The organism is Octadecabacter sp. B2R22, from assembly GCF_018861045.1.
Taxonomy (GTDB): domain Bacteria; phylum Pseudomonadota; class Alphaproteobacteria; order Rhodobacterales; family Rhodobacteraceae; genus Octadecabacter.
Genome location: NZ_JAHKQJ010000010.1, coordinates 56,580 through 111,759 on the forward strand (window position 1 = coordinate 56,580; position 55,180 = coordinate 111,759).

The 55,180-nt window shown below is 56.4% G+C and carries 61 protein-coding genes (2 of these 61 only partly in view); 38 read left to right on the plus strand and 23 right to left on the minus strand.

Annotation, left to right across the window (positions count from 1 at the left end):
* Positions 1-378, minus strand: partial view of a YqgE/AlgH family protein gene (locus KO486_RS13180; RefSeq protein WP_216037753.1) — the 5' portion only. 189 nt of this gene lie to the left of the window's left edge; 378 of the gene's 567 nt are visible here — the first part of the coding sequence; its start codon is at positions 376-378; its stop codon lies off the left edge, out of view.
* A 113-nt stretch (positions 379-491) separates the two neighbouring features.
* Between KO486_RS13180 and KO486_RS13185 the strand changes: the two genes are divergently transcribed.
* Positions 492-1,292, plus strand: coding sequence for a protein-disulfide reductase DsbD domain-containing protein (locus KO486_RS13185; RefSeq protein WP_216037754.1), 801 nt, complete (start codon positions 492-494; stop codon positions 1,290-1,292).
* Here KO486_RS13185 and KO486_RS13190 read toward each other — a convergent pair.
* The 4 genes from KO486_RS13190 to KO486_RS13205 form a co-directional block, all read right to left on the minus strand.
* Positions 1,289-4,663: an efflux RND transporter permease subunit gene (locus KO486_RS13190; protein WP_216037755.1), complete on the minus strand. Its 3,375-nt coding sequence runs from the start codon at positions 4,661-4,663 to the stop codon at positions 1,289-1,291. The two genes, KO486_RS13185 and KO486_RS13190, sit on opposite strands and share 4 nt — an antisense overlap.
* A complete protein-coding gene (locus KO486_RS13195; RefSeq protein ID WP_216037756.1) occupies positions 4,660-6,117 on the minus strand; it encodes an HlyD family efflux transporter periplasmic adaptor subunit in 1,458 nt (485 codons plus the stop codon). Before KO486_RS13195 ends, KO486_RS13190 begins: the two co-directional genes overlap by 4 nt.
* A 95-nt stretch (positions 6,118-6,212) precedes the next feature.
* Positions 6,213-6,746 (minus strand): molybdenum cofactor biosynthesis protein B, encoded by a 534-nt coding sequence (gene moaB, locus KO486_RS13200; protein WP_216037757.1) that lies wholly within the window; start codon positions 6,744-6,746, stop codon positions 6,213-6,215.
* The gene (locus tag KO486_RS13205; protein WP_216037758.1) at positions 6,743-7,516 is read right to left on the minus strand and encodes a uracil-DNA glycosylase; all 774 of its coding nucleotides are present in this window, start codon (positions 7,514-7,516) and stop codon (positions 6,743-6,745) included. The genes moaB and KO486_RS13205 overlap by 4 nt, the downstream gene beginning before the upstream one ends.
* A gap of 98 nt (positions 7,517-7,614) precedes the next feature.
* Here KO486_RS13205 and KO486_RS13210 point away from each other — a divergent pair, with 98 nt between their 5' ends.
* From KO486_RS13210 to plsY, 6 genes are read left to right on the plus strand one after another with little or no spacing between them, the layout of a single operon-like run.
* On the plus strand, positions 7,615-8,577 hold the full coding sequence (locus KO486_RS13210; RefSeq protein WP_216037759.1) for an aspartate carbamoyltransferase catalytic subunit: 963 nt from the start codon (positions 7,615-7,617) through the stop codon (positions 8,575-8,577).
* Complete coding sequence (locus KO486_RS13215; protein ID WP_216037760.1) at positions 8,574-8,990, plus strand: hypothetical protein; 417 nt, start codon at positions 8,574-8,576, stop codon at positions 8,988-8,990. The genes KO486_RS13210 and KO486_RS13215 overlap by 4 nt, the downstream gene beginning before the upstream one ends.
* Positions 8,987-9,550 (plus strand): hypothetical protein, encoded by a 564-nt coding sequence (locus KO486_RS13220; RefSeq protein WP_216037761.1) that lies wholly within the window; start codon positions 8,987-8,989, stop codon positions 9,548-9,550. The genes KO486_RS13215 and KO486_RS13220 overlap by 4 nt, the downstream gene beginning before the upstream one ends.
* A complete protein-coding gene (locus KO486_RS13225; protein ID WP_354667498.1) occupies positions 9,547-9,981 on the plus strand; it encodes a hypothetical protein in 435 nt (144 codons plus the stop codon). The genes KO486_RS13220 and KO486_RS13225 overlap by 4 nt, the downstream gene beginning before the upstream one ends.
* Positions 9,982-10,020: 39 nt before the next feature.
* Positions 10,021-11,292 (plus strand): dihydroorotase, encoded by a 1,272-nt coding sequence (pyrC, locus tag KO486_RS13230; protein WP_216037762.1) that lies wholly within the window; start codon positions 10,021-10,023, stop codon positions 11,290-11,292.
* The gene (plsY, locus tag KO486_RS13235; protein WP_216037763.1) at positions 11,285-11,890 is read left to right on the plus strand and encodes a glycerol-3-phosphate 1-O-acyltransferase PlsY; all 606 of its coding nucleotides are present in this window, start codon (positions 11,285-11,287) and stop codon (positions 11,888-11,890) included. The genes pyrC and plsY overlap by 8 nt, the downstream gene beginning before the upstream one ends.
* A gap of 21 nt (positions 11,891-11,911) precedes the next feature.
* Here the strand turns inward: plsY and KO486_RS13240 are convergent, their stop codons facing one another.
* The 3 genes from KO486_RS13240 to KO486_RS13250 are packed head-to-tail and all read right to left on the minus strand — an operon-like array spanning position 11,912 to position 14,613.
* On the minus strand, positions 11,912-13,282 hold the full coding sequence (locus tag KO486_RS13240) for a glutamate--cysteine ligase (RefSeq protein WP_216037764.1): 1,371 nt from the start codon (positions 13,280-13,282) through the stop codon (positions 11,912-11,914).
* 58 nt (positions 13,283-13,340) lie between these two features.
* The gene (locus KO486_RS13245) at positions 13,341-13,850 is read right to left on the minus strand and encodes a hypothetical protein (RefSeq protein ID WP_216037765.1); all 510 of its coding nucleotides are present in this window, start codon (positions 13,848-13,850) and stop codon (positions 13,341-13,343) included.
* A 43-nt stretch (positions 13,851-13,893) separates the two neighbouring features.
* Positions 13,894-14,613 carry a 16S rRNA (uracil(1498)-N(3))-methyltransferase gene (locus KO486_RS13250; protein WP_216037766.1) on the minus strand — a complete coding sequence of 240 codons (720 nt, stop codon included), beginning with the start codon at positions 14,611-14,613 and terminating at the stop codon, positions 13,894-13,896.
* A gap of 11 nt (positions 14,614-14,624) precedes the next feature.
* On the opposite strand from KO486_RS13250, the gene ubiA reads away from it, so the two are divergent.
* The 3 genes from ubiA to KO486_RS13265 are packed head-to-tail and all read left to right on the plus strand — an operon-like array spanning position 14,625 to position 17,856.
* A complete protein-coding gene (gene ubiA, locus KO486_RS13255; RefSeq protein WP_216037767.1) occupies positions 14,625-15,584 on the plus strand; it encodes a 4-hydroxybenzoate octaprenyltransferase in 960 nt (319 codons plus the stop codon).
* Positions 15,585-15,643: 59 nt separating this feature from the next.
* Positions 15,644-17,533, plus strand: coding sequence for an OmpA family protein (locus tag KO486_RS13260; protein ID WP_216037768.1), 1,890 nt, complete (start codon positions 15,644-15,646; stop codon positions 17,531-17,533).
* The gene (locus KO486_RS13265) at positions 17,530-17,856 is read left to right on the plus strand and encodes a hypothetical protein (protein WP_216037769.1); all 327 of its coding nucleotides are present in this window, start codon (positions 17,530-17,532) and stop codon (positions 17,854-17,856) included. The genes KO486_RS13260 and KO486_RS13265 overlap by 4 nt, the downstream gene beginning before the upstream one ends.
* Before the next feature lie 7 nt (positions 17,857-17,863).
* Here KO486_RS13265 and KO486_RS13270 read toward each other — a convergent pair whose 3' ends face one another.
* Positions 17,864-18,556, minus strand: coding sequence for a hypothetical protein (locus KO486_RS13270; RefSeq protein WP_216037770.1), 693 nt, complete (start codon positions 18,554-18,556; stop codon positions 17,864-17,866).
* On the minus strand, positions 18,553-19,137 hold the full coding sequence (locus KO486_RS13275) for a TlpA disulfide reductase family protein (RefSeq protein WP_216037771.1): 585 nt from the start codon (positions 19,135-19,137) through the stop codon (positions 18,553-18,555). Before KO486_RS13275 ends, KO486_RS13270 begins: the two co-directional genes overlap by 4 nt.
* 30 nt (positions 19,138-19,167) lie before the next feature.
* On the opposite strand from KO486_RS13275, the gene argH reads away from it, so the two are divergent.
* The 4 genes from argH to KO486_RS13295 all read left to right on the plus strand — a co-directional run bounded on the left by argH (position 19,168) and on the right by KO486_RS13295 (position 24,774).
* Positions 19,168-20,562, plus strand: coding sequence for an argininosuccinate lyase (argH, locus tag KO486_RS13280; RefSeq protein WP_216037772.1), 1,395 nt, complete (start codon positions 19,168-19,170; stop codon positions 20,560-20,562).
* Positions 20,559-20,735, plus strand: a complete 177-nt coding sequence (locus tag KO486_RS13285) for a hypothetical protein (RefSeq protein WP_216038383.1) — start codon at positions 20,559-20,561, stop codon at positions 20,733-20,735. The genes argH and KO486_RS13285 overlap by 4 nt, the downstream gene beginning before the upstream one ends.
* Positions 20,736-20,802: 67 nt before the next feature.
* On the plus strand, positions 20,803-22,068 hold the full coding sequence (lysA, locus tag KO486_RS13290; protein ID WP_216037773.1) for a diaminopimelate decarboxylase: 1,266 nt from the start codon (positions 20,803-20,805) through the stop codon (positions 22,066-22,068).
* A 54-nt stretch (positions 22,069-22,122) separates the two neighbouring features.
* Positions 22,123-24,774 carry a DUF4175 domain-containing protein gene (locus tag KO486_RS13295; RefSeq protein WP_216037774.1) on the plus strand — a complete coding sequence of 884 codons (2,652 nt, stop codon included), beginning with the start codon at positions 22,123-22,125 and terminating at the stop codon, positions 24,772-24,774.
* Here KO486_RS13295 and KO486_RS13300 read toward each other — a convergent pair whose 3' ends face one another.
* Positions 24,775-25,755, minus strand: coding sequence for a zinc-ribbon domain-containing protein (locus tag KO486_RS13300; RefSeq protein ID WP_252734783.1), 981 nt, complete (start codon positions 25,753-25,755; stop codon positions 24,775-24,777).
* A 155-nt stretch (positions 25,756-25,910) separates the two neighbouring features.
* On the opposite strand from KO486_RS13300, the gene KO486_RS13305 reads away from it, so the two are divergent.
* The 5 genes from KO486_RS13305 to KO486_RS13325 are packed head-to-tail and all read left to right on the plus strand — an operon-like array spanning position 25,911 to position 29,374.
* A complete protein-coding gene (locus KO486_RS13305; protein ID WP_216038349.1) occupies positions 25,911-26,582 on the plus strand; it encodes an ATP-binding cassette domain-containing protein in 672 nt (223 codons plus the stop codon).
* 5 nt (positions 26,583-26,587) lie between these two features.
* Positions 26,588-27,484 carry an FtsX-like permease family protein gene (locus KO486_RS13310; RefSeq protein ID WP_252734787.1) on the plus strand — a complete coding sequence of 299 codons (897 nt, stop codon included), beginning with the start codon at positions 26,588-26,590 and terminating at the stop codon, positions 27,482-27,484.
* Positions 27,481-28,218, plus strand: a complete 738-nt coding sequence (locus KO486_RS13315; RefSeq protein ID WP_216037775.1) for a lysophospholipid acyltransferase family protein — start codon at positions 27,481-27,483, stop codon at positions 28,216-28,218. The genes KO486_RS13310 and KO486_RS13315 overlap by 4 nt, the downstream gene beginning before the upstream one ends.
* Positions 28,215-28,814, plus strand: coding sequence for a pyridoxamine 5'-phosphate oxidase family protein (locus KO486_RS13320; RefSeq protein WP_216037776.1), 600 nt, complete (start codon positions 28,215-28,217; stop codon positions 28,812-28,814). The genes KO486_RS13315 and KO486_RS13320 overlap by 4 nt, the downstream gene beginning before the upstream one ends.
* Positions 28,814-29,374: a hypothetical protein gene (locus tag KO486_RS13325; protein WP_216037777.1), complete on the plus strand. Its 561-nt coding sequence runs from the start codon at positions 28,814-28,816 to the stop codon at positions 29,372-29,374. The genes KO486_RS13320 and KO486_RS13325 overlap by 1 nt, the downstream gene beginning before the upstream one ends.
* On the opposite strand, the gene KO486_RS13330 is transcribed toward KO486_RS13325, so the two are convergent.
* On the minus strand, positions 29,371-29,865 hold the full coding sequence (locus tag KO486_RS13330) for a hypothetical protein (protein WP_216037778.1): 495 nt from the start codon (positions 29,863-29,865) through the stop codon (positions 29,371-29,373). The two genes, KO486_RS13325 and KO486_RS13330, sit on opposite strands and share 4 nt — an antisense overlap.
* On the minus strand, positions 29,862-30,824 hold the full coding sequence (locus tag KO486_RS13335; protein ID WP_216037779.1) for an acetyl-CoA carboxylase carboxyltransferase subunit alpha: 963 nt from the start codon (positions 30,822-30,824) through the stop codon (positions 29,862-29,864). Before KO486_RS13335 ends, KO486_RS13330 begins: the two co-directional genes overlap by 4 nt.
* A 99-nt stretch (positions 30,825-30,923) precedes the next feature.
* Between KO486_RS13335 and KO486_RS13340 the strand changes: the two genes are divergently transcribed.
* Complete coding sequence (locus KO486_RS13340; protein ID WP_216037780.1) at positions 30,924-31,763, plus strand: AraC family transcriptional regulator; 840 nt, start codon at positions 30,924-30,926, stop codon at positions 31,761-31,763.
* Here KO486_RS13340 and KO486_RS13345 read toward each other — a convergent pair.
* Together KO486_RS13345 and KO486_RS13350 are read right to left on the minus strand one after the other, a co-directional pair.
* Complete coding sequence (locus tag KO486_RS13345) at positions 31,760-32,371, minus strand: hypothetical protein (protein ID WP_216037781.1); 612 nt, start codon at positions 32,369-32,371, stop codon at positions 31,760-31,762. The two genes, KO486_RS13340 and KO486_RS13345, sit on opposite strands and share 4 nt — an antisense overlap.
* Positions 32,364-33,320: an L-malyl-CoA/beta-methylmalyl-CoA lyase gene (locus tag KO486_RS13350; protein WP_216037782.1), complete on the minus strand. Its 957-nt coding sequence runs from the start codon at positions 33,318-33,320 to the stop codon at positions 32,364-32,366. The genes KO486_RS13345 and KO486_RS13350 overlap by 8 nt, the downstream gene beginning before the upstream one ends.
* A gap of 239 nt (positions 33,321-33,559) precedes the next feature.
* Here KO486_RS13350 and dgcN point away from each other — a divergent pair, with 239 nt between their 5' ends.
* The 5 genes from dgcN (at position 33,560) to KO486_RS13375 (ending at position 39,269) form a co-directional block, all read left to right on the plus strand.
* On the plus strand, positions 33,560-34,561 hold the full coding sequence (dgcN, locus tag KO486_RS13355) for an N-acetyltransferase DgcN (RefSeq protein ID WP_216037783.1): 1,002 nt from the start codon (positions 33,560-33,562) through the stop codon (positions 34,559-34,561).
* On the plus strand, positions 34,558-35,523 hold the full coding sequence (gene dgcA, locus KO486_RS13360) for an N-acetyl-D-Glu racemase DgcA (RefSeq protein ID WP_216037784.1): 966 nt from the start codon (positions 34,558-34,560) through the stop codon (positions 35,521-35,523). Before dgcN ends, dgcA begins: the two co-directional genes overlap by 4 nt.
* A 4-nt stretch (positions 35,524-35,527) precedes the next feature.
* A complete protein-coding gene (locus KO486_RS13365) occupies positions 35,528-36,388 on the plus strand; it encodes a D-amino-acid transaminase (RefSeq protein ID WP_216037785.1) in 861 nt (286 codons plus the stop codon).
* Positions 36,389-36,460: 72 nt separating this feature from the next.
* Positions 36,461-38,605 (plus strand): OmpA family protein, encoded by a 2,145-nt coding sequence (locus KO486_RS13370; protein WP_303435350.1) that lies wholly within the window; start codon positions 36,461-36,463, stop codon positions 38,603-38,605.
* A 25-nt stretch (positions 38,606-38,630) separates the two neighbouring features.
* Positions 38,631-39,269: an NADH-quinone oxidoreductase subunit E gene (locus KO486_RS13375; protein ID WP_216037786.1), complete on the plus strand. Its 639-nt coding sequence runs from the start codon at positions 38,631-38,633 to the stop codon at positions 39,267-39,269.
* On the opposite strand, the gene KO486_RS13380 is transcribed toward KO486_RS13375, so the two are convergent.
* Positions 39,266-39,589: a DUF1244 domain-containing protein gene (locus KO486_RS13380; RefSeq protein WP_216037787.1), complete on the minus strand. Its 324-nt coding sequence runs from the start codon at positions 39,587-39,589 to the stop codon at positions 39,266-39,268. The genes KO486_RS13375 and KO486_RS13380 overlap by 4 nt on opposite strands.
* Position 39,590: 1 nt before the next feature.
* Entirely contained in the window at positions 39,591-40,340 is a 750-nt protein-coding gene (locus KO486_RS13385; protein ID WP_252734790.1) for an N-formylglutamate amidohydrolase, read from the minus strand.
* Between the two features lie 115 nt (positions 40,341-40,455).
* On the opposite strand from KO486_RS13385, the gene pyk reads away from it, so the two are divergent.
* From pyk to rplT, 4 genes are all read left to right on the plus strand, one after another.
* Positions 40,456-41,907 (plus strand): pyruvate kinase, encoded by a 1,452-nt coding sequence (gene pyk / locus KO486_RS13390; RefSeq protein ID WP_216037789.1) that lies wholly within the window; start codon positions 40,456-40,458, stop codon positions 41,905-41,907.
* A 30-nt stretch (positions 41,908-41,937) separates the two neighbouring features.
* On the plus strand, positions 41,938-42,162 hold the full coding sequence (locus KO486_RS13395; RefSeq protein WP_216037790.1) for a hypothetical protein: 225 nt from the start codon (positions 41,938-41,940) through the stop codon (positions 42,160-42,162).
* Between the two features lie 118 nt (positions 42,163-42,280).
* Positions 42,281-42,481: a 50S ribosomal protein L35 gene (rpmI, locus tag KO486_RS13400; protein ID WP_049835590.1), complete on the plus strand. Its 201-nt coding sequence runs from the start codon at positions 42,281-42,283 to the stop codon at positions 42,479-42,481.
* Between the two features lie 12 nt (positions 42,482-42,493).
* A complete protein-coding gene (gene rplT / locus KO486_RS13405) occupies positions 42,494-42,853 on the plus strand; it encodes a 50S ribosomal protein L20 (RefSeq protein WP_216037791.1) in 360 nt (119 codons plus the stop codon).
* A gap of 69 nt (positions 42,854-42,922) precedes the next feature.
* On the opposite strand, the gene KO486_RS13410 is transcribed toward rplT, so the two are convergent.
* Both KO486_RS13410 and KO486_RS13415 read right to left on the minus strand, forming a co-directional pair.
* Positions 42,923-43,354, minus strand: coding sequence for a hypothetical protein (locus KO486_RS13410; RefSeq protein WP_216037792.1), 432 nt, complete (start codon positions 43,352-43,354; stop codon positions 42,923-42,925).
* A 48-nt stretch (positions 43,355-43,402) separates the two neighbouring features.
* A complete protein-coding gene (locus KO486_RS13415; RefSeq protein ID WP_216037793.1) occupies positions 43,403-44,692 on the minus strand; it encodes a CAP domain-containing protein in 1,290 nt (429 codons plus the stop codon).
* Between the two features lie 241 nt (positions 44,693-44,933).
* On the opposite strand from KO486_RS13415, the gene pheS reads away from it, so the two are divergent.
* The 3 genes from pheS to pheT all read left to right on the plus strand — a co-directional run bounded on the left by pheS (position 44,934) and on the right by pheT (position 48,983).
* Positions 44,934-45,995: a phenylalanine--tRNA ligase subunit alpha gene (gene pheS / locus KO486_RS13420; RefSeq protein WP_216037794.1), complete on the plus strand. Its 1,062-nt coding sequence runs from the start codon at positions 44,934-44,936 to the stop codon at positions 45,993-45,995.
* 81 nt (positions 45,996-46,076) lie between these two features.
* Positions 46,077-46,514: an ASCH domain-containing protein gene (locus tag KO486_RS13425; protein ID WP_216037795.1), complete on the plus strand. Its 438-nt coding sequence runs from the start codon at positions 46,077-46,079 to the stop codon at positions 46,512-46,514.
* Positions 46,515-46,583: 69 nt separating this feature from the next.
* Positions 46,584-48,983 carry a phenylalanine--tRNA ligase subunit beta gene (gene pheT, locus KO486_RS13430; protein ID WP_216037796.1) on the plus strand — a complete coding sequence of 800 codons (2,400 nt, stop codon included), beginning with the start codon at positions 46,584-46,586 and terminating at the stop codon, positions 48,981-48,983.
* Positions 48,984-48,992: 9 nt separating this feature from the next.
* Here the strand turns inward: pheT and KO486_RS13435 are convergent, their stop codons facing one another.
* Positions 48,993-49,241: a hypothetical protein gene (locus KO486_RS13435; protein WP_216038384.1), complete on the minus strand. Its 249-nt coding sequence runs from the start codon at positions 49,239-49,241 to the stop codon at positions 48,993-48,995.
* Between the two features lie 97 nt (positions 49,242-49,338).
* Positions 49,339-50,232 carry a LysR family transcriptional regulator gene (locus KO486_RS13440; RefSeq protein WP_216037797.1) on the minus strand — a complete coding sequence of 298 codons (894 nt, stop codon included), beginning with the start codon at positions 50,230-50,232 and terminating at the stop codon, positions 49,339-49,341.
* Between the two features lie 83 nt (positions 50,233-50,315).
* On the opposite strand from KO486_RS13440, the gene KO486_RS13445 reads away from it, so the two are divergent.
* The 4 genes from KO486_RS13445 (at position 50,316) to KO486_RS13460 (ending at position 52,559) form a co-directional block, all read left to right on the plus strand.
* On the plus strand, positions 50,316-50,948 hold the full coding sequence (locus KO486_RS13445) for a class I SAM-dependent methyltransferase (protein WP_216037798.1): 633 nt from the start codon (positions 50,316-50,318) through the stop codon (positions 50,946-50,948).
* Positions 50,949-50,981: 33 nt separating this feature from the next.
* A complete protein-coding gene (locus KO486_RS13450) occupies positions 50,982-51,428 on the plus strand; it encodes a YtoQ family protein (RefSeq protein WP_216037799.1) in 447 nt (148 codons plus the stop codon).
* A gap of 153 nt (positions 51,429-51,581) precedes the next feature.
* Complete coding sequence (gene mscL / locus KO486_RS13455) at positions 51,582-51,950, plus strand: large conductance mechanosensitive channel protein MscL (RefSeq protein WP_216037800.1); 369 nt, start codon at positions 51,582-51,584, stop codon at positions 51,948-51,950.
* Positions 51,951-52,100: 150 nt separating this feature from the next.
* Positions 52,101-52,559, plus strand: a complete 459-nt coding sequence (locus KO486_RS13460) for an Lrp/AsnC family transcriptional regulator (RefSeq protein WP_216038352.1) — start codon at positions 52,101-52,103, stop codon at positions 52,557-52,559.
* Between the two features lie 173 nt (positions 52,560-52,732).
* Here the strand turns inward: KO486_RS13460 and KO486_RS13465 are convergent, their stop codons facing one another.
* Positions 52,733-53,095 (minus strand): DUF1304 domain-containing protein, encoded by a 363-nt coding sequence (locus KO486_RS13465; protein ID WP_252734792.1) that lies wholly within the window; start codon positions 53,093-53,095, stop codon positions 52,733-52,735.
* A gap of 121 nt (positions 53,096-53,216) precedes the next feature.
* Entirely contained in the window at positions 53,217-53,423 is a 207-nt protein-coding gene (gene rpsU, locus KO486_RS13470) for a 30S ribosomal protein S21 (protein WP_009159816.1), read from the minus strand.
* Positions 53,424-53,538: 115 nt separating this feature from the next.
* On the opposite strand from rpsU, the gene KO486_RS13475 reads away from it, so the two are divergent.
* Positions 53,539-54,216, plus strand: coding sequence for a COQ9 family protein (locus tag KO486_RS13475; RefSeq protein ID WP_303435343.1), 678 nt, complete (start codon positions 53,539-53,541; stop codon positions 54,214-54,216).
* A protein-coding gene (locus tag KO486_RS13480; RefSeq protein ID WP_252734794.1) for an NAD(P)H-quinone oxidoreductase crosses the window boundary here: on the plus strand, positions 54,198-55,180 show its 5' portion. The gene runs 4 nt beyond the window's last position; 983 of the gene's 987 nt are visible here — the first part of the coding sequence; its start codon is at positions 54,198-54,200; its stop codon lies beyond the right edge, outside the window. Before KO486_RS13475 ends, KO486_RS13480 begins: the two co-directional genes overlap by 19 nt.

Consider the following 55,180-nt stretch of genomic DNA (forward strand, 5'->3'; position numbering starts at 1 on the left):
CATTGATCGTTTGGGGCCATTTCCCACGGCGATGTCTTCTAGAATGTCCAAGGTCGCCGTCATTGCGATGCCGTTGGACACATCCATCGTGCCTGCGCCAGATGCATAGTCCGATGTGTGCAACACAAAGCCGCGTCCCATCTCGACAGGGCCGCCGTAGTGAATGCGCACATCCACGGCGAGTTCTCCCTCGTCGATGGAGAGTTGTTCGAGCAAGTCACCAAACCGGACTTCGGGGGTCGGTTTGTTGATGATCAGCCCCATAGCGCCCTCAGCGGAATGCGCGCAGATATAGATGACAGAATGGTCGAACCGCGGGTCCCCCATGTCGGGCATCGCAATCAGGAGTTTTCCAAGAAGGCTGGTTCTATCAGTCATAAGTTCAAGATGGGACGCGGCTAGGGGAGGCGCAAGGGGAAGTGGCTGTCGTCTGACATATCTTTAACCCAAACGTGACTTTCCTTTGAGGGCAAGATGTTCGAAGAAGACGCATGATCAAACGAATTTCTGTTTCCCTGATTGCGCTTTGTGTGGCTGCCCCTGTGTGGGCTGGGCCTGCGGATGGCGTAGTTGAGCTCGAAATCTTGCCGGGGTGGCGGACCGACAGCGGTACCCATATGGCGGGGCTTCAACTGCGGCTCGCTGACGGTTGGAAGACCTATTGGCGTGCGCCGGGCGATGGTGGGATTCCTCCGCGCTTTGGCTGGCAAGGATCGCAGAATCTGTCGGGCGCGGCGTTCCATTGGCCAGTGCCCGAAGTGTTTGACCAAAACGGAATGCGGTCCATTGGGTATTCGCAATCCGTCGTGATTCCCGTCGAGCTATCGGTCACGGATGACACAGCGCCGGCGCTGATGCGCGGGCAGGTGCAGATCGGTGTCTGCGATGAGATTTGCGTGCCGGTCCTTCTTGAATTTGATACGGCACTACCTGCGACTGGCGCACGAGACCCTGCAATTATCGCGGCATTGCTGGATCGGCCCCAGACCTCGGTTGAGGCGGGTGTGGGTGATGTGACCTGTGCAATTGATCCGGCTGAAAACGGGCTACGTGTGACTGCACGCGTGGACATGCCGCCGATGGCTGGTGACGAAGCCGTGGTGATTGAGGCTGGCGATCAGCAAGTTTGGGTCTCTCAACCGCAGACGTGGCGCGAGGGTGATGCGCTGTTCGCGCGATCTGACATGATCCATGTGAACGGAGGCGGATTTGCGCTGAACCGTTCCGAGGTGCGGATCACTGTGATTGCAGGCAATCAATCGGTCGATATTTTGGGCTGCGACGCGAACTAGGCTGTTGCGATCCTGTCTGCCTTACGGCTTGACCGCATCATGAATAGAGCCGTCACAAGATAGACAATCAGCAAAAAGACCAATGTAAGTGCCGCGAAGACTGCGATGGATATCGCAATACTGGCGCTGAATATTGGCAGCAATGGCGTTCCTGTCAGCATCACGGGCGCAACGATCGCCCCAAAAAGCGCCAGCGCGCCAAGGGCCGCAATGCGTGTTGGCCAAACGGCTGCACCTGCGCGGTTCGTCAGGGCCCGTTTGGCAGATCGAACCTGAACGGAAACGTCGCTTTGCATGGCCATCAGGGACGGCACGATAAACAGCACCAAAACCATACCGAAGCCCAAGCCGTATACCAACGTAATCACTGTAGGTTTCAAGAACTCCGCTTGGCTTGATCCTTCGTAAAGAAGCGGCGCGAGGCCAAGAACTGTGGTCAGCGTTGTTAGGAGAACAGGGCGCAAGCGGTCGCTTACGCCGTCGATAATGGCGGGTTTCATGCCACGAGTTTCGGCATATTCATCAATGGTTTTCACGAGAACGATGGAGTCGTTGATGATGATGCCAGTCATGCCCAGCAGGCCGACCACCGTAAACATAGACAGCGGAACCTCCCAGATAATGTGGCCGTAGATGGTCCCGATCAGGCCAAACGGGATAATCGCCATCACAACAAGAGGCCGCGTCCAGCTTTGGAAAATCCAAGCCAAGACTAAGAAAATACCAGTTAAGCAAAAGATGAGGCCCGTGCGGGCATCGTTGAGGAAGTCGTTCTCTTGTTCACTGAGGCCAGAGAGCGTGGTTGAGACGCTGTAGGCCGCTTGAATGCGCGGTAGGACATCGTCTTGGATCAGGGTCTGGATTTCCGTGGCGCGATCGGCGTCGTCTTCGGCAAGATCGGCGGTCACAGAAATAAGCTGTACACCGTTTTCGCGCGTAACAGTCGAGAACCCGTTGCGGGATGTGACCGTTACAATATCGGCCAATGCCACATAGGCTCCGCTGCTGGCGCGCATCTGGCTGCGATCAAGGAAGTCTGCGGTGAGTTCGCCTGCCGGAAGTTCAACGCGGATGGTCGCAGAGCGCGGGCCGTCAGGATAGGTCGCGGCTTCGATCCCGCCGAGACGGTCGCGCAACACGCTGCCCAACCCATCAATGGTGAACCCCAGCGCTTGGCCTTGTGGGGTCAATTCGAGGACGAGTTCTTCTTTGTCATAAGCGAGCGAGTCTTCGATTGCGGACACCTCACCGAACTGAGCGAGTTCGACCTTGAGCGCTTCGGCGGCGGCTTTCAGGATTTCTGAATTGGCGCCGAACAGTTGCACATCGATTGCATCGCCCCCCGGACCGCTGCCAAACCGACGGAAGGAGACGGTTTCCAACATCGGGTGACGGATCACGCGGTCTTGCAACGCGGTGACAAATTCCGCACTGGAATAAGGGCGGACGTCCGCGTCGATCAATTCAATGGCGATGGATCCCAATTGGTCGGCGTCTTTGGTGTCGGACCCCGCAATGCCACGCCCCGAGTTGCCGCCGATTTCAGCAATCACATAATCGAGCGGGTTTGTGCCGTGCTCGGCTTCGTATTCTGCGCCCAAGGTTTCCGTGACCTCTTGCAGGGATTGCATCATTTCCATCGTGTCGGTTCGCGTCGCACCGGGGAGCATGGCGAAATTCCCCGTGACACTGCCCTGTTCGGGCGAGCTGAAGAAGCGCCACTGAACGTCGCCTCGGATGAACGATGCGGCCTGCACCGAAAGAAGCACAACGGCAAACGCCATGACGGGGTAACGTGCCCAAATTACGCCGGCCATGAATGGGCGGAACAGCGTTTCTTTGAACCAATCGAACCCTCGGTTCACCACGCGGGACGGCGCATCGTACCATTTATTGCCGCCCGTGTGGGACAGAGCTTTGTACATGTGGTGGGGCAGGATGAAGAAACACTCAAGCAAGGAGGCGATCAGAACGACGATCACCGTGAATGGGATGTCAGAAATCAGATCGCCAAAACGCCCCCCCACAAGCACCAGTGCAAAGAACGCGATGATTGTCGTGAGCGTCGCGGAGAACACAGGGCTGAACATTTTCTTCGCGGCGTTTTCGGCAGCTTGGGCGGGGTCCTCACCGAGTTTGCGGTGTCGATAGTCAGCGTGTTCGCCGACGACGATGGCATCATCCACCACGATCCCGAGCGTGATGATCAGCGCAAACAGCGAGATCATATTGATCGTCAGCCCCGCAAGCCACATCAACGCAATCGCACCACACATGGCGGCGGGAATACCTGCTGCGACCCAAAACGCCGTTCGGGCATTGAGGAACAAAAACAGTAGCGTCACCACAAGAGCGAGCCCAAGAAGCGCGTTCTCATAAAGGATATTCAGGCGTCCTGTGATCTGTTCAGCCCGTGCCCGGATAAGGTCGATGCTGGACCCGTTGGGGAGGGTTTCAGCGTAGCTTTGGGCGACCTGTTCGACCGTTTCTTGTAGCTTGATCGCATCGCCCGTCGCTGCACGGTCCACGCGGATCGAGATGGCGGGGTTACCTCCAACGTAGTAGGTGCGTTCGCGGTCAACGCCTTCCACGAAGACTTGGGCGACATCACCTACGGTCAGGGTCGCACCGTTCAAGTCGGTGCGCAGAACAATTGCTTCGATTTCATCGGCGGTGCGGCGTTCCACGCCTGTGCGCACACGCGCAGCGCCACTAACGTCACCCACGGGATCTGCGGTGACTTCCTGTCCGATGGCATTGGAAATCTCGGACATCGAGATGTCGTATTGCACCAGCGCGATGGACGGCACTTCGATGATCGTAGAGGGGGCGGCGACGCCGCGGATGGTTGTGCGGGTTACGCCCTGCGCGAACAAGCGAACGACAAATTCATCGGCAAAACGGGCCAGTTGGGCCGGAGCAACGGGCCCCGTGATGACAACATCCGTAACGCGATCAGACCATTGGCCGCGACGCACAGTCGGGTCTTCGGCGTCATCGGGGAGGTTGGATGTGGCGTCCACGGCCAATTGAACATCTTCCGTCGCTTTCGCCATGTCCCAACCGGGTTCGAATTCGAGGAAAATACGTGCGGAGCCCTCAGACGATGTGGATGTTGTTGTAAGAACACCTTCGACACCCAGCAAGGCGGGCTGCAAGACCTGGACGACGGCATCATCGACATCTTCTGCACCCGCACCTGTCCATTGAACAGAAACCGAAACGCTATCGACAATCACGTCGGGGAAAAACTGTGCCCGCATCTTGGGAAAGGCCGCAATGCCTGCCCCAAGCATAATGATCAGCAAAAGATTTGCCGCCGTCGCATGGCGGGTCAGGTAGGACAGGATACCGCCAGCGGACATCTTCATGAGCCCATCCGTTCCTGAATACGGGCAATCACATCACTGGGCACTTCGTCTTGCGCCAATTGTTCGAGAACACGGGTTTTGACGGGGGGCGGCATACGTGATGCCTCGACAAAGGCGATCATCTCGGCGCGTTGTTCGTCATCTATGGCAACCATTTCGGGGGCTTCCGGTACCACCGGTTCGGCGGTTGGATCGATGGGCTGAACCGCAATCCCCGCACCCAGAAGGGGGGAACGTTCGGCGACGATCTGTTTGCCGTACAGGTCGCGTGCGCGGATGATGACGTCATCGCCTTGGCGACGCAGCACTTCTACGTCCACTTCGGACAAGCGGTTTTCATCACCCAAAAGCAGAGCGGTTTCATTGGCGTCAATTGCTGTGGCTGGGACCAAAGCGACGCCGCGCAGGTCTGGTTCTGTAATCGCAACGGTCACAAAGTCGCCGGGCCGCAAGCCTGTGCTCGTATCAAGACGTGCAAACAAAAGACGCCCTGTTTGGCCCTCGCCAACGGCGGCGCTTTCGCGGGTGATCTGCCCTGTCGCGCTGAGGGTGAAGCCTTGGGTCTCAAGTGAAACCGTAATTGGTGCATTGCCCAATGCACCGTCCTCGCCGATCAGACGCGCGTATTGCGCGGTGGACAGGCGGAATGACACTTCGAGCTGGTCGTTGTCGATGACTTCGCCAAGGCGTTCATTGGCTGTGACGCGAACCCCTTGGGTGATCGTGACATCGGCCAATACCCCTGAGTATGGCGCGTGGATTTCAGTATCGGTCACGACGCGATCCGCGTCTGCGAGGTTTAATTGAGCGCGATCAAGGCGGGTCGCGGCCTGATCCAATCGCGCTTGCGCTTGTGCTTCGGCTTGTCGGCGGGTCAGGACCGCTTGGTTTGCGCCTGATACTGCAAGTTCGGCGGTCTCGACTGCGGCCGCGGTCCCGACGCCGCGTGTGACCAGATCGTTTTGACGCTGAAGGGCTTGTTGGCGCAGGGTTGCTTGTTCGGTGGCGGCCGCAACTTCGTCGGTTTCAATGATCAAGGCACGTTCGGCATCTCGAACTTCGGCTTCCGCGTCTCTTAGGTCTGCTGCGATACGGTCACGGGCGGACTGGGCATCACGAGGGTCAATTTTGACAAGGAGTTCGCCACGTTCGACGCGCCCACCTTCGATGAAGTTCTCAGACACGTTTAGAACGGTGCCCCCCGTCAGGGCGCGAAGATCAAAGGTATTTGTGCTGCTGAGTTCGCCAAACACCACAAGGGACGGCGCAATGGTTTCAGGTGTCACCTGTACCACGTTGACAGCAAGAACCCGTTCGCGTTGCTGAAACCCGCGAGGCTCCGTGTTCATGCGTTCCTGTACCGCAAGCCTTACGGTATTGCCGGCCCAGGCAAACAGCGCCAGCGTCAGGGACAAAAGAAAAATACCGATCAGGCTGCGTCTAAGAAATTGCATGTTATGTGGGCCTTTTATGGCGAGTATGGATGCACGAATTATGTCTTAATATTACGTTCGCACAAAAGGGTTTGGATCTAATACGCACGAGATCGTTACTTCCGTCGCTGATGTTCGTCCAAACGGGGTAAAATTTCTACGAAATTGCACGGCATGTGGCGATAATCGAGCTGTTTGACCAAGATTTCGTCCCAAGCATCTTTGCAGGCGCCCGTGCTTCCGGGCAGGGCGAACATGTAGGTGCCATTGGCGACGCCACCCGTCGCGCGGGATTGAATGGCACTAGTGCCGATTTTTTGCATCGAAACGATTGTGAAAACGGTGCCAAAGGCGTCGATTTCTTTCTCGTAGACATCGCGATGGGCCTCGACCGTCACGTCGCGCCCCGTAAGGCCCGTACCGCCGGTGGTCAGGATAACATCGATCTCAGGATTTGCACACCAGTTGCGTAATTGCTCGGCGATCTCGACCCGCTCGTCGCGCAGGATTTTGCGGTCCGCCAAGTGATGGCCAGCGTCCTGTAAGCGATCCACCAGCGTCTGGCCCGATTTGTCTTCGGCGATTGTGCGTGTGTCCGAGACCGTCAAGACGGCGATCCGAACAGGGATAAATTCACGAGGGTCTGTCATTCAAGTTCTTTCAGCCGCGCCTTGAGCGCCAAGAGGTCGGCCCAAGCGTCGCGTTTTGCGGGCGCGTGTGACAGCAGATAAGACGGTGCAAACATCGGTAAGGCGGGCCGGGATGCAGTTTCCACCCAGCGGCCACGCAGGCGGGTCATCCCGCTTTTCTTAAGCAACGCCTGACACGGGCCATTGCCCATGAGAACGACGATCTTCGGTGCTGCAAGCGCGATATGGCGTTCCAAGAATGGCAGCATCATAGCGATTTCGGCCGCGTTGGGCTCACGGTTTTGAGGGGGATTCCATGGCAGTACGGGCGTGCAGTAAACGGGGTTATCGCCGCTGCGCCCCATTCCAATCGCGGCAAGCATCTTATCAAACAGAATGCCGCTTTGCCCCGCGAACATAGCACCTGCGCGGTCTTCGTTGCGGTCTGGTGCATCCGTGATGAACATGACCGGCGCGCCAGCGACCCCGTCGGAAAAGACCATATTGCGGGCTGCGGCCTTGAGTGTGCAGTGTTCAAATGCGCCCAGAGCGCCGCGCAATCCGTCGAGGTCTTGTGCGGCATTCGCTGCCGACGTCGCCAAGGCTACTGTGTCGACTTCGACTTCTGCTGGTGGGGGCGCTGCGGGTTTCGCGGCGACCTTTGGGGCGGGCTTTTTGGTTTCCAACGTATAGCGATCTATCGGGGTGTCCCCGATAGCCTCATCTGCGCCCATCTCGACCTGCCAGTCGAGGAGTGCTTTCGATGTCCAATATTCCACAGCCGATTCCATGGGGTATTCTACCGTGTCAAATGAAGGAGTTCACGTGCTGATCTTGCCGCGCCTGCATTGGCCCCATATAAGCGCGTGAACCGTAGGGAAGGGCGCCCATGACATACCGTGCTGATCACTTGCTGGGGATTGAACATCTCCACCCAACGGAAATTACGACATTACTGGATTTGGCGGACAGTTACGCCGAAGATAACCGCAATGGTCGCGCCCACCGCGATGTGCTTGAGGGGTTAACCCAGATCAACATGTTCTTCGAAAACTCCACCCGAACACAGGCGAGTTTCGAAATTGCTGGCAAGCGCCTTGGGGCGGATGTGATGAACATGTCGATGCAAGCGAGCAGCATCAAAAAGGGTGAGACCCTGATTGATACGGCCCTGACCTTGAATGCGATGCATCCTGATTTGTTGGTGGTGCGGCATCCCAATTCTGGTGCGGTTGATTTGCTGGCGCAAAAAGTGAATTGCGCCGTGTTGAATGCGGGCGATGGGCGGCACGAACATCCAACGCAAGCGTTGCTGGATGCCTTGACGATCCGCCGCGCAAAGGGGCGGTTGCACCGTCTGTCGATTGCGATTTGCGGTGACGTTGCCCACAGCCGTGTGGCGCGCTCCAATATTATGCTGCTCGGCAAGATGGAAAACCGCGTTCGTCTGGTTGGCCCGCCGACTTTGCTGCCGTCTGGTGTGGAAGACCTCGGCGTTGAAGTGTTCCATGACATGCGGGAAGGGCTGGAAGACGTAGACGTTGTGATGATGCTGCGCCTGCAAAAAGAACGCATGGACGGTGGTTTCATCCCGTCCGAGCGTGAATATTTCCACCGCTACGGGTTGGATGCGGAGAAGCTGTCGTATGCAAAGGACGACGCGATCGTCATGCATCCCGGTCCAATGAACCGCGGCGTTGAAATTGATGGCCAGATTGCCGACGACATCAACCGATCTGTTATTCAGGAACAGGTTGAAATGGGCGTCGCTGTGCGTATGGCGGCCATGGACCTTTTGGCGCGCAATCTACGGGCCAAACGCGGTGCGAAGGCCGTCGGAGTCATGGTATGAGCAACCTGCCGCCGCTCGAAGACGGTGAGGTCGTGATGTTTGATCACGTGCCAAGCTTTCGGGCGTTCAAGCGGACGGCGTTGCTGATGATCGCGTTGACGGTTCCTGCTGTCGTTGTGTTTCTGATTGTGTTTCCAGACACTCTTTGGCCCGCTGTGCCGATGTTCGTGACCTGCGTGATCTTGATGCAAGAACGTGTCCGGCTCGGGCGATACCGTGCGTGGATCACGAATAAGCGGGTGATCTTTCAAGGGGAACGCTTCATCGCGCTGGACGACATTAAGGCTGTCGGCAAGCGTGGAAACGGTGTGCGCTTGGCTTGGGAGAACGGCGGCAAAGGGTCGAAATTGTTGTACCCAGAAGACGCGGACGCTTTGATCGCCGCGATAGAAACCGCAAAGGATGCGGCATGATTGATCCAGTGAAGGTCAGCCAATACGAAAAGGGGCTTTACCGGCTCTATTCTGTTGATCTGGCGGAGGATTATATCGCGGCTTTCGCTGACCCCAACCACAGCGGCGAAGCGGATGCTGCTTGGCCGCTGAAAGACGCGCTGGGCGCGACCCATCTGGACGAAGATTATATCGAAGTTTTCGATGTTGCCGACCTCGCCGATATGGGATTGGCCCAGTACATGATCACCGGAAACGGCGTGGCGGAATCGGATATTGAACCCTACCGTGAGTTGCTGGACGGGGTCTCAGGATATGTGGTGATGGTGGCAACGTCCGCGTTTGGCGGCGTCGAACAAGCGTTGGCTCCCGTCGCACCGCTGCGCTACATCGCAGCCTTCAAAGAAGACGGGATGGACGTGACGTTTGAACAATTGCCTAACCCTGACCCGCAAGCCGTGTTGGAAGATGCCCCTGCGCGCAAAAAGCCCTCGGATGCGGCCATGTCAGGGCGGATTGCGACAGTGGCACTTTTGGTGATGGCCGCTCTGGTTTGGGTCATGATTAAGGTGGCCGGATGATGACACCGTCTTTCACGCCCACAGTCCCTTTGAATGAGGGTGAGACCGTTCAGGTGTCATTTAGCTCGGACCGGATGACCTATTGGCGCGAAATGGCGTGGGTTTCGGTTGTCGCGATGGTTGTGGGGATGGCGGTTCTTTGGTTTATGGGGAACCCACATGTCTGGACAGGTGCCGTGGGTGGCCTCGCGGCGATTGCCGTGCGTGCGTTTTACCTTGCTTCGGATGAACTGAAGGTTCGTTGGGACCTCACCAATCAACGCCTGCTAGGGCCGAATATGCGGATCACATCATTGAACGAGATCACCGCCGTTCGCCCATTTCTAAGTGCCGTTCAGGTCGTGACCTCAACTGGTGACAAACACCTCATTAAATATCAAGCTGACCGCGAAAGCGTGGTCCGCGCAATTGAACGGGCGATCGCGGCATGAGCCTTGACCCATGCCGCTTACCCCCGTTGAAGGAGACACATGCGCATACTGTTTGAAAACGCCCGATTGATTGATCCTGAGGCTGGCACCGATACGCTTGGGGCGCTGATGGTGGTGGATGGCGTGATCGTCGAAAATGACGGGGCGCCTGATGAAGTGATCGACTGCGGCGGCAAATGCCTTGCGCCGGGGATCGTTGATATCGGGGTGAAGGTGTCTGAACCCGGAGAACGGCACAAAGAAAGTTTCGCATCAGCCGGGCGTGCGGCGGTTGCGGGCGGTGTCACAACAATGGTGACGCGGCCCGATACGAACCCCGCAATCGACACGCCTGAAACGCTGGAGTTTGTCGAACGGCGTGCCGCGATTGATGCGGCGGTCCATGTGTTGCCGATGGCGGCGCTGACCAAAGGGCGTGACGGGCGCGAGATGACCGAGATCGGGTTCTTGATGGATGCCGGCGCTGTTGCCTTTACCGATTGTGACCGTGTCGTCACGGATACCAAAGTGTTTAGCCGTGCGTTGGTTTACGCGAAATCCTGCGGGGCCTTGGTGATTGGCCATGTCCAAGAACCGGGCCTGTCCAAAGGCGGCGCTGTGACATCGGGCAAGTTTGCGACTTTGCGCGGGTTGTCGGGTGTTTCTCCGATGGCTGAACGCATGGGGCTGGATCGCGATGTGGCGCTGTTGGAGATGACGGGTGCGTCTTATCACGTGGATCAAATCACCACCGCGCGGGCCTTGCCTGCGCTGGAGCGCGCAAAACGTAACGGGCTGGATATCACGGCCGGGATCGGCATCCACCATCTGACCCTGAACGAGATGGACGTCGCTGATTATCGCACGTTCTTTAAGCTAAAGCCGCCTTTGCGCTCTGAGGAAGACCGTTTGGCCGTGGTCGAGGCTGTCGCGTCTGGCTTGATCGATATTATCAGCTCGATGCATACGCCGCAGGACGAAGAATCCAAACGCTTACCCTTTGAAGAGGCCGCAAGCGGGGCCGTTGCGCTTGAAACGCTTCTGCCCGCAGCTTTGCGATTGGTTCATGCGGGCCATTTGGACCTGCCCACGCTGTTCCGCGCTTTGGCGCTTAATCCAGCCAACCGATTGGGGCTGGAGTGTGGGCGCTTGTCGGCTGGCGCACCTGCGGATCTGGTGCTGTTTGATCCAGACGCGAGTGTGAAGCTCGACCGATTTGAGCTGCATTCGAAATCAAAGAATACGCCGTTTGATGGGACTATTTTGCAAGGCAAAGTCATTGCCACATACGTTGCGGGCGTGAACAAAACGAAAGAGCTGGCCGATGCTTGAATTCGCAAGCCCCACGAACACCCTGCTGCTTTGGGCGGCGATTGGGTATCTTGTGGGGTCGATCCCTTTTGGCATGGTCCTTGCACGGGTCATGGGCTTGGGAAATCTGCGGGATATCGGGTCGGGTAATATCGGGGCCACCAATGTTTTGCGGACAGGGTCCAAGAAGGCGGCGATCCTGACGCTTTTGCTGGATGGTGGTAAGGGCGCAGTTGTTGTGATCCTTGCGCGCAAGTTTGCGGCGATGGATGCGGTTCAGCTGGCGGCATTGACCGTCATGATCGGGCATTGTTTTCCGGTCTGGTTGGGCTTTCGTGGTGGCAAGGGCGTCGCGACGTTTTTGGGCCTGCTCTATGCTTTGGCGTGGCCCGTGGGCATTGCGGCTTGCCTGACGTGGTTGGCGACGGCGGCTGTGTTTCGCTACTCGTCTTTGGCAGCTTTGGTTGCCGCAGCTTCGACTTTGGTGTGGTCAATTGTCTTGGGCGTGCCGCACATATTCTTTTTGTGTTCCTTCTTGATGGCTCTAATTTTTTGGCGGCACGCGGGAAACATCCGCCGCCTTGCGGCAGGCGAAGAAAGCAAGATCGGTCAGAAGTAAGCGGGCGTTACGGCGCCGCGTTTAGTAGCTGTACGCGCCGTAGATTTTGCTGAGGTTGCCGTTCCAATCACCGTTGTAGTCATCCAGCAATTCGTCAGCGGGTGTTTTACCTGTTTCAATGCTGTCTTTGAGCGCATTCAAGAAATGCGTTTCATCGGGCACCAGCCCACCAGCGCCGGGCATGGCGCGGTTCTTTAGGCCAAGTTCAGCGATTTTCACACATTCACCAGCGATGTCGTGCATGGACTGACCGCCGACTTTGGCCTGAAGCCCGTCAACGGATGCCGCAACGCGCCATTCTTCGCGTGTTTCGGCGTCCCAGTTTTTGCAAAGATCCCAAGCAGCGTCCAAGGCCTCTTGATCGTAGGTCATACCAACCCAGAATGCAGGCAACGCACACAGACGGCGCCATGGCCCACCATCCGCACCGCGCATTTCGATGAACTTCTTGAGACGCGCTTCCGGGAAGGCCGTTGTTAGATGGTCGGCCCAATCAGACAGGGTCGGCGTTTCACCGGGCAGTGCGGGGAGCTTGCCCTTTAGGAAATCGCGGAACGACTGGCCCAAGGCGTCGATGTAATTTCCGTCGCGATAGACGAAATACATCGGCACATCGAGCATGTATTCGACATAGCGTTCAAACCCGAAATCATTGTCGAACACGAACGGCAACATGCCTGTGCGTGCGTCATCTAGATGCCGCCAAATCCGTGCGCGCCAGCTTTTGTGGTTGTTCACTTTGCCTTCAAAGAAGGGCGAATTGGCAAACAGGGCGGTCGCTACGGGTTGCAAAGCGATTGCAACGCGCATCTTCTGGATCATGTCGGCTTCAGACCCAAAGTCGAGGTTCACCTGAACTGTGCAGGTGCGTCGCATCATCATTTTGCCTGATGTGCCGACCTTATCCATATAGGCATCCATCAGCTTGTAACGGCCTTTGGGCATCAGGGGCATTTCATCGTGTGACCATTCAGGAGCCGCGCCAAGACCAATGAAGCCGACGCCGATCTCATCTGCGATAGATTTCACCTCTGCGAGGTGGCTGTTCACTTCATCACAGGTCTGGTGGATTGTTTCGACAGGGGCACCGGACAGTTCCAGTGCGCCGCCAGGTTCAAGAGAGACGTTTGCGCCGTCTTTCTCCAGGCCAATCAGAAAGCCGCCTTCGGTGACGGGGGCCCAGCCATAACGGTCGCGCAGGCCTGTAAGGACAGCCTCGATAGAGCGTTCGCCATGGAACGGAAGCGGTTTGTGGGTGTCTTTGCAGTACCCGAATTTTTCATGTTCGGTGCCGATGCGCCAATCCGCTTTCGGTTTGCAGCCGTCTGCGAGGTATTGTGCAAGCTGATCGTGGTGTTCGATCGGGCCGCCGCCGGACTGGGGAATAGACATGACGAAGCGCTCCGTTAATTGGCGTGGACTCTAGACGTGGCTGAGCGTGCAGCCAGTGTCAATGCAACTGTTTGTAGGGTTTGTGATCCGGTGCCATCCACACTGTCATTTGTGCAATTTGAGGGCGCTCAAGTAGGGACAACATGTATTCGGTTTTCATGTTCGGGAGGGCCGTGAAAAAATCAAACAATGCCTCGACCCCGCGTGCGTTGGTCGGAATGTCGGTATAGCTTCCGTCGCGATTGATCAGTCGCCACGCAGGCGCTGGCGTAAGATCCAGCTGCACCATCAGATCAAGTTCTGCCACGCCGCCATCGACGGGCCCCAGATAGGTGACACGTCTTTCGTCCAGCGTCACGACACCCGGGCCATCGCTGTCTGGGCGAAAACGCACCCTTTGGGCAGCCCCGAAAGCGAGGGCAATGCCAAAGACGGCCAGCGCCCAGCCTAGCCATTGAACGATGCCAAAGGACGCAAAGCCCCACCAAAGCCCTAAGCCGGACAGGCCAAGTGCGCCGATTACCTCGCGCCACCGCCAAAGTCCGTCGCGAATTTCGGGTCTGATCATGGAATCACCTGTTCAATGTCTTAGTGTGCTGTCTGCAAAATTATCATCCCCAATCGCCCAGGGCGTGTTGCCATAACGTCATGGCAGACACTGCCGCCGTGTCGGCGCGCAGAATTCGCGGGCCAAGACTGATCGAATAGGCGCAGTCCATCGTGCGAAGGCGGTCGCGTTCCTTCTCAGAGAACCCGCCTTCTGGACCGATGAAGATGGCCCACGGGCCGCCATCGTTCGGTAAGTCCAAGGCTTGGCCAACCAGTGTTTCGTCACAAAACAGGATGCGGCGGGCTGGGTCCCAGTTGTCCAAGACTTTGGCGAATTTTTGCACGTCATCGACGTGGGGGACAAAGGTTCCGCCACATTGCTCGGCGGCTTCTAAGGCGTGGGCTTGCAGTTTGTCTTGGCGCACACGGTTCGCGGCTTGGGTGAATTCGGTCTGCATCGGGCAAATACGAGCGGCCCCAAGTTCGGCGGCTTTCTCGACGATAAACGATGTCCGGTCTTTTTTGATCGGAGCAAAGACGAGCCATAGGTCAGGCGGCATCAATAAAGGTTTGGTCTGCAAAGCGCATTCCAGCACGCCGCCCTTTTTGGTGGCAGCAATAACTTGGGCCTGCCATTCGCCGTCTTTGCTATTAAACAGCAAAACATCGGCGCCTACGTCCAATCGCATTACCCCAAAAAGGTAGTGCGCTTGTTCCCGCGTCAGAGTGACCCTTTCGCGCGCTGCCAATGGGTGATCTACATGAAGTCTAATACGTGCCATTGGGTGAACATATGACCGAGACCAACCGGATGCCAGAGGCTGAGATCGCAGATGCTGTAAAAGGCAATTGGGTGGATACATATGCGCCTGCCCGCGCCCGTCCGTATTTACGTCTATCTCGTGCGGATCGCCCGATTGGAACGTGGCTGTTGTTGTTGCCGTGTTGGTGGGGATTATTGCTGGCGATGCTGCACACGGGGCAGGCCAGTTGGTTTGATCTTTGGATCGCGATTGGCTGTGCTCTTGGTTCATTCTTGATGCGTGGGGCGGGCTGCACGTGGAACGACATAACCGACCGCGATATTGATGGATCGGTGGAGCGCACCGCAAATCGCCCGATCCCGTCCGGGCAGGTAAGCGTTCGGCAGGCGTTGGTTTGGATGGCTCTACAGTCGTTCCTGTCGCTTTTGATCTTGCTGACCTTCAATGGAACCGCAATTTTGCTAGGGTTCCTCGCGATCCTGCCCGTCGCAATCTACCCCTTTGCCAAGCGATTTACGTGGTGGCCGCAGGCGTTCTTAGGGCTTGCGTTTAATTGGGGTGCGTTGCTGGCGTGGACGGCGCATACGGGATCGCTGGGTTGGCCGGCTGTTGTGCTTTATGTCGCAGGCATCGCGTGGACGCTGTTTTATGACACGATCTATGCCCATCAGGACGCCGAAGACGACGCGCTGATCGGGGTGAAGTCGACGGCGCGTCTGTTTGGGGACGCTACGCCCAGTTGGCTGCGGTATTTCTGGGCTGCAACGGTTGTTCTTTTGGGCTTGTCCGTGATCCTCGCGGCCATTGGTGGTTCGGTTCTTTCGCTGGTGGTTGCTTTGGGTGGCCCTTGGGCGATGGGCTGGCATTTGGCGTGGCAGCAGCGCACATTCGACGCCGATGACAACGACACACTCTTGCGTCTGTTTCGATCCAATCGCGATGCGGGGCTCATTCCTTTGCCATTTTTCGCCATAGCGCTGCTGCTGTGATTGAACACTGGGCCACAACCGCCTAAGCAGGACGGCAATTACTTATCAAGGACGCCGCAATGCGCCTCTCTACCCTTCTTGTCCGTCTCGGTGTGTTCCTCGTGGCCGCAATTCTCTGTGGCTTTGGTGCGCGCATTATTGTTTCGACCGTCGAGGCACGATCCGTCGAAGCGGTTGAAATGTCGTTCGAAGAGCACGGGCATGAATTTGCGACCGTGATTGGGGATGGCCTACAGGTTATCTTGGAAGGCGAAGCCCCATCAGAGGCCATGCGGTTCCGCGCGATTTCGACGGCTGGCGGGATGGTCGATGCCAGCCGCGTCATCGACAACATGACTGTCACTGTGACCGACGCATTGCAGGCGCCGGAATTTTCTATGGAGATTTTACGCAATGATAGTGGCATTTCCATTATTGGCCTGATCCCTACATCATCGGACCGTGACGAACTTACGGAAACGCTGGCGGACTTGTCTGGGGAAGATGGCAGCTTTGCGGATTTCCTCGAGACCGCTGACCATGAGATACCTTCGGGATGGGACGCTTCGGTCGATTTTGCGCTTCGGGCCCTGCGCCAACTGCCCCGGTCGAAGATTTCCGTGCGCGCCGGAAGCGTTGCCGTCGAAGCCATTTCAGACTCGCCCGAACAAAAAGCTCAACTGGAAACCAGTTTGCGGCGGACGTCTCCTGAGGGCTTGTTGATCACGCTCGATATCTCAGCACCACGTCCTGTGGTTTCTCCCTTCGTGACGCGTTTCATTATCGACGGTGATGGCGCGCGTTTTGATAGTTGCGTCGCGGATACCGTTGAATCGGAACGCCGCATTGTTTCGGCAGCTCAAGCGGCTGGTGCCGAAGGGCGTTTGGGGTGCACAGTTGCGCTTGGATCACCGACAGTGCGCTGGGCGGATGCGGTTACAATGTCGATTGCGGCTTTAAAAGAACTGGGCGGCGGTACGGTTACGTTCTCAGATGCGGATGTGACATTCGTTGCAAACCCCGGCGCGGTTGAAGGCAACTTTGACCGTATTGCAGGCGAATTGGAAAATTCTTTGCCTGAAGTCTTTGCGCTTGAGGCGATCTTGCCCGCAGCTCCGAGCGAGAATAGTGATGGGCCGCCACAGTTCATCGCAACCCTGAGCCCTGAAGGTTTGGTGCAACTGCGGGGGCGTGTTTCTGATGATTTGCTGAACTCCACTGCGGAAAACTTTGCCCGCGCCAAGTTCGGATCGTCCGAGATTTCAATGGCAACCCGTGTCGTGGACGGGCTTCCGAACGGTTGGGCCATTCGCGTGTTGGCGGGTGTTGAGGCATTGTCAAAGCTGTCAAATGGGTCGGTAACGGTAGAACCTGAATCAGTCGTCGTGCGTGGTAATTCTGGATCGGAAGACGCTGGCGCTGAGATCACACGTCTGTTGATCGATAAGCTTGGCAGCTCGGAAGAATTTGAAGTCGATGTGACCTATGTTGAGGCCCTCGACCCGATTGCATCCTTGCCGACCGAAGAAGAGTGCCTTGCGGGGATTGAGGCCGTAACTCAAGCTCGTAAAATCACGTTTGAACCAAGCTCCGCGACGATCGCTGGTGCTGGTGCGGCGATCTTGGATGACATTGCCGAAGTGCTGCAACGCTGCGCGGATCTGCGGGTGGAAATTGCGGGCTACACCGATAGTCAGGGATCTGAGGATGGCAATCAACGCCTGAGCCAACAACGTGCCGATGCCGTTCTGGACGGGTTGCGCGTGCGCCGTGTTCCTGTGTCGCGTTTCCGTGCAGTCGGCTATGGTGAGGCTGATCCGATTGCCGACAACGAAACTGCCGAAGGCCGCGAAGCGAACCGTAGAATTGAGTTTTCGTTGATTATACCCGAAAGCACCGAAGAGCCGACGGCACTTGAACAGATCGAAGCAGAGGCCGAGGAGGCCTCCGAAGAGGACGCTACAGAATGAACAGAACTGAATTCATTGTCGCAACTGCGATTATCCTATTTGTAGCGTTTTCGTTGGGTTGGTTTGCCAGCTGGCTGATCAATCGGTTCACACGGGTGTCAAAAGCCGAAGTGGGGGAACTGGACCGTATGGCGCAAGCCCTGCACGAAGCCGAAGAAACCCGCGATCAGGCGATTACATATCTGCAACAGCGCGAAGCCGAGATTACGAACCAGCTTAGCCAGACAGAAGCCGAATTGCGGGCAGCCATGGACGGATTACGCGATGCACGTCAAGAAGCCGAGGAAATGCGCGCCCACATCGAACGCCAAAGCGCCGGTTGATTCGAAGCTATTGGAACGACGACGACAGTGGCGACATAAAATCGTAAATGTGCTGAACAATTTCTGACATTGATGCGGCGCCTGCATCTGGGTCGTTGACGTAATGAACGTCGGTCTCCCAACGGGCGCTCACGAAAATTCGATCATCCATTGCTAAAACGGGCAACCGGCAGGATTGATCATGGCAATACACGATTAACGGGGCATCGGTGTCATAGGGGGACACCAACTGGCAGGCGACATGCGGTGTCAGGGCTGTTGCGACGCAGACGAATGTGTCACCGCGGGTCACTGTCGCGTCCGGTTCTTCAAGTCGACGACGATATGAAGTGGCCGACTGGGTAGCGGCTGCAGTCGTGCCTTCGACTGTTCGAACCTTTAGTTCAGTGATGCCCGCGCCGATGGCAGCAGGGTCATAGGCGATGGTCGACACAACTGGCATAGGATTGCCACGTCCGTCCGTCAGTGTCGGCCAAACGGACAAACACTCTGTTTGGTCCTCTAACAGAAGGCGATCTTCAGCAAAATTTTCAGCGCGCAGCAGTGGTCCACCCCGATACAGAACGCCGTCGTTGCCCTGTAGGCCGAAATCAACGAAGCGATAAAAGTCGGGGCAATCTTCTGCGGCAACGGCGCTCGCTGCGAAGGTAAAGACTGTGGCCAACACCATGTGGGTCAGGGGGGCGAAGCGGGTTTTCATGATGGTTCGACCAGAGTCTGCAGTATCGCTTTGGCGTTATCGCTCGCCCAATCCGCATCACCAATCAGACGCGCAATTTCATGACCTTCGGGGTTCAGGATTAAGGTCACTGGTAGGCCAACCACACCAAAGTCACGCGCCAAGGCGCTGTTTGCATCGGTATGAAGCGGCAGATTTTCGACACCGATTTCAGCAAAGAACCGTTCCATAGCCGGGCGTTGGTTCAGTCCCGTGGCGACGGTGACGACTTCTAGTTCGTCGCCAAATTCATCCTGAAGCTCAGACAAGTGCGGCATTTCCTTGCGACACGGCGCGCACCAAGTCGCCCAGAAATTCAACAAGACGTATTGGCCTTCAAAGGCGGCCAAGGTCAAATCCGTTCCGTCTTCGTGCGTGAAAACCACTTCAGACCCGCGATCTACGCCAAATTGGAGCTTGAGCATGTCGCCTGAGCGCATCGCCTCAACCTGTGAGAAATCTTGCGCGGGCAGGGAGGGGGTTTCACCCGTGCGCAAGCCGAAGTATAGCCCAATAGAAATGCCTATTACGGCAGAGACGGCGAGAATGGCGGCTTTGTTCATTGGCTTAAGACCCAGTTGGAGACATACCTGATGTCGGATAAATCATCTTCGAATGCAATGTGGGGCGGTCGCTTTGCCGCAGGTCCGGATGCGATCATGGAAGCGATCAACGCGTCTATTGGATTTGATCGTCGAATGGCGAAACAAGACATTGATGGCTCCCGTGCCCATGCGGCCATGTTGGCTGCCCAAGGTATCATTACGGATAGCGATGCGGATGCGATCCGTGAAGGGCTCCTCACGGTGTTGTCAGAGATTGAAAGCGATACGTTTCCATGGCGCGTTGAGCTTGAAGACATTCATATGAACGTAGAAGCCCGCCTCAAAGAGATTGTGGGGGAGCCTGCCGGGCGTTTGCACACAGGTCGGTCGCGCAATGACCAAGTGGCTGTCGATTTCCGTCTTTGGGTGCGTGATCAGTGCGATGCCGCAGATGGGGCGCTGAAGGCGTTGATGGAATCGCTGATTGGTCAGGCCGAAGAAGGCGCTGATTGGGTCATGCCAGGGTTTACACATCTTCAAGTCGCGCAGCCCGTCACTTGGGGCCATCATATGATGGCCTACGTTGAAATGTTTGCGCGTGATCGTGCGCGGTTTGCCGATGCACGTGCGCGGATGAACGAAAGCCCGCTGGGGGCTGCGGCCCTTGCCGGAACGTCCTTTCCGCTGGACCGCCAGATGACGGCAGAGGCGCTTGGATTTGATCGTCCGATGGCGAACTCTTTGGATGCGGTTGCGGCTCGTGACTTTGCGTTGGAATTCCTGAGTGCGGCGTCGATCTGTGCGATGCACCTGTCCCGCCTCGCCGAAGAACTGGTGATCTGGTCCTCGGCGCAGTTCCGGTTTGTGGCAATGTCGGATCGCTGGTCCACTGGGTCGTCCATCATGCCGCAAAAGCGTAATCCTGATGCGGCAGAATTGTTGCGTGCCAAGATTGGCCGGATTTTTGGGGCGAACGTCGCTTTGATGACGATCATGAAGGGTCTTCCGCTGACCTATTCCAAAGACATGCAGGAAGACAAAGAGCAGACTTTTGATGCGGCTGACAGCCTGATGCTGGGCCTAGCGGCGATGACAGGTATGGTGGCTGATATGAAGGCGCGCCCTGATGATTTGCGTGTTGCGGCTGCAATGGGCTTTTCTACGGCGACGGACCTTGCCGACTGGTTGGTGCGTGAACTTGGCCTACCGTTTCGCGATGCACACCATGTCACGGGCACATTGGTCGCCAAAGCTGAAGAAAAGGGCTGCGATCTGCCAGAATTGACGCTTGCTGAGATGCAGGCTGTTCATGGCGGCATTTCAGAGGCTATCTTTGATGTGCTGGGCGTGGACAATTCCGTGCGCAGCCGTACGTCTTATGGAGGCACGGCCCCTAATAACGTGCGTGCACAGATTGCCCGCTGGAAGGAAGCACTTTCATGATGCGTCCCGTTTTTGTCATTCTAACTGCGGTCACGTTGGCCGCTTGCGGAGCCGACGGTGAGCCTGTGCGTCCTACGGCGAATGCTGGCGTGTCGATTGGCCCCAATGGCATTACTCCAAACGCAAGCATTGGTGCGACAAACGGCACATTTAATGTTGGGCTTAGCCTTTAGACCCGATCAGGGTTGGGCGCGCCGCGTAATCTGCTAGGTCAGACATAACACGATTCTGGAGGGCCTTATGGACCACTTTTTGTATCAAGACGGGCAGTTGATGGCCGAAGACGTTTCCATTGCCGAGATTGCGGCACAGGTTGGTACGCCATTTTACGTCTACTCTGCGGCGACGTTGTTGCGGCACTTCAAACTTTTTGATGATGCATTGGCTCACTCTGAGCATCTTGTATGCTTTGCCGTGAAATCCCTGTCCAATGTGGCTGTCCTGAAACTGCTGGGCGACGCGGGTGCTGGGATGGATGTTGTGTCCATCGGTGAATATCTGCGTGCCAAGGCGGCAGGCGTATCGGGCGATAAGATCGTGTTTTCTGGCATCGGTAAAACGCGCGAAGAAATGCGCATCGCGTTGGAAGGCGGCATTCGCCAGTTCAACGTCGAAAGCGAGCCTGAAATGCAGGTGCTTTCTGATGTTGCGGTGTCTTTGGGTGTCCAAGCGCCGATCACGGTTCGGGTGAACCCAGACGTCGATGCAAAAACCCATGCGAAAATCTCGACGGGCAAGAAAGAGGATAAATTCGGCATCCCAATCAGTCGAGCACGCGAAGTTTACGCCATGGCCGCTGATTTACCGGGCCTCAAGGTCGTTGGTATCGACGTGCATATCGGCAGCCAATTGACCGAGCTTGAGCCCTTCCGCCAAGCCTACCGCAAGGTTGCGGAGCTGACAGAACAACTGCGCAGCGATGGTCACGAAATTTCGCGGCTTGATCTAGGTGGCGGCCTTGGCATCCCCTATGCGCGTGACAACAATGCCCCGCCTTTGCCCATAGAATACGGCGCGATGATCCAAGAAGAGGTTGGCCATCTTGGGTGTGAGATCGAGATCGAGCCGGGCCGTTTGATCTCTGGTAACTCGGGGATTTTGGTCACTGAGGTAATCTACGTGAAATCTGGCGAAGAACGCGAATTCCTGATCGTAGATGCCGCGATGAATGATCTGGTGCGCCCTGCGATGTATGATGCGCACCATGATATCGTGCCTGTTATCGAAGCCACACCAGGGCAAGAGCAGACGCCATATGATGTTGTTGGCCCGATTTGCGAAAGCGGTGATACCTTTGCCAAGGGCCGGATGATGCCGAAAACAGAGGCAGGTGAGCTTGTCGCGTTCCGATCTGCGGGGGCTTATGCCGCTGTAATGGCCAGCGAATACAACTCCCGCCCCATGATTCCTGAGGTTTTGGTCCAAGGGGATCAATTTGCGGTTATCCGCCGACGTCCGACCTTTGAAGACATGATAAACCGCGATAGCATACCTGAGTGGTTGTAACTGATTTGGTGCAGCCTGAGTAACAGGAGAGGTCAGCTGACCACGCACACGCCAATGGGCGGTCCCGCCCCACGGCACCTGAAGGTGCCAGTTGCGCTTACGCGTCTCGGTTTGATTGCCGAACGGGTCACGCAAGCGTTTTGGCCATTCTGGACAGTTCTGTTTATCGCATTGGCGCCCCTTATCATGGGGTGGCAAGATTTCATGCCGCTCGAAGTGGTCTGGGGTTACGGTGTTGTGGCGCTCGTGGCATTGCTGTGGACCTTTTATCGCGGTGTTCGCCGACTGAACTGGCCGTCTGAGGCCGAGGCTGTTGCGCGCATTGATGCACGCCTTCCGGGCCGCCCCATCGCAGCGCTGAATGACATTCAGGTTGTTGGTGCAGGTGATGCCGCATCAGAGGCCGTTTGGGCCGCGCATTTGCGGCGGATGGAACAGCGCACCCATGACGCCAAAGCGGTCGAGCCTGACCTGCGCGTGTCAGACAAAGACCCCTATAGCATCCGTTATATCGCCCTGTTGTTTCTGGTGGTCGCGCTGTTGTTCGGATCGATCTGGCGTGTTGGCTCTGTCGCCGAGGCAGGCGTTGGCGGTGAAGTACTTGCCACTGGCCCTGTCTGGGAAGGTTGGATCGAACCCCCAGCTTACACAGGCAAACCGACGCTCTATCTGGCGGATCTTGTCGCCAACCGCGTGCAGGTGCCGCAGGGCTCGTTTATTACCATTCGTCTTTATGGCGATGTCGGCGACCTAACCGTTTCTGAAACCGTGTCTGGGCGAACCGAAGACCTCGGCGCGGCGACGGACCAACAGCAGGGGTTTGAGGTTGTCCAAGCCGGGGAGTTGTCAATCGACGGAGAGGGCGGCACATCTTGGCAGATCCTGTTGCTAGAAGACGAAGCACCTACCGTTGAACTGACTGGCCCGATTGAAGCAGACGCCCAAGGTGAAATGTCTCAGCCCTTCTCGGCGTTTGATGATTATGGGGTGCAGTACGGCACTGCGACGATTGCATTGGATTTGACCGCGCTTGAACGCCGCCACGGTCTGGTCATCGACCCAGATGCACGTGATGCTGTCGTGATCGATTTGCCGATGCCGTTTTCTGGGGATCGCGCCGATTTCGAAGAGTTCCTGATTGACGATTTTAGTGAACACCCTTGGGCAAACCTTCCTGTGACTATGACGTTGCAGGTCGAAGACGCGCTTGGTCAGACAGGCAGTACGGATCCAGAACCGATGATCCTTCCGGGGCGGCGGTTCTTCCAACCCATGGCGCGTGCCGTGATCGAACAGCGCCGCGATTTGTTGTGGTCCAAAGGAAACGCGCCGCGTGTTGCGCAAATCTTGCGGGCCGTGTCGAACAGACCGGATGAAATTTTCCCTGATGAAACCACATATCTGCGTCTGCGCCATATCATTCGCCAACTGGAAAACATGGAAGACGTTGGACTGACGGATGAGGTGCAGGACGAGGTGTCGCTCGCCTTGTGGGAGCTGGCTGTGCAGCTTGAAGAAGGGTCTTTGGCGGATGCACGGGCACGTCTGGAACGGGCACAAGAACGCCTTGAAGAAGCTATGCGCAACGGCGCTTCGGACGAAGAAATCGCTGAGCTTATGCAAGAGCTGCGTGAGGCGACGAACGACTACATGCAGATGTTGGCCGATCAGATGGAACCGTCTGACAACAATGGCACCGATCAGCCCGATCAACAGCAAAGCGGAGAGACAATCACGCAAGACGAGATTCAGGCGCTGATGGATCGTATCCAAGAGCTGATGGAAGAAGGCCGTATGGCTGAAGCCCAAGAGCTTATGGAACAGCTCAATCAGTTGATGGAAAACCTGCAGATGGCTGAAGGTGGAGAGGGCGGCGAAGGCGGCCCGCAAACTCCGGGTCAGCAAAGCATGGAAGACCTCGCCGAGACATTGCGCGACCAGCAGGACCTAACGGATGAAGCGTTCCGCGATTTGCAGGAACAATTCAATCAGGACCAACAGCAGGGCCAACAAGGCCAGCAAGGACAACAACAAGGCGACCAGCAAGGTCAGGAACCCGGCCAGCAGGGTCAAGACGGTCAAAATGGCCAAGACGGCGAACGGTCCGGCCAGCAACAGGGCCAGGGCCAAGGGCAGGGCGATAACACTCAAGGCGGGCTGACGGACGAGAATGGGGCTGCGGGGAATTCTGACGGAAGCCCCCAAAGCCTTGCAGATCGCCAGCAGGCGCTGCGGGACGGATTAGGCCAACTGCGTGATCGACTTCCGGGACTCAGTGGCGATGCGGCAGAAAACGCAGAACGTTCACTTGATCGTGCCGAAGGGGCGATGGACGGCGCGGAAGATGCATTGCGTGACGGCGACTTGGCCGAGGCGATTGACCGTCAGGCCGAGGCCATGGACGCACTGCGGGATGGCATGCGCAATTTAGGCGAGGCTCTCGCTGAAAATCAGGTAGACGATCTCGAAGAGGGCCAAGGGACGCAGGCGGGCAATGCCGAAGGCCGCCCCGAGCCAGAACGTCGCGATCCTTTAGGTCGTGAGATGGGCGAAACTGGCCAGTTCGGCACTGAAGAAAGCATGCTGCAAGATGACATCAACCGTCGCGCCGAAGAACTGCTGCGTGAACTACGTGAACGCTCCGCAGATCAGGAACGCCCACAGCTAGAACTAGATTACCTGCGCAGGCTGCTGGATCGGTTCTAGTTAGCCATCGGTTGTCGCGACAGGCTCAACCGCTTCGGCAGGGGCGTCAGCCGCTCCCTCGACCAGACCTTGAACTTTGCCGTCAAGCCACAGACGCAGCCCGTCGACCCATTCGACATAGGACGTTAATGCCGGTTCCGCCTGCGGAAGCGCCGCGATGATCTGTGGCGCGAAAATGTAAACTGCCAGCGCCAACAGGGCGAGCACGATCACAAAGATGAAGCCCCGTCTAAATCCGCTTCTTTGCTGAAGCTCTTCTTCGGTGACGTCTGCGGTTGCAACCTGACCTACGCCGTCGTGGCGGAGGGTGGAGTTGATTTCTTCAATGTCTGGCAGCAATTCGCGGCGCGGCGCATCGGCATCTTGGGCCATCGTCGCGCCAATAGCTGCGGCAGTTGAGGCCATGTCGGTTTCCCCGCGTAGGCGTGCTAAACGGTCACGGGCTTCGCGACTGCGGCGATCTTCGTCAGGGTCTTGAGACAGGTCAAGGTCGGGCTGTGTTTCGATTGGATCGGCCTCGGCCTGTCGTGCGGCCTGTTCGTAGTCGGCTTCTTCCCGAAGAATATCCGCAACACCTGGATCGATCTCGCGCTGGCGCAATTCGGGTTCCGGAGCCTGTTCGGGTTCCGGCTCAGGCTCAGTTTCAGGTTCTTGTTCCGATTCTGGCTCAGGTTCTTGTATCGGCTCAGGTTCTTGTACAGGTTCGGGCTCTGGCTCAGGTTCGGGCTCGGGTGCAGGTTCTGTAATAACGTCCGGCTCTGGCTCTTGAACAACTTCTTGCGCGGCTTCTGGTTCAAGGTCCTGAGCGGGTTCTGGCGGCGTAGGTTCGGCCGCAAGTTCAGCCTTCTCAGACGCACCCGGTGTTTCAAACCAAGCGTGTCCACAGTTGGAGCATTGCACGTCGCGCCCAGCTTCTGGGATGACGTCGTCACCAACCTCATATTGCGCACCGCAATTTGGGCAAATCAGCCGCATCTTCATGTTCCCCTGCCTCAAACGGGCATTCTGCCCGCCAATTTAATGAATCTTACCGTTCTGTGCGTAGAAGCGCAAAGGTTTTACGGGGAAGCGCCCGTGCGGCTGATTGCATGTGGCGCTGGTTTCAGCCAAAAACAGGGCAACAAACGGGGGCAGCCGTGATTGAGCTGGACAATGTAGCCTATTCTTATGGCGGTGCGGAACTTTTCGCGGGCCTTGATCTGACCTTGGCACCAGGGTCGTTTCACTTTTTGACGGGGCCGTCAGGGGCGGGCAAGACCACCCTGATGAAGCTGTGTTACGGCGAATTGATCGCAACTGGCGGACAAGTGCGCCTGTTTGGTCAGGATGCGCGCGGGTTAGATCGCGATGCAGTTGCACAAATTCGCCGCCGGATTGGCGTTGTGCATCAAGACTGTCAGTTCTTGGATCACCTGCCAGTTGCTGAAAACATTGCATTGCCGCTGACTGTCGCGGGACATGGATCGACCTCGGATGATCTTCGGGACCTTTTGGGCTGGGTCGGGTTGGCGAAACAAGCAGCGCAGTTGCCGCCAGAACTGTCAGGCGGCGAACGCCAACGCGCGGCCCTTGCGCGGGCGGTTATCATGTCGCCCGAGGTAATTTTGGCCGATGAACCAACAGGCAATGTCGATTGGGAAATGTCGCAGCGGCTTTTAGGGTTGCTGGTTGAGCTGAACAAGATGGGCAAGACTGTGTTGATCGCGACCCATGATCTTAGCCTTATTCGGGCCGCCAAGGCACAGGTGTCTGCGCGGGTCTTACGGCTGGCAGACCGGCGTTTGCAATTGGCGGGGGCAAGCCTGTGATGGATATGCTGCGCCGTCTTCTGGAACTCCTTGCGGGTGATCCACAAGCAGACCGCGCCGTGCCACCAACTGGGTTCACCGCGCGGTTGACGCTGCTGACGTCGGGCGCCATGGCGTTCTTGGCGGTTTTTGCTTTGGCATTGTCGCTTGCGACCGGGCGTTTGGCGGATCGCTGGTCGGATGAGCTTGCCAAGACATCGACTCTGCGAATTTCCGCACCTGCCGATCAGATGCAGGCCCAAACAGATGCGGCAATTGTCGTGCTGCAATCGACACCCGGCGTTGCGCAAGCGCGTGCCTTATCGGCGGATGAACAGCGCGAATTGTTGGCCCCATGGTTCGGGCCGGACTTGCCCGTGGAATCTTTGCCCGTTCCGCAGTTGATCGAAGTGATTGAGGAGGGCGACGGGTTTGATGCCACAGGATTGCGTGCCCGCCTTCAGGCCGAGGTTCCTGGTGCTATTCTGGATGACCACACAAGATGGCGCGAGCCTTTGGTCGAAGCGGCCAACCGGTTGCGGTTGCTCGGGATCGTTTCGATGCTGTTGATCGCCGGCGCAACGGGCGCGATGATCACTCTTGCGGCAAATGCCGCGCTTGCGGCGAATGCTCAGGTGATCCGCGTGATGCGCCTTGTCGGTGCGCGCGACATTTACATCGCCCGTGCCTTCGTGAGGCGGTTCACGCTACGCGCGTTGATTGGCGCTGCGGCTGGAACGCTGGCGGGGACTTTGGCTGTTTTGCTGCTTCCTCGGGCGGATGCGGCGGGTGGTTTTCTCACGGGGCTTGGCTTTCAAGGCGCGCACTGGCTGTGGCCGCTGGTCATTCCTGCCCTCGCGGCGTTAGTGGCTTTTGTGGCCACGCGCCAAGCCGCACTTCGTACCCTTAAGGAGCAATCATGAGCTACGCGATCCAATGGGTTCGGTCCCTTATTTTCAACACCTATATGTATTTTATGTTGCTGCCGTGGGGCATCGTGTTTGCCATTCCGGCCGTGTTCTCGCGTCGCGCTGCGATCTTTTGTTGCCGTTCCTATGCCCGGCATATCCAATGGGCGGCGGGCTGGATGATCGGGTTGAAATGCGAAGTGCGTGGCACGCCTCCGCAGGACGAAGTTCTGATTGCGGCCAAGCACCAGTCCTTTCTTGATGTATTGATGATCTACGGTGACATCTCAGCCGGTCGGTTCATCATGAAAGACATCCTGAAATATGCGCCTGTCGTCGGGCAATTCGGCCTACGAGTTGGCTGTATTCCTGTGAAACGTGGCAAACGAGGGGCGGCCGTCAAAAAGATGGTGGCGGATGTGGCGGCAGGGCGTTTGTTTCCCGGTCAGTTGATTATCTATCCGCAAGGGACACGTATCGCGCCGGGAGTTAAAGCGCCCTACAAAGTTGGCACCGGGGTTCTTTACAAAGAACTGCAGCAGGACTGTGTTCCGGTAGCTTGCAACGTCGGGGTGTTCTGGCCGAAGCGGGGGGTTCTTCGCAAGCCCGGTACGGCAGTGGTAGAATTCTTGCCCCGTATTCCCGCTGGAACCGAAATACCTGAATTCATGAAACAGCTGGAAGAGGTCGTGGAAACGCGGTCCAACGAATTGATGGCAGAAGCAGGTTTTACGGGTGGTGACGCATGAAAACGATAGATGACATTGAAGCGCTTGAGGCGCTCTACGACGCGGCTGTTCCAGCATCGCTGACCAAAGTGGTGAAACGCATCACGCCGCACTATGAGACATGGATCAACGCGTCGCGGTTCTGTGTGCTGACGACGGTTGGACCCGAAGGCTCCGATGGTAGCCCACGAGGTGACGTCGGGCCGGTTGTTCGTATCGTTGATGATAAGACGCTTTATCTGCCGGACTGGCGCGGCAACAACCGCATCGACAGCTTGCGTAACATCGTGCGCGACGGGCGCGTTAGCTTAATGTTTATGAATAACGGCTCCGCCAATGTGATCCGTGTGAATGGCAAAGCGGTTTTGTCCGATGATCCCGAAGTCACCGGCAGCTTTGAGCAGAACGGGAAACACCCCAAATCCGTCATCGTGATCACTGTCCAAGAGGCGTATTTTCAGTGCGCCAAAGCGATCATGCGTTCAGAATTGTGGACGGGTAATGCTGCGGAAGACCTTCCAACCGCTGGGCAACTCATCAAGGAACAGCAGGCGGAATTTGACGCGCAGGGTTATGACGATGGCTATGCGGAATACGCCAAGACAAGGATGTGGTAATGAAGCTGGCAGGGTTTCTGACAGGGGCAGGCGTCGCGGGCCTTGGGGTCTATGCGTTCAACGTGCTGACCACCGTCACGGGTGACGATTTGCTTAGCATGTACCTGTCCGACCATTGCTTGCCCTATGTTCAAACAGGTGAGACCCCTTTCACAGACATTGGCCGTACCCCTGGTGTGTATGACGAGGTTGAGGTCTCCGACAATCTGAACAACGCAGGCGCGGCCATTCTCGAAAACAACCGCTTTGTCGCCGAATGGGGCGAAGCCGCAGACCCTAACAACCCTGCAAGCCAACTGCGGATCTGTACTGTCGAAGTCAGCTACACCGAAAATTCGGTTGAAGGGTTCACTGTGGACCCGGAAGGTTTCGTGGATCGCTACACCGCCGTGATTGCAACCGCCGAACCCTTGGTTCCCGAGGTCGATGTTCTCACGGATGGTCCAAGAACGCTCGGCTGGTATGGCGTTGATCGCGACCTATTTGAGGGTCTGCGCGTAGTTATGATTGCAAGCCCTGGGCGCGTGTCATCGTTCATGGTTGTCGGCGACGTAAATTAACTTAGCGGGCAGTCGGCGACGTCGACGTTTATAACAATAAACGTTTGCGGCTCATAATTGATGCCCGCCATATCCACGTACAATTTGGAGCCCTCAACAAAAATGGCGTCGTCTGCCAGTACGACCGTCGAGTTTTCCAAATCTTGCCCTGCGCCGTTGAACAACACGCAGTCGGTCAGAAAGTCGAGGACATAGCCATTGAATTCCGCTTCGGGGAACGTTCCGTCGACTGTGTCGGGGTAGGTCACGATGATCTGTTGGTCGCGGATGTCGATGATCGCGGGCACGATGTCCCATCCGTTTTGGAGCCCTTCGGGGCCAAGCCCGTATTCGATCGCGTCGGTAACGATGGCTGGGTGGCGTTCGCCAACATAAATCGGCGCTTCTACGTTGTCATAGGCCAGCGCGCCGAATGAAACCGTGCGGTCCATCAGCCCACCTGCAGCCGCTGTCTGGGCGGCAAACATGAGGGCGATGGCCGCGCGGATCACGCAGCGAGGCCCTTGCTGCCCAGATCAAGGTATTTCTGACGGCGCGACTGGCGCAATTCATCAGCGGATTTGTTTTCAAGTTCATCGAGCATGGCTTGGATCGCAGTGCCGACGCCATCAATGGCGATCTTCTTGTGGCGATGTGCCCCGCCTGTTGGCTCACTGACGATACGATCACAGACGCCGAGTTCTTTGAGGTTTTGTGCCGTCAAACGCAGCGCCTCAGCGGCTTCGCGCATCTTTTCGGCATCTTTCCAAAGGATCGACGCACAGCCTTCTGGTGAAATCACCGAGTAGACGGAGTGCTGCAGCATCGCGACACGGTTGGCCGTTGCAAAGGCAACCGCCCCGCCGGATCCGCCTTCGCCGATAATGACGCTGACCAATGGAACTCCAAGTTGCAGGCATTTTTGTGTGGAACGGGCAATCGCTTCGGACTGACCGCGTTCTTCTGCGCCTTTGCCGGGGTAGGCGCCGGGCGTATCAACCAAAGTTACGACAGGTATGCCAAACCGGTCTGCCATATCCATCAGGCGGATCGCTTTGCGGTAGCCTTCTGGGCGGGCCATCCCGAAATTGCGTTCAATGCGGGATTTGGTATCGTTGCCTTTTTCGTGGCCGATCACCATCACTGCGCGACCATCTAGCCGAGCAAGGCCGCCCATCACCGCGTGGTCATCTGCAAAATTGCGATCCCCTGCGAGCGGTGTGTATTCCGTGAACAAGGCGTCGATATAGTCTTTGCAATGGGGGCGATCTGCATGACGCGCGACTTGGCATTTGCGCCAAGGCGTTAGGTCCGCGTAAAGCGTTTCCATCAGGTCTGCGGCTTTTTTATCAAGGCCGGCGGCTTCTGCCTCGACGTCCATTTCCTCATTTTGGCGGGCCATGGCGCGCAGTTCAGCGGCTTTGCCTTCAATTTCGGCAAGCGGCTTTTCAAAGTCGAGGTAGTTGGTCATGCATCATGCTCCTGATATCTTGTGCATGATATAAGGTCGGACGTAGGGGCAATGCAACTCAGCAAGATTTGTGCAGTGGGTTCTTGCTAGGGATTGAACATGACCAAGACGCACCCTCACACAGATCGCATCCTTCGGGTTGTTGACTATATCCATGCCCATGCGGGCGAAGACCTGTCATTGGATCAGCTGGCCGATGTTGCGGCATTGTCTCGTTTCCATTGGCATCGGGTCTTTACCGCAATCATGGGCGTGTCGCCCGCAGCAATGATTAGATCGGTGAGAATGCACAAGGCAACGATGCTTTTGGTGCGTTCGTCGCAGCCGGTATCGGGGATCGCCAAACAAGTCGGCTATCCTAATGAGCGGAGCTTTGTGCGGGCGTTCAAAGAGGTCTACGACGTCACCCCCGCTGCGTTTCGCAAACGTGGGGTGACAGCACCCATGAAAACCAATCCCAACGGAGAAACCCTAATGTTTGATGTTTCAAATCGCACAATTGATCCAATGACGCTCGCCGCGCTCAGCCACCGTGGCCCGTATTCCGAAGGCAGTGTTGCCTATCAAAAGGTGGCGACGATTATGACGACAGGTGGCCACTGGCCAAACACGCGTGGAATGGCGGGGGTTTATTATGATGATCCTAATGAAGTCGCGGCTGAAGAGTTGCGCTGTCATGCAGGCGTTATCTGGAATGGCGGCGACGTGCCGGCAGGCCTTGAACAAGTTGACCTTGCCGGAGGCGACTATGCGGTGTTGACCTTTAAGGGGCCCTATGCGGGCTTGGGTCAAGCATATGACTACTTGTTCGGCGACTGGCTTACGGAAAGTCAGGCCAAGCTACGCGATGATCCATCTTTTGAGGTTTATCTCAATGACCCGACAACGACCGCGCCGGATGACCTTCTGACGGAAATCTTCATGCCGCTTGCGGGTTAAGCCCCTAAGGCAAACCGCAGTGTAAGTTCTGGCGCGGTAAGGACTGTGGGGTGGTCAATTCGCCCCGCGGCATCCGTCATTGAGACTTGTGCGAGAACGACCGCGCTGTGGTCTGACAGATGCGCGTTGACGCGATCGGCAATGAACTGTGCAAAGCCATCCATGTCACCGCTTTCAAACAACGGCCACGCGCTCGGCATAACAAGTGTATCGATCTGCGTGCCCGTCCCAGCGGCCTGAATGCTCGCGCCTAGAGCGTCTTGGCAGGCGGCAACGGTGCTTTCGAGGACAACAGCAAGTAAGACCCGCCCGCCGAGTTTCGCCGCTTTGTCCATCATCGGGCGATCAATACGGATTGCGCCTGCGGCTTCGGCGGCGGGACCAAGCGTTGTGCAGGTGCAAATCGTCGGGTCTGGATCGTCTAGCGCAAGTTCTGAAATCAACTCAGCGCGAATAGGATCTGTTACACCTTCAACACGCGCGCGATCCAACAGATCGGGGCGCACAACGTGCGTTAGGGTCACGTCTGGCGCAATGGCATCGCGCAGCGCGTCGAAACGCGCCACGTGAACCTGAGCCGTGTGCACCAGACGGATGGCCTTAGCCATTGATCATTTCGGACTGCTTCACGATGACTTCAGCCTGTTTGATGCTGGCGATATCGACAAGGCGACCTTTGTAGACAGTCGCGCCTTCGCCACGTGCTGTTGCTTCTTCCATCGCGGCGAGAATTTCGCGTGCTTCGGCGACGGCTTCTTCGGATGGGGTGAATACCTCGTTGGCGAGCGCGATTTGCTTTGGGTGGATCGCCCATTTGCCGACCATACCCAGCGTCGCGCTGCGGCGTGCTTGGGCGCGGTAACCTTCGTCGTCGCTGAAATCCCCGAACGGACCATCGACAGGCAAGACACCATGGGTGCGGCAAGCAGCGACGATGGCTGTCTGCGCCCAGTGCCACGGGTCAGAGTAGTGGCGGGTTTCGCCGTGCAGCATGTAATAGTTTTCCTGCGTGCCACCGATGCCTGTTGTTTGCATCCCCATTGATGCGGCAAAGTCAGCGGCGCCCAAAGACATAGCCTGCATGCGCGGTGACGCTGCTGCGATTTCTTCGACGTGGGCGATGCCTGCAGCGGATTCGATGATCACTTCAAAGCTGATCGGCTTGGTGCGGCCTTTGGCGCGTTCGATGGCGGTCACCAGTGCATCGACAGCATAGATATCGCCGGCGCAACCGACTTTCGGGATCATGATTTGATCCAGACGGTCGCCCGCTTGTTCCAGAACATCCACCACGTCACGATACCAATACGGTGTGTCGAGCCCGTTGATCCGCACGCTTAGTGTCTTGCTGCCCCAGTCGAGTGTATTGATCGCGTCGATTACATTGACGCGGGCGCTGTCTTTGTCAGATGGGCTGACAGAATCTTCGAGGTCGAGGTTGATGACGTCAGCCGCAGAGGCCGCCATTTTGGCATGCAGTTTAACGTTGGATCCTGGTCCAAACAGCTGGCAGCGGTTCGGGCGGGCGACGGGGGCGGGTTGCAAACGGAATGACATGGCGGACCTCTATCGATAAAGTAATGATGTTTCGTTTTGTGTTGCTGTAGAGGTAGAATATTGCGCGACATGCTGCAAGTGCGAATTGGCAACTGCAGAAAGCCAGAGTGCGCAAGATTTTTCTGCGATTACGCCCTGATGTGCATTTTTTTCCCACTTTAGGTGCATTTGTGCTGAATTTCAGCAGCCCTTCCCGCCGTTAGTCGCCCACATTGTGCAAAACCCCAATGGAGGCTGCTATGATTCCCACCCCTTATCTTCTGTTCCTCGGCGATGCGCCGGACCAACTTGCGGCAAAAGTCGCGCAGGGCATTAAGGATTGGCGCCCTGAAAATGCCGTTGGCCAACTGCGTCTTCCGGGGTGTGGCGCTGATGTGGGTCTCGCGGATACGACATTGCAGCAAGCATGGGATGCGGGCGCGCGCACACTTGTTATTGGTGTGGCCAACCGTGGTGGGATCATTTCGCAGGCATGGAAAGACGTGTTAATCGAAGCGCTGGGCATGGGGTTTGATTTGGCCTCTGGTCTTCACAATCTGTTGCGGGATGAAAACGATCTGGTTGCTGCGGCGCATGTGGCCGGACAAACCCTACATGATGTACGGATTCCGTCCGTGGCCTATCCGATTGCGAACGGTATCAAGCGCAGCGGCAAACGGTGCCTTGCGATTGGGACGGATTGCTCCGTTGGCAAAATGTACACAGGCCTCGCGATTGATGCTGAGATGCGCAAGCGCGAGATGAAATCCTCGTTCCGCCCAACAGGGCAGACAGGTATCTTGATTACCGGTGGCGGCGTTCCGTTGGATGCGGTTGTTGCAGATTTCATGGCAGGTGCCGTCGAATATCTGACGCCGGACAATGACGAAGATCACTGGGATCACATTGAAGGGCAGGGCAGCCTGTTCCACGTTTCATATTCCGGTGTGACTATGGCGCTGATCCACGGTGGGCAGCCGGATGCGTTGGTCTTGTGTCACGAGCCGACCCGCACCCATATGCGCGGCTTGCCGACATATGATTTGCCCTCGCTTGAGGATCTGCGCGATACGGCCCTGCCGATCGCCCGTGTCGCTAACCCGAACTGCGAAGTGGTGGGTATATCCGTGAACACCCAGCATCTGAGCGAAGAAGAAGCGGCTAAGTATCTCGCTGAAGTTGAGGCACGTATGGGGCTGCCTGCCGTCGACCCATTCCGCCATGGCGCTGGGCGGTTGGTTGATGCACTCTGTGCACTATGAAGCTGACTGTTACCCAAGATGTCTTTCGATTGGCCGAAGTGTTCACGATCTCTCGGGGGTCGCGCACTGAGGCCAAGGTGCTAACCGTTAAGGTCGAACAGGGTGGTTATGTCGGCTGGGGCGAATGTGTGCCCTATGCCCGATACGACGAAACGCTTGAGTCCGTGACAAAGGAAATCGAAGGCCTGCCGTCTGATGTGTCACGCACTGGGTTGTATGATCTTCTCGGGGCTGGTGCGGCACGCAATGCGGTCGACTGTGCCCTTTGGGATCTGGAGGCGAAAGCCGCAGGAAAACGTGTTTGGGACCTTATCGGGGTGCCTGTGCCAAAGCCCTGCATCACCGCGTTCACCTTATCGCTCGATACGCCTGAAAACATGCGTGCATCGGCGGCCAAACATGCACATCGCCCGCTGCTGAAGATCAAGCTCGGCACGCCAGATGACATGGCCCGACTAGAAGCCGTTCGCGCTGGCGCGCCGAATGCAGAGATTATCGTGGATGCCAACGAGGGCTGGAGCGCTGAGGTCTATACCGACCTTGCGCCACACTTGCTGCGCCTTGGGGTGAGCATGGTCGAACAGCCAATGCCAGCCGGAGAAGATGACATGTTGGCTGAGATTGCGCGGCCTTTGCCGGTCTGTGCGGACGAGTCCTGCCATGACACCGCGACTTTGGCGGCGCTCAAGGGCAAATACGACATGGTGAACATCAAGCTGGATAAGACAGGCGGCCTGACCGAGGCCCTGCGCCTTAATCAAGCAGCCCGCGAAGAAGGCTATGATGTGATGGTCGGTTGTATGGTTGGATCATCGCTTGCGATGGCGCCTGCGACGATTGTCGCCCAAGGCGCGGCCGTTGTTGACCTTGACGGGCCGCTTCTATTGGCCGAAGACCGCGTTGAGCCTTTGATTTTTGATGACGCTGGGGTGCACCCACCCAAAGCCGCACTATGGGGATAACGAGATGAGCCGCACTGTATACCTGAACGGAGAATACCTGCCCGAAGAAGACGCAAAGATTTCGATCTTTGATCGTTCGTTCTTGATGGCAGATGGCGTTTACGAAGTGACGTCGGTTCTGGGCGGCAAGTTGATTGATTTTGCAGGTCACGCGAAACGGCTGGAACGGTCGTTGAACGAGCTCGACATGCAAAAGCCGGAGGGTTTTGACGACCTGCTGGAAATTCACCGTGAACTCGTGCGCTTGAATGACATCGACGAGGGCATGATCTATTTGCAGGTCAGCCGCGGCAGTGCAGGGGATCGCGACTTTGCGTACCCGTCTGACGATGTGAAACCGACGCTTGTGTTGTTCACCCAGAACAAACCCGGTTTGGCGGATAGTCCGAAAGCCAAAGAAGGTTTCAAGATCATCTCAATCGAAGACCTTCGTTGGGGGCGTCGCGACATTAAGACGACGCAACTACTTTACCCGTCCATGGGTAAGATGGCTGCAAAGGCCGCAGGCTGTGATGACGCTTGGATGGTTGAGGACGGCGCGGTGACTGAAGGTACATCCAACAATGCCTATATTGTCAAAGGTGACACGATCATTACGCGCCAACTGAGCAATGATATTCTTCATGGGATCACCCGCGCCGCCGTGTTGCGGTTTGCCCGCGAAGCCCAGATGAAAGTCGAAGAGCGGACCTTTACGATTGAGGAAGCGCAGGGCGCAGATGAGGCCTTTGTGACCTCTGCGTCTACCTTCGTCATGCCTGTCGTTGAAATCGACGGTGCCGCAATTGGCACAGGCACGCCGGGCCCGATTGCGGCGCGTTTGCGCGAAATCTACCTCGAAGAAAGCCGTAAAGCCGCTCAGTAAGGGTCGGCCTGCTTGCCACTCGCCCATATGCGGCGTCATAGTGGCAAAAGGCAAACCATGCCGGAGGGCAATGTGCGCAAATTTTTAGGGTTTCTGGTCTTGACCGCAGGTGCTGCGGGCTTGGGATATGTCGCAACGACCCAGAACGCGCCCCGCATTCAAGCCGCTATTGACGTGAATGCGCAAGCTGTGGCGGATGGCACCCTTCACGGGCTTTCGGCAGTTGTATCTGGCAGGGATGTTCGTGTGTCTGGCCTCGTAACAGATCCGACAGAATTGGCGGTGCTCCAAGCGACCTTTGAAGGGATCGACGGCGTGCGCGTTGTCGACATGGCGGATGTTGAAACGCTTCCGCTGATTGATCCGTTTGCGTTGATGGCTCTGAAAGAGGGTGAAAGTGCGGTGGTGCTCAGCGGTGCTATCCCCTCTGAGGTGGATCGTGCCCAGCTTGGCGTTCTGGCGGCTGGCCTTAAGCTGGCAGCGGGTGCGCCTGACGCGGATTGGATAAATGCGGCGGGACTTGGCATTGCTGCGCTTGAAGAGCTGAAGTCTGGCGAGATGACTTTGGAAGGCCGCGAAATCAGCCTTTCAGGTTTGGCACGGACCCCTAACGTCGTTGTTGGCTTGCGCTCGAATTTGGACACCTTGCCGGACGGTTATTCAGCGCGCCTCGATATTGACGTTGAAGACGACGGCACGCCCCTTCGCCTAATGCTGTCCCTGCGGGACGGTGTTGTGTCGGGGGGCGGGAAATTGCCGTCTCAAATGTCAGAGGGTGACGTTTCGGAGCGTTTCGAAATCGGTGATCCGCTTGCGCTAACCGAAGCGGCAATACCATCGATCTATCCCGATTGGCCTGATGCCACAGGTGTTGGCATGGATGCACTGGCTGCATTGATAGAGGCAGAGTTGGCGATCGAAGGGCAGGCTATTTCATTAATCGGGACCGGTACGCCAAGTGGCGTTGCGCAGGCGCAAGAATTGCTTGCGACGCTGCCAACCTCATATGACGTCACTTCAGACCTTGGGCTTTGGGATGACGGCGTTGCGCTGTCGTTGATCATGGAGTGGGACGGATCAGACGCAACAGCTTCGGGCAAGTTTCCTGACGGCTTTGCTGCGCGGGGCCCCACTGGTGTTGCCGTGACCAGCGACGCCGCAATTAGTTTTCTACCCGACGAAGCAGGCACCTTCACGTCCAACGCCGATGCGGGTGTTGCGGCTTTGGGGTTGCTTCAGTCCGGGCAGCTTATCGCGTCAGAGACCTCGATCAAATTGTCGGGCGTTGCGACCACACCGCAGATCAATGTCGTCATGGATGACGTGCTGGCCGCGCTGGGGGATGATGTGGCGGTTGAGCGCAATATCACCTATCTGGATGACGGTTCGCCTGCCGCATGGTCGTTGACATACGATGCCGCAAACGGAGCGCGTGTCGAGGGTCGTTTGCCTGATGGCATGCAGGTGCAAGACTTGCAGGATGCCCTTGGGACGGGGGTGACTGGATCGCCGACAGCGGCGCTCGCAGATACTGACGTTGGCAGCAGCCTCGATGCTTTGACGAGGGTTGCTGGGTATTTGCCTGAATTGGAGTCGCTGACCTTTGCACGAGATGGTGGCGGGACGGCCCTTGATCTGATCGTCGCCCCAGGCGTTGATTTTGACCTTGTCGCCAGTGATCTGGCTGAAAACCTTCCGCCTGACGTGGCATTCTCGCTCGCGCCGCTCGAAGATTTCCCTGCTGAGGGAACGATGCGTGTGAATGCCGCGACCGGTTTGAATGAAGTCTTCAGTCGTGGGTTCTGGCTACCGAACCTCGAGTTCACCGCTGACCTTGACGGCTGTAACGCGCAGGTTGATGCGTTGTTGAACCGTGCAAAGATTACGTTTTTGTCGGGCTCTGCCCGTCTTGATGCAACGTCCATTCGCGCGATCAATGGCTTGGCGGCACTCGCCGCGTCCTGTTTTGACGCGGATCTATTGCTCGACATTGGGGGGCATACGGATGCTTCAGGCGATGAGGATGGCAACATCGCGCTGAGCGCCGAGCGTGCCGAGGCTGTGCGCGCTGCACTGATTGATCGCGGGCTTCGGGCTGCGGATATGTTCGCAACGGGTTTTGGTCCGTCCCAACCTGTGGCCGATAATGAAACAGCCGAAGGCCGCGCCGCCAACCGTCGCACCACATTGACTTGGGTTGATTCAGAAACCCCGTAAACGCCGTAACAAGGACGCGAGACACATGTTCAAAGACTGGAGCTTCCTCCTCGGAGAGATTTGGGTTTTGTTGGCGATTGCTATCGTGATCGGTCTGATCGCTGGCTGGCTGATATGGGGTGGTCGTGCGGACACTGGCGCTGATGCCGACGAGGTGCGCCGCCTACGCGCGGAAGTGGACCGCCTCAAGGCGAAAGAACGCGAAAGTCTGGACGGTCAGTTGGATGATGTTCCAGCCATGGAGGGCGGCGGCTATTCCCGACCGGTTGCTGTGGCAACACCTCCGTCTGAGCCGATCCCTTTGCCCACGAAAGCCCCAGAGGCGGCGACACCAAAACGCGCGTTTGCGCCCGTTGCTGAGCCTGCGAAGCCGTATGAAACTGCTGGATCAAAACCAGCATCCCTAAGCGAGGCGCGCGACGGGCTTCCGGATGACTTGAAAAAGATCAAAGGCGTCGGAACAAAGATGGAAGCGCTCTGCAATCAGTTAGGGTTCTGGCATTATGATCAAATTGCCAATTGGACGGCAGATGAAGTCGCTTGGGTCGATGACAACCTTGAAGGATTCAAGGGTCGGGTCACGCGGGACGGATGGGTCGAACAGGCCAAGGCGCTTGCCAAGAACCAAACACCTTCATTCGTGCGCCGAACCGACGAGGGCTAACCTTTCTTGGTAACGTTCTCTTCGAATGCGACTTTGAACTCTGTCTGTTTCGCGGGGGTCGCGTCGGTCTGATAGTTCGCTTTCCAGTCGTCCATCGTCATGCCGTAGAACGCTTCGCGGCCTTCATCTTTGGTCATCTCGATCCCGCGCTCTGCGGCGGCTTCCTGATACCAGCGGCTCAGGCAATTTCGGCAGAACCCTGTAAGGTTCATCATGTCGATGTTTTGAACGTCTGTGCGGTCTTCCATCAGGTGCTTTTGCAGACGACGAAAGGCGGCTGCTTCGAGTTCGATTTGGGTCTGGGCGTCGGGCTTGGACATGCTAGGCCTCCATTCGGGTAAGAGATTGCGTCAGAATGGGCGCAAGGCGTTTGCCCCAGGCCACTTGTTGGTCCTTAGTTTCGATGAGGTCGCTGCGAATTTCAATGAGCGCATTTGCGCGGCCCGTTTGCAACGCATGGCGATCCACCGAATCCCCGGGCAGGTGTCCTGCGTAGGGTTCGTTGTCGCCAACGCAGAGATCGCCTTGCTCATTGAGAATGGCCAGCAATGGATCAGACAGGCGGTCGTCGCCTTCATGCAGAATGCCGATGTGCCATGGTCGTGGGCGTCTACCGTTCAGCTTTGGGGTGAAGCTGTGAATTGCGATGATGATGGTGTCATCTTGCCGCGCCGCCAATTCCCCATAGGCCGCATGATAGGGGGAATAGAAGGCATCAACGCGGCGGGCTTTCTCGACCATATCCGCGTCACGGTTGGTGGGGATCACCGTGCCGTCGTAAAGTTTCATGAGCAGCGTCGGGTCATTAAGGCCACGGTTCGGATCAATGACCATCCGTGAGAAATTTGACAGAACAGCAGGTGCATCCAAAGCGTCCGCCAAGGCCCGTGTGACACCCGCCGCACCCACGTCATAAGCAATGTGGCGCTGCATATCCGCGTCCGGCAGGCCCAACGATCCGCCGCCAACAGTAGGCGGAACGACGTTGGACGCATGGTCGCATGTTATCAACCAACGGGACGTTCGATCTGCACCATGAACATGAAAAGGGTCAAATTGTTCGGTCGTCATGTTAATGTTATCCAAGTGTGAGCAGTTGTAGACTGACGTAGATGCGATATAAGGCCGCATAACTGTTAGCGGTAACCGCGAACGAGAAGCCCTGCCGAACCCGAGGAATACCACCATGAAACGCGACCGCAACGTCAAGATTGTAGCCACACTTGGCCCAGCCTCCGATGACTATGAAATGATCCGTGCTTTGCACGAAGCTGGAGCGGATACGTTCCGTCTCAACATGAGCCATGGTGATCACGCTGAGATCAAAGTGCGTCACGCCATCATTCGTCAGGTTGAGAAAGACCTCAACAGCCCGATCTGTATCTTGGCTGACCTTCAAGGGCCAAAGCTGCGCGTTGGTGTGTTTGCTAACAAGGATGGTGAAGAACTTGAGGTGGGTGCATCTTTCCGCCTTGATCTGGACGACGCAGAAGGCACCAAAGATCGGGTGCAACTTCCGCACAAGGAAATCTTTGACGCCCTTGAACCCGGCGCGCACCTTTTGGTGAATGACGGTAAGATCAAGCTGCAAGTCAAAGACTGTGGCCGTGATTTTGCAGACTGCGAAGTTCTGGTCGGCGGGACAATCTCGAACCGGAAGGGCGTAAACGTTCCTGATGTGGTTCTGCCGCTTGCTGCATTGTCCGACAAAGACCGCAAAGACCTCGAATTCGTCTGTGACTTGGGTGTTGATTGGCTGGCGCTGTCCTTCGTTCAGCGTCCTGCTGACGTCGAAGAAGCCCGCAAGCTGGCCAAAGGCCGCGCTGCGCTGTTGTCCAAGATTGAAAAGCCCGCTGCCGTGACGGCGTTCGATAGCATTCTGGAAGTCTCTGACGGCATTATGGTTGCCCGTGGCGACCTCGGTGTTGAGCTGCCGGTGCAAAACGTGCCGCCAATCCAGAAGCGCCTGATCCGTAAGTGCCGTGAGGCCGCTAAGCCGGTGATCGTTGCGACGCAGATGCTTGAATCGATGATTGAATCGCCAATGCCGACACGTGCGGAAGTCTCCGACGTTGCGACTGCGATCTATGAAGGCACTGACGCGATCATGTTGTCTGCTGAATCTGCCGCTGGTGACTTTCCGATCGAAGCTGTGACCACAATGAACAACGTGGCCGTCGAAGTGGAAGCGGACCCAACCTATACCGACATCATCGAAGCCAGCCGCAAAACGTCAGGCCGCACCGTTGCGGACGGTATCGTGGCTGCGGCCCGTGAAATTGCCGAGACAGCCGACATCAAAGCGATTTGCTGTTACTCACAGTCGGGTACGACTGCGTTGCTAACCGCGCGCGAACGTCCTCGTGTGCCGATCATCGTGCTGAGCAGCGACATCAAGACCGTGCGCCGCCTCGTTCTCAGCTGGGGCACGAACTGTGTTGAGGTCACAACCAAGGTCGATCGTTTCAAGACTGCCGTGATCGAAGCCGTCCGTGCTGCGATTTCTTCCGGCATCGCCAGCGAGTCCGATATGGTTGTTGTAACCGCAGGTGTTCCATTCAACACGCCGGGCAGCACAAATATTCTTCGTGTGGCGCCGTGTGACGAGAGATTGATTTATAGCGGCGATGCGGGCTAAACTACCTTAACGTAAAGGTGGAGTGTTGGTATGGATCCGGATCTGATGTTGGTGATTGGGCTTGTGGTTGGCGGGTTTTCGATTCCGTCGATCATGGGGGCTTTGGCTGATGGACGGGTGCCTCGGGCGGCGGCGATTGCGGTCATGATCGCAGGCGGTTTGATTGTGTTGGCAATTCGGGACAATCCTGGTGGCTATCAGCTGGCCGATATTCCGGACATTTTTGTCAGCGTTGTTGGGCGATACATCAACTAAACGCCGCGAATCCCCTTGCTATATTACTGAACGCGGGCTAAACGCCCATTTCCTACCGCGCGACCGGCCAATCTGGCATGCCGAGTCGTGTGAAAACCGACCCAAAGAGGAGACGGAAATGCCTAAGATGAAGACAAAGTCGAGCTGCAAAAAGCGGTTCAAAATGACGGCCTCCGGCAAAGTCAAAGCCGCTCAAGCTGGTAAACAGCACGGCATGATTAAACGCTCTAACAAGTTCCTGCGTAACGCACGCGGCACAACAACACTTTCAGCCCCTGATGCGAAGATCATCAAGGGCATGATGCCATACGCGCGATAAGGAGATTTAGATATGCGAGTTAAAGGTGGTACAGTCACTCATCGTCGTCACAAGAAGGTAACGGATCAAGCGAAAGGCTACTATGGCCGTCGTTCCACGACCTTCAAAGTTGCGCGTCAGGCCGTCGATAAGGCGAACCAATACGCAACACGCGACCGTCACAACCGTAAGCGTAACTTCCGCGCTTTGTGGATTCAGCGTATCAACGCTGCGGTGCGTTCTATCGACGAAACATTGACATATTCCCGTTTCATCAACGGCCTGAACTTGGCTGGTATCGAAGTGGACCGTAAGGTTCTCGCCGATCTGGCAGTGAACGAGCCTGATGCATTCGGTGCGATCGTTGAGAAAGCGAAAGCAGCAATGGCGTAAGCCAAAGCACATGAATTTTGAAAGGCCGTCCCAATCTGGGGCGGCCTTTTTCGTTTGTGGATAGGGCTTCTACTCAGGACACAGTTGCAACTGCGGATCGAGACGCACGGCTTCTTCGGCGGTCACGCGTTGGATATCGGCTGACCTCGACCAATCTTCGTTGAACCGCTGCAAAATGCCTGCCCGGTAATGGGCGCCCAAAGCCTCATTGCCAGCACCATTCAGCGTGCTCGCATGAAATCCAAACCGCCGACCGCGCAGCAGGCAAGCATTGGGGAGGGTCATCAGTATGGTGCAGGCGGAATTGCATTCCCCCAATTTAACAACATCGCATGTCTCAGCAAGCTCCGCGCGAAACACCCGATACTGTAATAAGTTGCCGCCAATATCATTGAAAACCCGACAGGTTCGCCCGTCATTACCGGTCCGTTCCACCATTGGCGGTGTTGTCGGCGGTCCACATCCCGTTAGCAGGGCAAGGACGAGTAGAACTCGTTTCATCGGCAGTTTGATCCTTGGTTAGAGAGCCGACACAGCGGACTTCGGGCCCTAGAAAAGGAAATCATCCACAGTCAGCTCGGTCATATCAACATCGCGCAATACAATTCGATTGCTTTGCAAATCGACGATCACGGTGTTGTCGCCTGTTTGTCTTATATGGCTCGCCATTAGGTCTGTATAATCACTAATGGAGGTCACGTTCGCCAATGATATTTTCTCCGCCGCATCGGCAACGTCGAAATCAAGGACAACGTCAGTTCCGAACCCGTCTTCGAACACAAAAACATCGCTTCCGGCGCCGCCGGTCATGCGGTCGTCGCCTTCCATGCCTTGCAATGTATCGTCGCCATTCATGCCAAACAGAACGTCATCGCCGCCATTTCCGACCATTTGGTCGTCACCATTTACGCCCCACAGAATGTTGTCCGCATCGTCACCGCGAAGCACGTCATCGAAATTCGATCCCCGAAGACGCTCAATGGAGTCATACGTATCACCGGCTGCATCTCCCGTGTTTTGGCTTGCGTCGCCAAGGTCTGCGGTGACCCCTGCGCCAGCGGAACCGTATAGCACCCGATCTTCACCAGCGCCGCCTTCAAATGTGTCGCCGCCAACGCCGCCAATCATCTGATCGTTGCCGTTGCCACCAGACAGAAAATCATCGCCATGTTGTCCGATGAGAACATCATTCCCATCACCGCCAAACAACAGATCGCCTTCGCGGCCGCCTGTTAATCTATCATTACCCTCAAGGCCTGACATCAAATCAACCCCGGTTGTGCCGATCAACTGATCTGCGGAGGACGTACCGGTTGTTGTCTCTTCGAAATCGTCAGCCTTCAGATCAAGTTCAACCTGACCCAAGGTGTACGCAAAGTTCTGCGTAACGATGATGGATTGGCCCGTGTAGTCTACAAATTCGCCGTCTTCGTTTTCGACTTGGTAGGTGTAATCAGCGACCGATATTCCAATGCCGATATAGTCGTAGTCAGGGTTCAGGATGTTGTCGCGATGGAGGGGGCTATTCATCAAGGCAATGTGCAAGTCCTCAACGTCGTCCATAAACCCTTCTTCGCCACGGGTTGTTTGAATGGCAATGTTTTCACCGGTGCCCCACGACCAATATAGGTCAAACCCAGCGGCTTCCATGCGCTGTGTGGCCGTCGAGTCGTTTTCTCCTGTGTGTGAAAAGACGTTCGCGTCCAGCATCCAGTCTGAATGATCCTCAGCGGAGTCGTTCAGGTGCAGTTCCAGTTCCAGCGCATCTAGCCCAAGGCTTGTGCGTTCCGCGTTGACGAGCTCCAACATGTATCTTTCGAATTCATCAGCGTAGCTCATCGTGTTTTCCTATTTTTTGATACGGTGTTAACTCTATTTCGCGTCGGAATAGGACAAGAGTAAGGCGCGGTATGGGCAATGCCAATGAACCGCGCTCTGGGCCAGCGCCCAGCCGCTGATCTGTAGGCCGATCTCTGCCATCCCCATAAAACAAACATCTTGGGTGGGCGCGATATGCGCGAAACCTTGCAACCCCGCCGCCATTTCGCTACCTGAACCCCAAGCGATAAAGGGCACGCACATGGACGATCTCAAATCAAAATACCTCGACCTGATTGGCAAAGCTGGCGATGAAGCCACGCTTGAGGACCTGCGTGTTCAGGCCGTCGGCAAAAAGGGCGAGATCAGCCTGCAAATGCGTTCTTTGGGTAAGATGACACCAGAAGAACGCCAAGTGGCGGGGCCGGCGCTCAATGCTCTCAAGGATGAGATCAACGCGGCGTTGACGGCTAAGAAGGCTGGCCTTGCCGATGCGGCCCTTGATGAGCGTCTTCGCACGGAATGGCTCGATGTGACACTGCCTGCGCGGGATCGCCGTCAGGGTACGATCCACCCCGTGTCTCAGGTTTGGGAAGAATGCACCGCGATCTTTGCCGATATGGGTTTTGCGACAGCCGAAGGGCCGCAGATCGATACCGATTGGTATAACTTTGACGCGCTCAACATCCCCGGCCATCACCCTGCACGCGCTGAAATGGACACGTTCTATATGCACCGCGACGAGGGCGATGATCGCCCGCCGCACGTCTTGCGCACGCACACCAGCCCCGTGCAAATCCGCTCTATGGAAGCACAGGGCGCGCCGATCCGCATCATCTGTCCGGGTCGCGTGTATCGTGCGGACTACGACCAGACGCACACGCCGATGTTCCACCAGATCGAAGGTCTGGCGATTGATAAAGACATCTCAATGGCGAACCTGAAATGGACGCTCGAAGAATTCTTCACCGCTTATTTCGGCACTAAAGTAAAAACCCGTTTCCGCGCGTCGCACTTCCCGTTCACGGAGCCCTCAGCCGAGGTTGATATCCAGTGTGATTTCTCTGGCGGGACTGTGAAAGTGGGCGAGGGCGACGATTGGCTCGAAGTCCTAGGCTCCGGCATGGTCCACCCCAAGGTCCTGCGGGCTGGCGGCATCGACCCCGATGAATACCAAGGTTTCGCCTTTGGCATGGGCATCGACCGCATCGCCATGCTGAAATACGGCATCCCCGACCTGCGCGCGTTCTTTGAGTCCGACCTACGTTGGCTGAAGCATTACGGTTTCTCTGCACTTCAGGTGCCGACGGTTCATGGTGGGTAGACTAGTTTAATCCAGCTAGGCTGGAGAGCGCCCAAGTGTCCTGTTCGAGGATGGCGCCACAAAAAACTGAAAGGGCCCAACATGCCTGAATATGAAGATCTCCAAGAAACATACCCCGGTGCGGGGACGTTCAAGCTAGGCCATGACGCCGAAAGCTGTACGACGCAGATCAATCTTGTGCGTCGTGGTGGTAAGCGGGCGCTTTGTGCGCCGTTGGCGGATTTCGAAGACGATCCGCAGTCCATGCCTGTTGAGGGCCGCACCGACATCATTGCCCATTGGAACAACACGCCTGCGCTGGTCGTCAAAACCGTTAAGGTTCAGCAGGTGCGGTATTGCGATGTGAACACCAACATGGCCCATTCCGATCTTGGCCGCGATGATTTCATTGGGTGGCGCAAAGCCACCAAGGCAGCGATCAAGAAGGATCATAAGTTTGATCCAGAAATGATGCTGGTGTTTGAATTCTTCCAATTGATCGAAGACCTCGACGGGCGGCAGATCGAGCCGCGTTCCTAAAGGCCCCTAGCCCCTGACACGCCCATAGGGTACACCGCCCGCAACACCTATTTCGCAGGAACTACGACCATGAAATTCACGCTCTCTTGGCTTAAATCCCACCTCGACACGGATGCCTCCGTGGACGAGATCGCAGACACGCTGACCGACCTTGGTCTTGAGGTTGAGGGGATCGAAAATCCAGCCGCGAAGCTGAGCGATTTTGTGATCGGCAAAGTGACGGCTGCGGAACAGCACCCCGATGCGGATAAGCTGCGCGTTTGTACGGTGGATGCTGGCGAAGGCCCGACGCAGATTATTTGTGGTGCACCAAACGCCCGTGAAGGGATCACCGTCGTCGTTGCCAAACCGGGCACGTATATTCCCGGTCTGGATATCACCATTTCTGTCGGCAAAATCCGTGGGATTGAATCCTTCGGCATGATGGCCTCCGAGAAAGAGCTGGAGCTGTCCGACGAACACAACGGCATTATTGAATTGCCTGCCGGAGAAGTCGGCCAGTCCTTTGCCGATTATCTGGCTGAACATGACCCATCCAGAGTCGACCCTGTGATCGAGATCGCGATTACGCCAAACCGCCCCGACGCACTTGGCGTGCGCGGCGTTGCGCGTGATTTGGCCGCCCGTGGGCTTGGCACATTGAAGACACGTGATGTTGAACCTGTTCCTGCGACATTCGCCAATCCGGTAAGTGTTAGCATCGATGACGACACGCTGGACCAAGCGCCTGTGTTCTTTGGTCGTCTGATCAAAGGCGTTAAAAATGGCCCCAGCCCTGCGTGGTTGCAGCAGCAGCTAAGGGCGATTGGCCTGCGCCCGATTTCGTTCCTCGTGGATGTGACCAACTGGTTCACTTACGATCTGAACCGCCCGCTGCACGTCTTTGATGCGGATAAGATCACGGGCAATACGTTGCGCCTGCACCGCGCTGCGGGTGGTGAGACGCTCGTTGGTTTGGATGACAAAGAATACACCTTCCCAGAAGGCGCGACGCTGATTTCAGATGCTGAAGGGCCTGAATCCATTGGTGGTGTTATGGGTGGTTTGCGCACGGGCTGTTCCGAAGACACCGTAAACGTCTTTGTTGAGGCGGCCTATTTTGACCCGATCCGCACGGCCTACACAGGTCGCGCGCTCAAGATTAACTCCGATGCGCGATATCGCTTTGAACGCGGCATCGATCCTGCGTTCACGCCGGAAGGTTTGGAGCATGCTGTTCGCATGATCGTTGATATTGCTGGCGGTGAAGCGTCTGAAGTTGTGCAAGCGGGTGCGGTTCCTGACACAGCGCGGGCCTATAAGCTCGACACGGATCGGTGTTCGTCGCTGGTCGGGATGGATATCCCCGCAGAAACGCAGCGTGATACATTGACGAAGCTGGGCTTTGTTATGGATGGCGACATGGCACAGGTGCCAAGCTGGCGTCCTGACGTTCAAGGCGAGGCTGATTTGGTTGAAGAAGTGGCGCGGATTGCGTCCCTGACGAACCTTAAGCCTGTGCCAATGCCACGGGTCCGTGCGGGCGTTCCGGCCCCCATCCTGACGCCAATGCAGAAACGCATGCAGATGGCGCGGCGTACGACGGCTGCTTTGGGCTACAACGAATGTGTGACCTACAGCTTTATCGACAAAGCATCCGCAGAGCTTTTCGGTGGCGGCACGGATGCGACCATGCTGGCCAACCCGATTTCGAGCGAGATGTCCCATATGCGTCCGGCGCTGTTGCCGGGTCTGTTGCAGGCAGCGGCCCGCAACCAAGCGCGTGGTCAGACCAATATGGCATTGTTCGAGGCCGGTGATGCGTTCCATGGTGGTGAGCCAACAGAACAGCACAGCCTTGTGACGGGTATCCTTGTCGGCAAGACGGGTCCAAAGGACGTGCATGGCGCATCGCGTGATGTTGACCTTTACGATGCGAAGGCAGACGCCGAAGCGGTTCTTGCAGCGATGGGTGCCCCGTCCAAAGTGCAAATCCTGCGTGGCGCTGGCGATGCTTGGCATCCTGGCCGTCACGGGATGATCTGTCTTGGTCCAAAGAAGGTGCTCGGCGTCTTTGGTGAAATCCACCCGAAAATTCTTTCGGCGCTGGACGTCAAAGGGCCTGTTGTTGGCTTTGTTCTGTTCCCACAGGAAATACCGCTACCCAAGAAGGTTACGGTAAACCGTGGGGCCGCGTCGCTTCCGGATTTGCAGGCTGTTGAACGTGACTTCGCCTTCGTGATGGACAAGACTGTTGATGCCCTCACGGCGGTGAATGCCGCCGCGGGTGCGGATAAGGCGCTCATCGCGGATGTGCGCGTTTTCGATGAATTCATCGGCGGATCACTGGGCGAGGACCAAAAGTCCCTTGCCATGACAGTGCGCCTTCAGCCGAGCGATGCGACGTTGAAAGACGCCGACATCGAAGCGGTAAGCGCCAAGATCATCGAAAAAGTGACGAAAGCGACGGGCGGAACCCTGCGCGGATAATGCGCCGGGTTACGCTGCAGCGCACCGTCGTTGGGCGACGCGCATACGGCGTTCGAAGGTCCAGTCGTTGTCTCGGGTCAGAATTCGCGACACGCGTTTCATGCACAGCTCAAGGCTTTCGCCTTGGCTGACTGCGCCCTGACCTACAGATGACATAACCGCAATAGAAAGCCCGACTATGCCAGCCGTGAGGACAATCCAATCGACGGTTACAGCGCCGTCTGTGTCTCGGCGGAAGCGTTTGAAAAAGTTACTCATACTAATCTCCTTGCCCGAAATCCCTCGGGCGATGGAGTTAAGTTAACCTAACGTCATGGAGAAACTAGGGCGTTCGCGCGTCAGCTTTGAGGGTAATTCATGCCGGTTTTGCTAGGATTTCGGCGAGAATGTCATAGACTAACCTTATGCGCGGGCTTGTGTGGACCTCGCGATGGGTCACCAGCCAGATCGGGAAATCAATCTTGAGTTCGGAGTCCAATATCCGTTCCATCCCGTCTGTTGTATCGCCTAATGTTTCGTCCATTGGGCAAATCCCCAGCCCCGCACGGGCCATTTCCCAAACGACCAAACCGCTTTCTGATCCGGTCTTGAATGCATCCTCTGTCACAGGGATGCCGAGGGCCGTCATGTAGTCTACGTTGCGGGCAGCTTCGCCGAACGACACCCAGTCGTGGGATGCCAAGTCGGCGCGCGACGTTGGACGCCCCCGTTTGTCGAGGTAGCTTGTTGCGCCGTAGAACCGTCCGCGTGCCTCGCGCACCAGTCGCGCAACAAGGTCGGGTTGTTCGGGGCGGATATTGCGAATGGCGATATCGGCCTCGCGTCGCATGAGGTCGGATATATCGTTTGTGGCGACGACATCAATCGTCAGGGCGGGGGCGTGTTTGCGGATTTCGGTGATCACCTTGGGCAAATACATGGCGGCGAAGATATCGCTCGCTGTGATGCGGACTTGTCCGCTGATGTCGGATCGCTGTGCACTGGCAGTGAGGGCGACACGTTCTGCGGCTTGACCCATATCACGGACGTGGGCCAATAATTCGCGCCCGGCGTCCGTCAGTTGTAGCCCTCGGCCAACCCGTTCAAACAACATCAATTGAAGGTCGTCTTCGAGGGCGGCGACTTGTCGGCTGAGTGTGGGTTGCGTTAGACCCAGTTCGCGCGCGGCAGCGGACAAAGACGAGGTCTCGGCCGTTGCCAAGAAGCTGCGCAGATGTGTCCAGTCGAGTCTGTTGGCGTCCATATCCATACGAAATTGTATAGATTAGTTGTGAATTTCGTCAATTCCTTGGGTGTCTATGCGCCTGTAGTGTCGTTTCAAAGGAGAACGCTATGAATGATGCCGCTACATTCTGGGACAAGATTGCCCCCAAATACGCACAAGACCAGATCAAGGACATGGCAGCGTATGAATATACGTTGGAACGCACGAAGTCATACCTCGGACATGACGACCGCATTCTTGAATTGGGTTGCGGCACTGGGTCGACCGCGCTTTTGATTGCGCCAGATGTGCGAGAGATCGTTGGGGAAGATATCTCTCCGAAAATGATCGACATTGCTAGCACCAAAGCGAAAGCGGGCGGTGTACACAATGCCACGTTCCGCGTGGCGTCGGCCAAGGACGCGGCAAGCCAGAAAGAACCATTTGACGCAGTGCTTGGGTTTAACTTGTTTCACCTTGTTGAGAGCATGGAGGACACCTTTGCGAGTGTTCACAAGCTGTTGCCAAGAGGCGGATACTTTATCAGCAAGACTCCATGTCTTGCGGACCGATCTGTGGGTTTCAAGCGTTTCTTGTTCAAGACAATGGTCCGTCCGATGCAGTGGATCGGGAAAGCGCCATACGTGAGGTTCCTGACGCATTCCGACCTTGAAGACGCCTTATGCTTTGCCGGTTTTGAAATCGTCGAGTCCGGCAATTTCCCTGCAATCTCGCGTTATGTCGTGGCACGAAAAATTTGAGTGGGTAAACTGGCGCCTAACCAAGGAGGCGACATGCTTAAAGTTTATCTATCCGGTGAGATCCACACTGATTGGCGCGAACAAATCATTGAAGGGGCCAAGGGCTTGGACGTCGAGTTCAATAGCCCTGTCACCAACCACGAAGCATCTGACGACTGCGGTGTGAATATTCTAGGCGCCGAGCCAAATAAGTACTGGCATGATCATAAAGGCGCGATGGTGAATGCAATTCGCACACGAAAAGGCATTTCTGATGCCGATGTCGTTGTTGTTCGCTTCGGCGAAAAGTACCGCCAATGGAATGCGGCCTTTGATGCGGGATTTGCTGCGGCATTGGGTAAGTCATTGATTGTGTTGCAACAACCTGATCATGATCATGCACTTAAAGAAGTTGATGCTGCTGCGCTGGCGATGGCGCGAGAGCCATCAGAAGTGGTCGAAATCCTTCGTTATGTGCTAACGGGAGAGCTCTCGACCTAATGGTGGTGTGGCCGAAACGATGTCCCGTTTTTGGTTTAGGGGGAACGATTGGCCGAATAAACCCTTTGTGTTCATCGAAAAACAAGCAATAAGCCGCCTACGAGAGCGCTAACGGTAAATCCGGGGCGCGGGAAAAAAGTGGGACAAAATACAATGCTTAACGAATTCAAAGATTTCATCGCCAAAGGCAATGTCATGGACATGGCTGTTGGTATCATCATCGGTGCAGCGTTCACTGCGATCGTCGGTAGCCTGGTTGAAGACCTTATCAATCCGCTGATTGGTATCTTTATGGGCGGTGTTGATTTTGCTGGTCTGTCTGCCTCCGTTGGCGAAGCGACATTTACATACGGTAAGTTCATTATGGCGATCATCAACTTCTTGGTCATCGCATTCGTCGTCTTCATGCTGGTTCGCTCTGTGAACAAGATGAAGAAAGCTGAAGAAGAAGCACCTGCCGAGCCAGCTGGCCCGACACAGGAAGAGCTTCTTGCAGACATCCTGACTGCGCTGAAAAAGTAAGTTCTATTTGGTTAACGAGTTCTCGAGGCCCGCCATTAAGTTGGCGGGCCTTTTTTGTTGTGAAAAGTGGTGGCAAACTTTTCCGCTCTAACGTCTAGTGTTGCAATAGAACACGCAGATTTTGACAACATGCAGGAGATAAGTGCGCCCATGGAGCTTGATGAAACAGATCGTCGCCTTTTGACGGCTCTACAAAAAGAGGGTCGTTTGTCCAACGCCGAGCTATCCGAAAAGGTGAACCTTTCACCCTCAGCCTGTCATCGACGGGTCCAACGGTTGGAAAAGGAAGGTTTCATTTCCGACTACGTTGCTCTGGTGAATCCGCGCAAAGTGGGGCGTAAGACGACGGTGTTCGTTGAAATTACTTTGCGGGCACAGGCCGATGACGTGCTGGACGCATTTGAAAAATCCGTCGCGCGAATACCGGATGTGCTGGAATGCCATTTGATGGCAGGGCAGGCGGACTATCTGCTGAAAGTTGTCGCCGAGGACGCCGAAGATTTCGCGCGCATACACCGTCGTTATCTGGCGAGCCTACCGGGGGTGCAGGGGATGCAAAGTTCGTTTGCATTGCGCACGGTTCGACAGACGACGGCGCTGCCGGTTTAATTCTTAGAGCGCCTTGACGGATCAGAGCCCAATGAGCTCAACGCAATTGAATTCGTAGTAAGAGCATGACCAGCCTACTGAGAGAAGGGCAGTCACAAGCAAGCATCCGAAAGCTGACTTGGGCCGATTACTCCGACAAATAAATATTGCCAGACTGATGCCAAAAATCGCGACTAACCGACCATCAACGCCAGCATTGCCAAAGCTGATGGCACAGATTGAACGAACAGGATGCGTTTGCTCACGGTTAGCGCCCCGAAAATACCCGCGATGAAAACGCAGCACAAAAAGAACAGGGCGACGGATTGGGAAAAGGACGGGTTGCCCAAGAGAAGGGACCAGATCAGCCCTGCGCCCAAGAATCCGTTATAAAGCCCCTGATTGGCGGCCATTGCTGTTGTCTTGGGGAACAGATCCGCAGAGAGGCTGGAAAAAACCTTCGGACCACGGCTTTCCCATGCAAACATCTCAAACCACATAATGAAGAAATGCAAAGCCGCGATGAGGACGATGAGGATGATTGCGATCAGGTTCATATTTGGCTCCGGTATAGGGTTTTGTTTTCCTATCACTGTGCGCGGTGTCTTCATAATGAAAAACCCCCGAACCTTACGGCACAGGGGTTTTCCTAATTCTTAAACATATCGAAAGGGGTGCTTAGAGCATTCCCTCGCGCTGTGCTTTCTTCCGAGCCAGCTTGCGCTGACGGCGAATGGCCTCGGCCTTCTCGCGCGCCTTTTTCTCGGACGGTTTTTCGAAATGTTGCTTGAGCTTCATTTCACGAAAAACGCCCTCACGCTGGAGCTTTTTCTTCAGAGCGCGGAGCGCCTGATCGACGTTGTTGTCACGAACACTAACCTGCATGTGGTTTTCACCACCTCTCTAAGTTTGATTTGCAATAAGTTGCAGGAAGCCGCCATATAGCAAGTGCCCCGCTATTTGTCTAGTATTGGGCAAACGCCTGAAAACGGAGCCTGAAGTGACCACAGCCCTGACATTGCTAGAAGCGATTCTCCCTCACGTGGCCTTTGATGGCTGGTCTGATGAGGCATTTGTTGCCGCTGCCCAAGACTGCGATTTGTCAAAGGACGATGCACGCGCGATCTGTCCACGCGGTGCGGTGGACCTTGCTGTCTTGTTTCACACCGAGGGGGATGCGGCGATGGTCGCTGCCTTGGCTGAGGCTGATCTCAGCGAAATGCGGTTTCGTGATAAGGTTGCCCATGCGGCACGACTTCGCCTTGATGCGGTAGCCGACAAAGAAGCCGTGCGGCGCGGAACAGTGCTGTTTGCTTTGCCTCATATGGCACCCATCGGGTCAAAACTGATCTGGGGGACGGCGGATGCGATCTGGACCGCATTGGGCGACACGTCAGACGACGTAAACTGGTACACCAAACGCGCCACGTTGTCGGCGGTTTATGGATCGGTAGTTTTGTATTGGTTGGGCGACGATAGCCCTGATCACAGCGCGACGGATGAGTTTATTGACCGGCGGATCGAGAATGTGATGCAGTTCGAAACCTTCAAAGCGGCATTGAACAAGAACCCGCTTACCAAGCCATTCGCGACGGCCTTGGGTCAGTTTACATCACGAATCAAAGCACCCGCAGCGCCGCCGAGCGATCTGCCCGGAACATGGGATTTACCATCATGAAGGCCGTCGAGATTGCCCAAGCTGGCGGGCCAGAAGTTTTAACGCTGACCGATCGTCCCTTGCCTGAACCACGTCACGGTGAGGTGCGTATCAAAGTTGCCTATGCCGGTGTAAACCGCCCTGACGCCCTGCAAAGGGCGGGGATGTATAACCCACCCAAAGGCGCAAGCGATTTACCGGGTCTTGAGGCTGCTGGCGAAATCAGCGCGATCGGCGATGGCGTGACGGGGCTCGCTATTGGTGACGCTGTTTGCGCGCTGTTGCCCGGCGGAGGCTACGCCGAAGAGGTCTGCACTCCAGCGGCCCATTGTCTTTCGGTTCCCGACGGCCTTTCGCTCAAGCAGGCCGCCTGCTTGCCGGAGACGTTTTTCACCGTATGGTCCAACGTCTTCATGCGCGGCGGGCTAAAAGCGGGTGAGCGGTTCTTGGTCCATGGCGGATCGTCCGGCATCGGCACGACCGCGATCCAATTGGCAAACGCCTTTGGTGCACGGGTGTTCACGACCGCAGGGTCGGATGCCAAATGCGCGGCGTGTCTCGACCTTGGGGCCGAGGTTGCGATGAACTACCGCGACGTTGATTTCGTTGATGTGATGAAGGTGGAAGGTGGCGCGGACTTGATCCTCGATATGGTCGGCGGTGACTATCTGCCACGCAACGTGCGGGCGTTGGCGGATGATGGACGGCTCGTTCAGATCGCGTTTCTACAAGGCCCAAAGATTGAATTGAACTTCGCCCACCTCATGATGCGTCGCCTGACGATCACCGGCAGCACATTGCGGCCGCAGTCTGATTTGGCAAAAGCTGAAATTGCAGCGCAACTGCGCGAAAAGGTTTGGCCGTTGCTCACAGCAGGTAAGATAGCCCCTGTGATGGATCAGGAATTTTCTTTAGCGGATGCCGCCGCTGCTCATGTGCGAATGGAAAGCAGCCAGCATATAGGAAAGATTGTGTTGAAAGTCGG

Coding starts and splice junctions, on each gene's coding strand:
- pheS (WP_216037794.1), top strand. CDS start 44,934: ATGGACGATCTCAAATCAAAATACCTCGACCTGATTGGCAAAGCTGGC.
- KO486_RS13320 (WP_216037776.1), top strand. CDS start 28,215: ATGAAAACGATAGATGACATTGAAGCGCTTGAGGCGCTCTACGACGCG.
- rplT (WP_216037791.1), top strand. CDS start 42,494: ATGCGAGTTAAAGGTGGTACAGTCACTCATCGTCGTCACAAGAAGGTA.
- plsY (WP_216037763.1), top strand. CDS start 11,285: ATGCTTGAATTCGCAAGCCCCACGAACACCCTGCTGCTTTGGGCGGCG.
- argH (WP_216037772.1), top strand. CDS start 19,168: ATGTCGGATAAATCATCTTCGAATGCAATGTGGGGCGGTCGCTTTGCC.
- KO486_RS13270 (WP_216037770.1), bottom strand. CDS start 18,556: ATGAAAACCCGCTTCGCCCCCCTGACCCACATGGTGTTGGCCACAGTC.
- KO486_RS13220 (WP_216037761.1), top strand. CDS start 8,987: ATGATTGATCCAGTGAAGGTCAGCCAATACGAAAAGGGGCTTTACCGG.
- KO486_RS13340 (WP_216037780.1), top strand. CDS start 30,924: ATGACCAAGACGCACCCTCACACAGATCGCATCCTTCGGGTTGTTGAC.
- rpsU (WP_009159816.1), bottom strand. CDS start 53,423: ATGCAGGTTAGTGTTCGTGACAACAACGTCGATCAGGCGCTCCGCGCT.
- lysA (WP_216037773.1), top strand. CDS start 20,803: ATGGACCACTTTTTGTATCAAGACGGGCAGTTGATGGCCGAAGACGTT.
- KO486_RS13415 (WP_216037793.1), bottom strand. CDS start 44,692: ATGAGCTACGCTGATGAATTCGAAAGATACATGTTGGAGCTCGTCAAC.
- KO486_RS13240 (WP_216037764.1), bottom strand. CDS start 13,282: ATGTCTATTCCCCAGTCCGGCGGCGGCCCGATCGAACACCACGATCAG.
- KO486_RS13375 (WP_216037786.1), top strand. CDS start 38,631: ATGTTCAAAGACTGGAGCTTCCTCCTCGGAGAGATTTGGGTTTTGTTG.
- KO486_RS13190 (WP_216037755.1), bottom strand. CDS start 4,663: ATGAAGATGTCCGCTGGCGGTATCCTGTCCTACCTGACCCGCCATGCG.
- KO486_RS13205 (WP_216037758.1), bottom strand. CDS start 7,516: ATGGAATCGGCTGTGGAATATTGGACATCGAAAGCACTCCTCGACTGG.
- dgcN (WP_216037783.1), top strand. CDS start 33,560: ATGATTCCCACCCCTTATCTTCTGTTCCTCGGCGATGCGCCGGACCAA.
- rpmI (WP_049835590.1), top strand. CDS start 42,281: ATGCCTAAGATGAAGACAAAGTCGAGCTGCAAAAAGCGGTTCAAAATG.
- KO486_RS13365 (WP_216037785.1), top strand. CDS start 35,528: ATGAGCCGCACTGTATACCTGAACGGAGAATACCTGCCCGAAGAAGAC.
- KO486_RS13465 (WP_252734792.1), bottom strand. CDS start 53,095: ATGAACCTGATCGCAATCATCCTCATCGTCCTCATCGCGGCTTTGCAT.
- dgcA (WP_216037784.1), top strand. CDS start 34,558: ATGAAGCTGACTGTTACCCAAGATGTCTTTCGATTGGCCGAAGTGTTC.
- mscL (WP_216037800.1), top strand. CDS start 51,582: ATGCTTAACGAATTCAAAGATTTCATCGCCAAAGGCAATGTCATGGAC.
- KO486_RS13450 (WP_216037799.1), top strand. CDS start 50,982: ATGCTTAAAGTTTATCTATCCGGTGAGATCCACACTGATTGGCGCGAA.
- KO486_RS13300 (WP_252734783.1), bottom strand. CDS start 25,755: ATGAAGATGCGGCTGATTTGCCCAAATTGCGGTGCGCAATATGAGGTT.
- KO486_RS13295 (WP_216037774.1), top strand. CDS start 22,123: ATGGGCGGTCCCGCCCCACGGCACCTGAAGGTGCCAGTTGCGCTTACG.
- KO486_RS13210 (WP_216037759.1), top strand. CDS start 7,615: ATGACATACCGTGCTGATCACTTGCTGGGGATTGAACATCTCCACCCA.
- KO486_RS13260 (WP_216037768.1), top strand. CDS start 15,644: ATGCGCCTCTCTACCCTTCTTGTCCGTCTCGGTGTGTTCCTCGTGGCC.
- KO486_RS13425 (WP_216037795.1), top strand. CDS start 46,077: ATGCCTGAATATGAAGATCTCCAAGAAACATACCCCGGTGCGGGGACG.
- KO486_RS13345 (WP_216037781.1), bottom strand. CDS start 32,371: ATGGCTAAGGCCATCCGTCTGGTGCACACGGCTCAGGTTCACGTGGCG.
- KO486_RS13325 (WP_216037777.1), top strand. CDS start 28,814: ATGAAGCTGGCAGGGTTTCTGACAGGGGCAGGCGTCGCGGGCCTTGGG.
- KO486_RS13245 (WP_216037765.1), bottom strand. CDS start 13,850: ATGATCAGACCCGAAATTCGCGACGGACTTTGGCGGTGGCGCGAGGTA.
- KO486_RS13350 (WP_216037782.1), bottom strand. CDS start 33,320: ATGTCATTCCGTTTGCAACCCGCCCCCGTCGCCCGCCCGAACCGCTGC.
- pyrC (WP_216037762.1), top strand. CDS start 10,021: ATGCGCATACTGTTTGAAAACGCCCGATTGATTGATCCTGAGGCTGGC.
- KO486_RS13410 (WP_216037792.1), bottom strand. CDS start 43,354: ATGAAACGAGTTCTACTCGTCCTTGCCCTGCTAACGGGATGTGGACCG.
- pheT (WP_216037796.1), top strand. CDS start 46,584: ATGAAATTCACGCTCTCTTGGCTTAAATCCCACCTCGACACGGATGCC.
- KO486_RS13315 (WP_216037775.1), top strand. CDS start 27,481: ATGAGCTACGCGATCCAATGGGTTCGGTCCCTTATTTTCAACACCTAT.
- KO486_RS13215 (WP_216037760.1), top strand. CDS start 8,574: ATGAGCAACCTGCCGCCGCTCGAAGACGGTGAGGTCGTGATGTTTGAT.
- KO486_RS13310 (WP_252734787.1), top strand. CDS start 26,588: ATGCTGCGCCGTCTTCTGGAACTCCTTGCGGGTGATCCACAAGCAGAC.
- moaB (WP_216037757.1), bottom strand. CDS start 6,746: ATGACAGACCCTCGTGAATTTATCCCTGTTCGGATCGCCGTCTTGACG.
- KO486_RS13395 (WP_216037790.1), top strand. CDS start 41,938: ATGGATCCGGATCTGATGTTGGTGATTGGGCTTGTGGTTGGCGGGTTT.
- KO486_RS13385 (WP_252734790.1), bottom strand. CDS start 40,340: ATGACGACCGAACAATTTGACCCTTTTCATGTTCATGGTGCAGATCGA.
- KO486_RS13250 (WP_216037766.1), bottom strand. CDS start 14,613: ATGGCACGTATTAGACTTCATGTAGATCACCCATTGGCAGCGCGCGAA.
- KO486_RS13195 (WP_216037756.1), bottom strand. CDS start 6,117: ATGCAATTTCTTAGACGCAGCCTGATCGGTATTTTTCTTTTGTCCCTG.
- KO486_RS13460 (WP_216038352.1), top strand. CDS start 52,101: ATGGAGCTTGATGAAACAGATCGTCGCCTTTTGACGGCTCTACAAAAA.
- KO486_RS13285 (WP_216038383.1), top strand. CDS start 20,559: ATGATGCGTCCCGTTTTTGTCATTCTAACTGCGGTCACGTTGGCCGCT.
- KO486_RS13185 (WP_216037754.1), top strand. CDS start 492: ATGATCAAACGAATTTCTGTTTCCCTGATTGCGCTTTGTGTGGCTGCC.
- KO486_RS13265 (WP_216037769.1), top strand. CDS start 17,530: ATGAACAGAACTGAATTCATTGTCGCAACTGCGATTATCCTATTTGTA.
- KO486_RS13335 (WP_216037779.1), bottom strand. CDS start 30,824: ATGACCAACTACCTCGACTTTGAAAAGCCGCTTGCCGAAATTGAAGGC.
- pyk (WP_216037789.1), top strand. CDS start 40,456: ATGAAACGCGACCGCAACGTCAAGATTGTAGCCACACTTGGCCCAGCC.
- KO486_RS13445 (WP_216037798.1), top strand. CDS start 50,316: ATGAATGATGCCGCTACATTCTGGGACAAGATTGCCCCCAAATACGCA.
- KO486_RS13440 (WP_216037797.1), bottom strand. CDS start 50,232: ATGGATATGGACGCCAACAGACTCGACTGGACACATCTGCGCAGCTTC.
- ubiA (WP_216037767.1), top strand. CDS start 14,625: ATGACCGAGACCAACCGGATGCCAGAGGCTGAGATCGCAGATGCTGTA.
- KO486_RS13225 (WP_354667498.1), top strand. CDS start 9,547: ATGATGACACCGTCTTTCACGCCCACAGTCCCTTTGAATGAGGGTGAG.
- KO486_RS13275 (WP_216037771.1), bottom strand. CDS start 19,137: ATGAACAAAGCCGCCATTCTCGCCGTCTCTGCCGTAATAGGCATTTCT.
- KO486_RS13380 (WP_216037787.1), bottom strand. CDS start 39,589: ATGTCCAAGCCCGACGCCCAGACCCAAATCGAACTCGAAGCAGCCGCC.
- KO486_RS13435 (WP_216038384.1), bottom strand. CDS start 49,241: ATGAGTAACTTTTTCAAACGCTTCCGCCGAGACACAGACGGCGCTGTA.